Origin of the sequence: Streptomyces sp. NPDC051211, from assembly GCF_040689505.1 — a bacterium.
Classification (GTDB): Bacteria; Actinomycetota; Actinomycetes; order Streptomycetales; family Streptomycetaceae; genus Streptomyces.
This window is the reverse complement of sequence record NZ_JBFBAV010000038.1, coordinates 1-55,241: the sequence shown is the minus strand read 5'-3', so window position 1 is coordinate 55,241 and position 55,241 is coordinate 1. Positions and strand designations below refer to the sequence as shown.

56 protein-coding genes and 4 pseudogenes (1 of these 60 running past the window's edge) are annotated in these 55,241 nt (G+C 72.4%); 27 read left to right on the top strand and 33 right to left on the bottom strand.

Going from position 1 to position 55,241, the window contains the following annotated elements; all coding sequences use genetic code 11:
- Positions 1–187, top strand: the final stretch of a protein-coding gene (gene aspS / locus AB0447_RS28515; protein ID WP_366479712.1) for an aspartate--tRNA ligase. 1,631 nt of this gene lie to the left of the window's left edge; 187 of the gene's 1,818 nt are visible here — the last part of the coding sequence; the start codon falls outside the window, past its left edge; it ends in the stop codon at positions 185–187.
- 110 nt (positions 188–297) lie between these two features.
- Here aspS and AB0447_RS28510 read toward each other — a convergent pair whose 3' ends face one another.
- Complete coding sequence (locus tag AB0447_RS28510; protein ID WP_366479697.1) at positions 298–2,052, bottom strand: VWA domain-containing protein; 1,755 nt, start codon at positions 2,050–2,052, stop codon at positions 298–300.
- Positions 2,053–2,361: 309 nt separating this feature from the next.
- Between AB0447_RS28510 and AB0447_RS28505 the strand changes: the two genes are divergently transcribed.
- Positions 2,362–4,443: a PhoX family phosphatase gene (locus AB0447_RS28505; RefSeq protein WP_366479696.1), complete on the top strand. Its 2,082-nt coding sequence runs from the start codon at positions 2,362–2,364 to the stop codon at positions 4,441–4,443.
- Between the two features lie 77 nt (positions 4,444–4,520).
- On the opposite strand, the gene AB0447_RS28500 is transcribed toward AB0447_RS28505, so the two are convergent.
- The 4 genes from AB0447_RS28500 to AB0447_RS28485 form a co-directional block, all read right to left on the bottom strand.
- A complete protein-coding gene (locus AB0447_RS28500) occupies positions 4,521–5,768 on the bottom strand; it encodes a HAMP domain-containing sensor histidine kinase (protein WP_366479695.1) in 1,248 nt (415 codons plus the stop codon).
- Between the two features lie 12 nt (positions 5,769–5,780).
- Entirely contained in the window at positions 5,781–6,485 is a 705-nt protein-coding gene (locus AB0447_RS28495) for a hypothetical protein (protein ID WP_366479694.1), read from the bottom strand.
- A gap of 369 nt (positions 6,486–6,854) precedes the next feature.
- On the bottom strand, positions 6,855–8,864 hold the full coding sequence (locus AB0447_RS28490; RefSeq protein WP_366479693.1) for an FUSC family protein: 2,010 nt from the start codon (positions 8,862–8,864) through the stop codon (positions 6,855–6,857).
- A gap of 61 nt (positions 8,865–8,925) precedes the next feature.
- Entirely contained in the window at positions 8,926–9,753 is an 828-nt protein-coding gene (locus AB0447_RS28485) for a hypothetical protein (protein WP_366479692.1), read from the bottom strand.
- Between the two features lie 137 nt (positions 9,754–9,890).
- On the opposite strand from AB0447_RS28485, the gene AB0447_RS28480 reads away from it, so the two are divergent.
- From AB0447_RS28480 to AB0447_RS28460, 5 genes are all read left to right on the top strand, one after another.
- Positions 9,891–10,364: an Rrf2 family transcriptional regulator gene (locus tag AB0447_RS28480; RefSeq protein WP_366479711.1), complete on the top strand. Its 474-nt coding sequence runs from the start codon at positions 9,891–9,893 to the stop codon at positions 10,362–10,364.
- Between the two features lie 86 nt (positions 10,365–10,450).
- On the top strand, positions 10,451–10,855 hold the full coding sequence (locus tag AB0447_RS28475; protein ID WP_366479691.1) for a RidA family protein: 405 nt from the start codon (positions 10,451–10,453) through the stop codon (positions 10,853–10,855).
- Positions 10,856–10,929: 74 nt separating this feature from the next.
- Entirely contained in the window at positions 10,930–11,328 is a 399-nt protein-coding gene (locus tag AB0447_RS28470; protein WP_366479690.1) for a hypothetical protein, read from the top strand.
- Positions 11,325–12,278 (top strand): ATP-binding cassette domain-containing protein, encoded by a 954-nt coding sequence (locus tag AB0447_RS28465; protein WP_366479710.1) that lies wholly within the window; start codon positions 11,325–11,327, stop codon positions 12,276–12,278. Before AB0447_RS28470 ends, AB0447_RS28465 begins: the two co-directional genes overlap by 4 nt.
- A 2-nt stretch (positions 12,279–12,280) precedes the next feature.
- Positions 12,281–13,126: an ABC transporter permease gene (locus tag AB0447_RS28460; protein ID WP_366479709.1), complete on the top strand. Its 846-nt coding sequence runs from the start codon at positions 12,281–12,283 to the stop codon at positions 13,124–13,126.
- A 56-nt stretch (positions 13,127–13,182) separates the two neighbouring features.
- On the opposite strand, the gene AB0447_RS28455 is transcribed toward AB0447_RS28460, so the two are convergent.
- The 5 genes from AB0447_RS28455 to AB0447_RS28435 all read right to left on the bottom strand — a co-directional run bounded on the left by AB0447_RS28455 (position 13,183) and on the right by AB0447_RS28435 (position 16,978).
- Positions 13,183–13,380, bottom strand: a complete 198-nt coding sequence (locus AB0447_RS28455; protein ID WP_366479689.1) for a hypothetical protein — start codon at positions 13,378–13,380, stop codon at positions 13,183–13,185.
- A 59-nt stretch (positions 13,381–13,439) separates the two neighbouring features.
- Positions 13,440–13,793: a hypothetical protein gene (locus AB0447_RS28450; RefSeq protein WP_366479688.1), complete on the bottom strand. Its 354-nt coding sequence runs from the start codon at positions 13,791–13,793 to the stop codon at positions 13,440–13,442.
- Positions 13,794–13,957: 164 nt separating this feature from the next.
- Entirely contained in the window at positions 13,958–14,206 is a 249-nt protein-coding gene (locus tag AB0447_RS28445; protein WP_366479687.1) for a hypothetical protein, read from the bottom strand.
- 277 nt (positions 14,207–14,483) lie between these two features.
- Positions 14,484–15,401, bottom strand: coding sequence for a factor-independent urate hydroxylase (pucL, locus tag AB0447_RS28440; protein ID WP_366479686.1), 918 nt, complete (start codon positions 15,399–15,401; stop codon positions 14,484–14,486).
- Between the two features lie 236 nt (positions 15,402–15,637).
- A complete protein-coding gene (locus tag AB0447_RS28435) occupies positions 15,638–16,978 on the bottom strand; it encodes an aspartate aminotransferase family protein (RefSeq protein ID WP_366479685.1) in 1,341 nt (446 codons plus the stop codon).
- Positions 16,979–17,234: 256 nt separating this feature from the next.
- Between AB0447_RS28435 and AB0447_RS28430 the strand changes: the two genes are divergently transcribed.
- The 3 genes and pseudogenes from AB0447_RS28430 to AB0447_RS28420 all read left to right on the top strand — a co-directional run.
- Positions 17,235–17,585, top strand: coding sequence for a PRC-barrel domain-containing protein (locus tag AB0447_RS28430; RefSeq protein ID WP_366479684.1), 351 nt, complete (start codon positions 17,235–17,237; stop codon positions 17,583–17,585).
- 18 nt (positions 17,586–17,603) lie between these two features.
- Positions 17,604–18,020, top strand: coding sequence for an STAS domain-containing protein (locus AB0447_RS28425; protein WP_366479683.1), 417 nt, complete (start codon positions 17,604–17,606; stop codon positions 18,018–18,020).
- A pseudogene (locus AB0447_RS28420) lies at positions 18,017–18,490 on the top strand (ATP-binding protein); the annotation flags it as partial. The gene AB0447_RS28425 and the pseudogene AB0447_RS28420, both read left to right, overlap by 4 nt.
- On the opposite strand, the gene AB0447_RS28415 reads toward AB0447_RS28420, so the two are convergent.
- Complete coding sequence (locus AB0447_RS28415; protein WP_366479682.1) at positions 18,387–19,484, bottom strand: SigB/SigF/SigG family RNA polymerase sigma factor; 1,098 nt, start codon at positions 19,482–19,484, stop codon at positions 18,387–18,389. The pseudogene AB0447_RS28420 and the gene AB0447_RS28415 sit on opposite strands and share 104 nt — an antisense overlap.
- Positions 19,485–19,617: 133 nt before the next feature.
- On the opposite strand from AB0447_RS28415, the gene AB0447_RS28410 reads away from it, so the two are divergent.
- The gene (locus AB0447_RS28410; protein WP_366479681.1) at positions 19,618–21,756 is read left to right on the top strand and encodes a SpoIIE family protein phosphatase; all 2,139 of its coding nucleotides are present in this window, start codon (positions 19,618–19,620) and stop codon (positions 21,754–21,756) included.
- A gap of 13 nt (positions 21,757–21,769) precedes the next feature.
- Here the strand turns inward: AB0447_RS28410 and AB0447_RS28405 are convergent, their stop codons facing one another.
- A complete protein-coding gene (locus AB0447_RS28405; RefSeq protein ID WP_366479680.1) occupies positions 21,770–22,285 on the bottom strand; it encodes a hypothetical protein in 516 nt (171 codons plus the stop codon).
- A 132-nt stretch (positions 22,286–22,417) separates the two neighbouring features.
- Between AB0447_RS28405 and AB0447_RS28400 the strand changes: the two genes are divergently transcribed.
- Positions 22,418–23,092 carry a TetR/AcrR family transcriptional regulator C-terminal domain-containing protein gene (locus AB0447_RS28400; RefSeq protein WP_366479679.1) on the top strand — a complete coding sequence of 225 codons (675 nt, stop codon included), beginning with the start codon at positions 22,418–22,420 and terminating at the stop codon, positions 23,090–23,092.
- A gap of 86 nt (positions 23,093–23,178) precedes the next feature.
- On the opposite strand, the gene AB0447_RS28395 is transcribed toward AB0447_RS28400, so the two are convergent.
- Positions 23,179–23,856: a hypothetical protein gene (locus AB0447_RS28395; protein WP_366479678.1), complete on the bottom strand. Its 678-nt coding sequence runs from the start codon at positions 23,854–23,856 to the stop codon at positions 23,179–23,181.
- A gap of 122 nt (positions 23,857–23,978) precedes the next feature.
- Between AB0447_RS28395 and AB0447_RS28390 the strand changes: the two genes are divergently transcribed.
- The 4 genes from AB0447_RS28390 to AB0447_RS28375 all read left to right on the top strand — a co-directional run bounded on the left by AB0447_RS28390 (position 23,979) and on the right by AB0447_RS28375 (position 26,824).
- A complete protein-coding gene (locus tag AB0447_RS28390) occupies positions 23,979–24,182 on the top strand; it encodes a hypothetical protein (RefSeq protein ID WP_366479677.1) in 204 nt (67 codons plus the stop codon).
- The gene (locus AB0447_RS28385; RefSeq protein ID WP_366479676.1) at positions 24,175–24,522 is read left to right on the top strand and encodes a winged helix-turn-helix transcriptional regulator; all 348 of its coding nucleotides are present in this window, start codon (positions 24,175–24,177) and stop codon (positions 24,520–24,522) included. The genes AB0447_RS28390 and AB0447_RS28385 overlap by 8 nt, the downstream gene beginning before the upstream one ends.
- 17 nt (positions 24,523–24,539) lie before the next feature.
- Positions 24,540–26,411, top strand: coding sequence for a protein kinase (locus AB0447_RS28380; protein WP_366479675.1), 1,872 nt, complete (start codon positions 24,540–24,542; stop codon positions 26,409–26,411).
- Between the two features lie 110 nt (positions 26,412–26,521).
- Positions 26,522–26,824: a hypothetical protein gene (locus tag AB0447_RS28375; RefSeq protein ID WP_366479674.1), complete on the top strand. Its 303-nt coding sequence runs from the start codon at positions 26,522–26,524 to the stop codon at positions 26,822–26,824.
- Between the two features lie 6 nt (positions 26,825–26,830).
- Here the strand turns inward: AB0447_RS28375 and AB0447_RS28370 are convergent, their stop codons facing one another.
- The 7 genes from AB0447_RS28370 to AB0447_RS28340 form a co-directional block, all read right to left on the bottom strand.
- On the bottom strand, positions 26,831–27,169 hold the full coding sequence (locus tag AB0447_RS28370; RefSeq protein WP_366479673.1) for a MerR family transcriptional regulator: 339 nt from the start codon (positions 27,167–27,169) through the stop codon (positions 26,831–26,833).
- A gap of 455 nt (positions 27,170–27,624) precedes the next feature.
- Positions 27,625–27,807 (bottom strand): hypothetical protein, encoded by a 183-nt coding sequence (locus AB0447_RS28365; protein WP_366479708.1) that lies wholly within the window; start codon positions 27,805–27,807, stop codon positions 27,625–27,627.
- Positions 27,808–27,906: 99 nt separating this feature from the next.
- Positions 27,907–29,364, bottom strand: a complete 1,458-nt coding sequence (locus AB0447_RS28360; protein WP_366479672.1) for a DEAD/DEAH box helicase — start codon at positions 29,362–29,364, stop codon at positions 27,907–27,909.
- A gap of 188 nt (positions 29,365–29,552) precedes the next feature.
- Positions 29,553–29,756 (bottom strand): cold-shock protein, encoded by a 204-nt coding sequence (locus AB0447_RS28355; RefSeq protein ID WP_366479671.1) that lies wholly within the window; start codon positions 29,754–29,756, stop codon positions 29,553–29,555.
- Positions 29,757–29,978: 222 nt separating this feature from the next.
- Positions 29,979–31,334: a chloride channel protein gene (locus tag AB0447_RS28350; protein ID WP_366479670.1), complete on the bottom strand. Its 1,356-nt coding sequence runs from the start codon at positions 31,332–31,334 to the stop codon at positions 29,979–29,981.
- Positions 31,331–31,879 carry a potassium channel family protein gene (locus tag AB0447_RS28345; RefSeq protein ID WP_366479669.1) on the bottom strand — a complete coding sequence of 183 codons (549 nt, stop codon included), beginning with the start codon at positions 31,877–31,879 and terminating at the stop codon, positions 31,331–31,333. The genes AB0447_RS28350 and AB0447_RS28345 overlap by 4 nt, the downstream gene beginning before the upstream one ends.
- Positions 31,880–31,943: 64 nt before the next feature.
- The gene (locus AB0447_RS28340) at positions 31,944–33,176 is read right to left on the bottom strand and encodes a DUF2254 family protein (RefSeq protein ID WP_366479668.1); all 1,233 of its coding nucleotides are present in this window, start codon (positions 33,174–33,176) and stop codon (positions 31,944–31,946) included.
- A 621-nt stretch (positions 33,177–33,797) separates the two neighbouring features.
- Between AB0447_RS28340 and AB0447_RS28335 the strand changes: the two genes are divergently transcribed.
- Positions 33,798–34,622, top strand: a complete 825-nt coding sequence (locus AB0447_RS28335; protein WP_366479667.1) for a helix-turn-helix transcriptional regulator — start codon at positions 33,798–33,800, stop codon at positions 34,620–34,622.
- 157 nt (positions 34,623–34,779) lie between these two features.
- Here the strand turns inward: AB0447_RS28335 and AB0447_RS28330 are convergent, their stop codons facing one another.
- Positions 34,780–36,333 carry an ice-binding family protein gene (locus AB0447_RS28330; RefSeq protein WP_366479666.1) on the bottom strand — a complete coding sequence of 518 codons (1,554 nt, stop codon included), beginning with the start codon at positions 36,331–36,333 and terminating at the stop codon, positions 34,780–34,782.
- A gap of 657 nt (positions 36,334–36,990) precedes the next feature.
- Positions 36,991–37,218, bottom strand: a pseudogene (locus tag AB0447_RS28325) (serine/threonine protein kinase); the annotation flags it as partial.
- A gap of 354 nt (positions 37,219–37,572) precedes the next feature.
- On the opposite strand from AB0447_RS28325, the gene AB0447_RS28320 reads away from it, so the two are divergent.
- Positions 37,573–37,980, top strand: a complete 408-nt coding sequence (locus tag AB0447_RS28320; RefSeq protein WP_366479665.1) for a hypothetical protein — start codon at positions 37,573–37,575, stop codon at positions 37,978–37,980.
- Between the two features lie 122 nt (positions 37,981–38,102).
- Here AB0447_RS28320 and AB0447_RS28315 read toward each other — a convergent pair whose 3' ends face one another.
- On the bottom strand, positions 38,103–39,059 hold the full coding sequence (locus AB0447_RS28315) for a helix-turn-helix domain-containing protein (RefSeq protein WP_366479664.1): 957 nt from the start codon (positions 39,057–39,059) through the stop codon (positions 38,103–38,105).
- A gap of 105 nt (positions 39,060–39,164) precedes the next feature.
- On the opposite strand from AB0447_RS28315, the gene AB0447_RS28310 reads away from it, so the two are divergent.
- From AB0447_RS28310 to AB0447_RS28300, 3 genes are all read left to right on the top strand, one after another.
- Entirely contained in the window at positions 39,165–39,758 is a 594-nt protein-coding gene (locus AB0447_RS28310) for an MBL fold metallo-hydrolase (RefSeq protein WP_366479663.1), read from the top strand.
- 98 nt (positions 39,759–39,856) lie between these two features.
- Positions 39,857–40,531 (top strand): DUF998 domain-containing protein, encoded by a 675-nt coding sequence (locus tag AB0447_RS28305; RefSeq protein ID WP_366479662.1) that lies wholly within the window; start codon positions 39,857–39,859, stop codon positions 40,529–40,531.
- Between the two features lie 91 nt (positions 40,532–40,622).
- On the top strand, positions 40,623–40,838 hold the full coding sequence (locus AB0447_RS28300; RefSeq protein WP_366479661.1) for a DUF4287 domain-containing protein: 216 nt from the start codon (positions 40,623–40,625) through the stop codon (positions 40,836–40,838).
- 85 nt (positions 40,839–40,923) lie between these two features.
- Here AB0447_RS28300 and fabG read toward each other — a convergent pair whose 3' ends face one another.
- From fabG to AB0447_RS28250, 10 genes are all read right to left on the bottom strand, one after another.
- On the bottom strand, positions 40,924–41,628 hold the full coding sequence (gene fabG / locus AB0447_RS28295; protein WP_366479660.1) for a 3-oxoacyl-ACP reductase FabG: 705 nt from the start codon (positions 41,626–41,628) through the stop codon (positions 40,924–40,926).
- Positions 41,625–42,296: a flavin reductase family protein gene (locus AB0447_RS28290; RefSeq protein ID WP_366479659.1), complete on the bottom strand. Its 672-nt coding sequence runs from the start codon at positions 42,294–42,296 to the stop codon at positions 41,625–41,627. The genes fabG and AB0447_RS28290 overlap by 4 nt, the downstream gene beginning before the upstream one ends.
- Positions 42,293–42,805 carry a PaaI family thioesterase gene (locus AB0447_RS28285; protein ID WP_366479658.1) on the bottom strand — a complete coding sequence of 171 codons (513 nt, stop codon included), beginning with the start codon at positions 42,803–42,805 and terminating at the stop codon, positions 42,293–42,295. The genes AB0447_RS28290 and AB0447_RS28285 overlap by 4 nt, the downstream gene beginning before the upstream one ends.
- Positions 42,802–43,554: a hypothetical protein gene (locus tag AB0447_RS28280; RefSeq protein WP_366479657.1), complete on the bottom strand. Its 753-nt coding sequence runs from the start codon at positions 43,552–43,554 to the stop codon at positions 42,802–42,804. Before AB0447_RS28280 ends, AB0447_RS28285 begins: the two co-directional genes overlap by 4 nt.
- On the bottom strand, positions 43,551–44,756 hold the full coding sequence (locus AB0447_RS28275) for a beta-ketoacyl-[acyl-carrier-protein] synthase family protein (RefSeq protein ID WP_366479656.1): 1,206 nt from the start codon (positions 44,754–44,756) through the stop codon (positions 43,551–43,553). Before AB0447_RS28275 ends, AB0447_RS28280 begins: the two co-directional genes overlap by 4 nt.
- On the bottom strand, positions 44,753–45,340 hold the full coding sequence (locus AB0447_RS28270; protein WP_366479655.1) for an acyl carrier protein: 588 nt from the start codon (positions 45,338–45,340) through the stop codon (positions 44,753–44,755). Before AB0447_RS28270 ends, AB0447_RS28275 begins: the two co-directional genes overlap by 4 nt.
- Positions 45,341–45,355: 15 nt before the next feature.
- Positions 45,356–46,555: an enoyl-ACP reductase FabV gene (gene fabV, locus AB0447_RS28265; protein WP_366479654.1), complete on the bottom strand. Its 1,200-nt coding sequence runs from the start codon at positions 46,553–46,555 to the stop codon at positions 45,356–45,358.
- On the bottom strand, positions 46,552–48,045 hold the full coding sequence (locus AB0447_RS28260; RefSeq protein WP_366479653.1) for a class I adenylate-forming enzyme family protein: 1,494 nt from the start codon (positions 48,043–48,045) through the stop codon (positions 46,552–46,554). The genes fabV and AB0447_RS28260 overlap by 4 nt, the downstream gene beginning before the upstream one ends.
- Positions 48,046–48,199: 154 nt before the next feature.
- Positions 48,200–49,339, bottom strand: a complete 1,140-nt coding sequence (locus AB0447_RS28255; RefSeq protein ID WP_366479652.1) for a 3-dehydroquinate synthase II — start codon at positions 49,337–49,339, stop codon at positions 48,200–48,202.
- Entirely contained in the window at positions 49,336–50,172 is an 837-nt protein-coding gene (locus tag AB0447_RS28250; RefSeq protein ID WP_366479651.1) for a 2-amino-3,7-dideoxy-D-threo-hept-6-ulosonate synthase, read from the bottom strand. The genes AB0447_RS28255 and AB0447_RS28250 overlap by 4 nt, the downstream gene beginning before the upstream one ends.
- Before the next feature lie 241 nt (positions 50,173–50,413).
- On the opposite strand from AB0447_RS28250, the gene AB0447_RS28245 reads away from it, so the two are divergent.
- The 6 genes and pseudogenes from AB0447_RS28245 to AB0447_RS28220 form a co-directional block, all read left to right on the top strand.
- Positions 50,414–51,625 carry an NAD(P)/FAD-dependent oxidoreductase gene (locus AB0447_RS28245; RefSeq protein ID WP_366479650.1) on the top strand — a complete coding sequence of 404 codons (1,212 nt, stop codon included), beginning with the start codon at positions 50,414–50,416 and terminating at the stop codon, positions 51,623–51,625.
- Positions 51,622–52,476 (top strand): arylamine N-acetyltransferase, encoded by an 855-nt coding sequence (locus AB0447_RS28240; RefSeq protein ID WP_366479649.1) that lies wholly within the window; start codon positions 51,622–51,624, stop codon positions 52,474–52,476. Before AB0447_RS28245 ends, AB0447_RS28240 begins: the two co-directional genes overlap by 4 nt.
- Before the next feature lie 68 nt (positions 52,477–52,544).
- Positions 52,545–53,582: a ketoacyl-ACP synthase III gene (locus AB0447_RS28235; protein WP_366479648.1), complete on the top strand. Its 1,038-nt coding sequence runs from the start codon at positions 52,545–52,547 to the stop codon at positions 53,580–53,582.
- Positions 53,579–54,577 (top strand): annotated as a pseudogene (locus tag AB0447_RS28230) (beta-ketoacyl-ACP synthase III); the annotation flags it as partial. The gene AB0447_RS28235 and the pseudogene AB0447_RS28230, both read left to right, overlap by 4 nt.
- A 77-nt stretch (positions 54,578–54,654) precedes the next feature.
- Positions 54,655–54,906, top strand: a complete 252-nt coding sequence (locus tag AB0447_RS28225) for an acyl carrier protein (protein WP_366479647.1) — start codon at positions 54,655–54,657, stop codon at positions 54,904–54,906.
- A gap of 105 nt (positions 54,907–55,011) precedes the next feature.
- Positions 55,012–55,241, top strand: a pseudogene (locus AB0447_RS28220) (2-isopropylmalate synthase); the annotation flags it as partial.

Genomic DNA, 55,241 nt, shown 5'->3' with positions numbered 1-55,241 from the left:
GAACATCCGCGAGACGATCGCCTTCCCGCTGAACGGCAACGCGCAGGACCTGATGATGGGCGCGCCGACGGTGCTGGAGGAGTCCCGCCTGCGCGAGCTGAACATCGCGCTGCGCACGCCGGTCGAGGTCAAGAAGCCCGAGGGCAAGCCGATCACCGAGGCGGTCCACCCGGACGCCGCGCGGTAGTCCGTACGGGCTGAGCCGAACCGAACGGAAGGGCCCGGGATCCTCGGATCCCGGGCCCTTCCGTGTGTTCGTGTGTGCGTGTGTCCGTGTGTCCGTGTCCGGTGGGCTGACTAGAAGCCCTGGAGGATGCCCTTGAGGAGGGCGGCCGAGGTCAGCTCGCGGGGGGCGGGGCCGGCATGGAAGAAGCCGGTCCGCTCGGCGTCGAGCTTGCGGAGGAAGTCGAAGGCCTTCGCGTCGTGCTCACCGAAGGCGACGAACTGCCAGTGGATGTCGTGCACGGCGGCATCGGCCAGGGCCTGGCGGGCGGGCACGCGGTTGTCGGGCGCGCCGTCCGTCTGGAACACGACGTAGGCGGGGCCTTCGGCGCCGTTCTTCTCGTAGTGCTCCACTACCGCTTCTACGGCACGGTGGTAGCTGGTGCGGCCCATGTGGCCGAGCGAACCGTGGGCGGACTCGACCCAGCCGTCGTGCGCGTCGAGCGTGAGCTCCCCGGTCCCGTCGATGTCGGTGGAGAAGAACACGGTGTGCACGGTGGCGTCCTCGTCGAGGTGCGCGGCGAGGGCGAGCGCGTGGTCCGCGAGGTACTGGGCGCTGCCGTCCTTGTAGTACGGCCGCATGGACCCGGAGCGGTCCAGTACGAGGTACACCTTGGCCCGCGCCCCGGCCCGCTGCTTGCCGCGCAGCACCTGCCCGGCGGCCTTGTACGCCCCGGCCAGCGCGGGCGCCCGCCGCTTCACGGCCGCGAGCGCGACGGCGGGCTCGGCGGCCGCCGGCTCCGCCTGGACGGGCTCGGGCTCGGTCTGGGCCTCGGCCGGTACGGGCTCGACCTCGGTCGGTACGGGTTCGACCTTGGTCGGTACGGCCTCGACCTCGGTCGGTTCGGCCTCGACCTTGGTCGGTACGGGCTCGGCGTCGGCCTGGACGGGCTCGGCCTGGAGGGGCTCGGCGTCGGCCTGGAGGGGCTCGGGCTCGGCCGGCTCCGGTTCGGCGGCGGGTTCCGTTTCGGCTGCGGCGGGTTCCGCTACGGCCGCGGGCTCCGGCTCCGCCGGAAGCGGCTCGGCTTCGGCCGCTGCGGCCACCGGCTCCGCCTGCACCGGCTCGGCGTCCGCCGCCTGCGGCTCTGCCGCGGGGGTGTCGGCGTGGGCCGCCTGTGCGGCGACGGGCTCTGCCTCTACGGCTACGGGCTCGGCCTGTGCGGCGACGGGCTCGGCCTGCGCCGGCTCGGCGTCGGCGGGCTGCGGCTCCGCCGCGGGTTCCGTTTGCGCCTGCGGCGGCTCTTCGGTGGCGGCGGGCTCCGGCTGCGCCGGGGCTGCGACCTCGTCTGCCTGGGCTTCGGCAGCGGCCGGCTCCGCCTGCGCGGGCGCCTCGGCCTCGGCAGGCTCGGCGTCCGCCGCCTGCGGCTCCGCCCCCGGGGCCGCCTGGGTGGCGGACTCGGGGGTCGGCTCGGCTTCCGCTTCGGGCTGTGCCGGGGCTTCGGCTCCGGCCGGCTCCGGCTCCGCCGGAAGCGGCTCGGCCTCCGGAGCGGGGGCGGCCTGGGCGGCAACCGGCTCCGGCGCGGGTTCCGCTTCGGGGCCGGCCGAGTCCGGCTGGGGCGGGGTGGTGGCGCGGCGGGCCTCCGGGACCGTGGGGTCCTGGGCGGGGGCCGGGGCCGTGAGGAGGGTGCCGCGATCGCGCGGCGCCGACTGCGGCGGAACCGTCGGGTTGTCGAAGGACGCGGCCACGAGCTCCGCCGCCACATCCAGTGGCGTGCGCTCGTTCGCCTGCGCGGGGAGGGCGGGCTGGGTGGTGGCAGTGGGATCGGCGGTCTCCGGGGCCGGCTCCGGAGACCGGCCGAACACCTTGCGCAACAAGCTCCGAATACCCATGGGCCAGGCCTTTCGCATGAGTGCGTGCGTCATTTGTCCGTGCTGTGCGGAAGATCCCTGCCCAGAGTGGACACGTAAGGTTATCGGCCCCTCGGCGTGATCTACGGCAGGGGCGCCCTTTCGGGGCGCCTGCCGTACCAGCACAAGGGCCGCCCGAGTGAACTCCCGCTCCGACGGGCCCGGTTCATCCAGTGTTCACCCGGGCGCCGCCGCAGTGGCGCAACGCCCTCCTACCGTCACGGCTGGATTCATTCCGACACGTTGTCGGCGCAGGGGGCGTCGCCGTGTACCTACCCGGAGGACGTCGTCGTGCGCAAGCTGCTGCCCCTTCTGACCAACAACCACGCAGGCGGCCGTTCCGCCCTCACCTGCCGCTACCGCTGTGGTGACGCCTGCTTCCACGAGGTGCCCAACACCAGCGACAACGAGTACGCCGGCGATGTCATAGCCAAGGCCTACTCCCGCCGCTCGATGATGCGTGCCGCCGCGGTGGTCACCGTCGCCGGTGCCGTCGGAACCTCCGTCGCGCTGAGCCAGGGCGGTGCCACCGCCAGCGCCGCGGAAGGTGCCGCGGACGCCGCCGCCGGTGCCGACGGCCAGGCCGCCCGGGGTCTGCGTTTCGCCGCCGTCGCCCCCAACACCGCCGACCAGGTCACCGTCCCGGAGGGCTACGCCCAGAACGTGGTCATCCGCTGGGGTGAGCCGATCCTCCGCGGCGCCCCCGGCTTCAACGCCGACAAGCAGACCGCGGCCGCCCAGGCCGGCCAGTTCGGCTACAACAACGACTTCCTCAGCCTGCTCCCGCTCGGCAGCGGCTACGAGCGCCAGCAGCTCCTGGTCGCCAACCACGAGTACACGGACGAAGTCCTGATGTTCAAGGGCTACGACGCGGCGAACCCGACCCGCGAGCAGGTCGAGATCGCCTGGGCCGCGCACGGCCTGTCCGTGGTCGTCGTCCAGGAGGACCACCGCAGCGGCAAGCTGACCGCCGTCAGCCGCCACCAGCTGAACCGCCGCCTCACCGCGACCAGCGAGTTCAAGCTGACCGGCCCGGCCGCCGGCAGCGACCTGCTGAAGACCTCCGCCGACGCCACCGGCACCAAGGTGCTCGGCACCCTCAACAACTGCGCGGGCGGCACCACCCCGTGGGGCACCATCCTGTCCGGCGAGGAGAACTTCAACCAGTACTTCGCCAACGGCGGCAGCGTCACCGAGCCGGTCCAGGCCGCCCGCCTGAAGCGGTACGGCATCACCGGCGCCGCCTCCGAGCGCAAGTGGGAGCGGTTCGACAAGCGCTTCGACGTGGCCCAGGAGCCCAACGAGGCGAACCGCTTCGGCTACGTCGTCGAGCTCGACCCGTACGACCCGAACTCGGTGCCGCGCAAGCACACCGCCCTCGGCCGCTTCAAGCACGAAGCCGCCCAGCCGCGCCTCACCGAGGACGGTCGCCCGGTGATCTACATGGGCGACGACGAGCGCTTCGACTACTTCTACAAGTTCGTCTCCAGCAAGCAGATGAAGAAGGGCAACAGCCGCGCGGCGAAGGAGCACAACCTCACGCTGCTCGACGAGGGCACCCTCTACGTCGCCAAGCTGACCGGCGATTCCCCGGCCGACCAGATCGACGGCACCGGCAAGTACCCCACCGACGGCCAGTTCGACGGCACCGGCGTGTGGATCCCGCTGGCCACCGGCAACGTCTCGCACGTCGAGGGCTTCACCGCCGAGGAGGTGTACGTCTTCACGCGCCAGGCCGCCGACAAGGTGGGCGCCACCAAGATGGACCGCCCCGAGGACGTCGAGCCCTCGCCGCGCACCGGCCGCGTCTACGTCGCGCTGACCAACAACAGCAACCGCGGCAAGGCCGGCCAGCCCGGTGCGGACGAGGCCAACCCGCGCAACCTCAACAAGCACGGCCAGGTCCTGGAGCTCGCCGAGAGCTTCGACGACCCGGCCGGTGACGCCTTCGCCTGGCGCCTGTTCCTGGTCGCGGGCGACCCGAACGACCCGGCCACCTACTTCGCCGGGTTCCCGAAGGACAAGGTCAGCCCGATCTCCTGCCCGGACAACGTGGCCTTCGATCCGCACGGCAACCTGTGGATCTCCACCGACGGTGCCCAGCTCGGCTCGCACGACGGCCTGTTCGGCGTCGCCACCGCGGGTGAGCGTCGTGGTGAGCTGAAGCAGTTCCTGACCGTCCCGAAGGGCGCCGAGACCTGCGGCCCGATCATCCAGGACAAGCGCGTGCTGGTCGCCGTGCAGCACCCGGGCGAGATCGACGGCGCCACCGTCGAGAACCCCGCCTCCGTGTGGCCCGACGGCCCGGGCAAGGTCGTCCGCCCCGCGGTCGTGAGCGTCTGGCGCAAGGACGGCCGCAACATCGGCGTCTGAGCGTGAAGTTGGGGCCATGTTTCACGTGAAACATGGCCCCGGCCCGTTCCGAGGCTCGTTTCCCGGCCTTCCCGGGCTCAACTGTCCGGGAAGGGAGGCAGGGTGAGCCTCGTCAGTGCGCCGCCGTCCGGCGCATTGCCGAAGCTCAACCCGATCTTCAGGACCGCGGCCTGGCCCGCCACGATGGTCAGGCCCAGCCCGTGGCCGCGCCCGCGCCCCGGATCCCCGGTGCGGAACCGCTGCGGGCCCCGCGCGACGAGTTCGGCGGGGTAGCCGGGCCCGTGGTCGCGGACCGCCACCTCGGGGCCGTCCACGGTCACCTCCACCGGTGGACTCCCGTGCTTGTGCGCATTGACCAGCAGGTTGGACAGGATCCGGTCGAGCCGCCGCCGGTCGCTGAGCACCACCGCGTCCCGTACCACCGTGACCTCCGCGGCCAGCCGGGTGCCGGCGACGATCCGGCGGACCGCCTCGCCCAGTTCGAGGCGGGTGAGGTCGGCCCGTTCGACCCCGGAATCCAGCCGGGAGATCTCCAGCAGATCCTCGGTGAGCCGGTGCAGGGCCTGGAGCCGGTCGTTGATCATCTCCTTGGGACGGCCCTCGGGCAGCAGCCCGGCAGCGGCGATCGAGCCGGTGAGCGGGGTGCGCAGCTCGTGCGCGACATCCGCGGTGAAGCGCTTCTCCGCCTCCAGCCGCTCCTGTAGGGACGCGGCCATCGAGTCCAGGGCGAGCGCCACGTCCCGCACCTCGTCGCGCGCTCGCGGGCCGTCGCTCGCCGCCCCGGCGGGGAAGCCCACCCGGGCATCGAGATCGCCGGCGCTGATCCGGCGGGCCACGGCGGCGGTGGTGGCCAGCCGGCGGCTGATCCGGTCGGCCAGGAAGAGGCCGGCCAGCGCGACCAGGCCCGCGGCGAGCACCGCGGAGGCCAGGATGGTGGTGTCCACGTCCCGGAGCCGGCTGCGGGTGCTCTCGTAAGGGAGCCAGACCGCCAGGGCCTTGCCGTCGGCGGGGCCGGCCGCCCACATCACGGGCTTGCCCTCGTGCTCGCCGACCATGCTGCCGGTCTCTCCGCGGGCCACCAGCCTGCGCAGGGGCGGGGGCAGGCCGGGCGGGTCCAGGGAGCTGTTCACATCGCCGTGCGTGGTGCCGTACTCGTAGTGCATGAGGGCGTGCTCGAGTTCGCGGCTGACGTCCTTGCGCACCTCGCCGGCGATCTGCTGGGACACCAGGTTGTGCACCAGGATCCCGAGGACGGCGGCGACGGCGCAGCACACGGCGGTGGTCGTGGCGGCGATCTTCCAGCGCAGACTGCTCGTCGCCCGCATCGCCGGCCGCCCTCAGATCTCGCTCGGGGGGCAGGGGGTGGCGGACTCCTTGAGGGCGGGGCACTCGTCGAGGGTCAGGGCGGCCAGGGCCATCGTTCCGGAGCCGGGGTCCCACACGTACTCGGAGATGGAGACGAGGGAGGGGTTGGAGGTGGGCTCGCGGACCGCGAGGTGGGCGGCGGCCACCTCGACCCCTTCCAGCACCCCGCGGCGGGACAGCACCCGGGTGATCGTGCCGTCCCGCACGGTGTAGACGCGGAGCTCGCTGAGCCGGCCGTCGATGTCCACGGCGGCGATCAGGTCGTCCTTGCCGTCGTCGGTGAGGTCGTGGAGCACGGGCGGGCGGACGGGGCAGTCCGGGCCGCCGTCCACAGGCTGTGTACAGAGCTTGAGGCGCTGCACGGCACGGGGATCCAGGAGACGGCCGGTGCCGGCGTCCTGGCGGGCGGCGGAGGTGATGTCGGCGCGGACCACGGAGAGGGCGTCGACGCCGCGCATGCTGCCGCCGGGGACGCGGGGGAGGCCGGGGACCGGGGCGGCCTCGCCGGGGCGCTCACCGGGGGTGGGGGGTGAGGGGTGGATGTTGCCCCACAGGGTCAGGGGGGCGTTGACCTCGCCGAGGTCACCCTCGCTCTGGAGGCCCTCGACGTCGGCGCAGCCGGTTGTCGTGGCGGCCGTGGTGAGGGCTAGGGCTAGGGCCAGGCTTGCGGCGCGCATGTACCGATGCTCTCCCGTTGACCCGGGGCGGGCCTGGGCGCGGGGCTGTTCGGGCGACCCCGGCCGCCGCCGGGCTGCGCCTGCGCCGCGTGGCTGCGGCCCGGCCCCGCGTGGCTGCGCCCCGGCCCCGCGTGGCTGCGCCCCGGCCCTGCTGGGCTGCGGGTGGCCTGTCCGGCCCGTGTACCGACTCGTCGTGCGCCTGCGCGGCGCCGCTGCCGGGGCGCTGCCCCGGACCCCGCGCCTCAAACGCCGGCGGGGCTGGGTATGCCTCAGGCGCCGCTAGGCGCTGTTGCGGGGGCTCCGCCCCAGGGCCCCCGCGCCTCAAACGCCGGCGGGGCCGGAGTGGGCTCGGGCGTCGGTGGGGGTGGGTCAGGGGGGTTGGGTGGTGATGGAGCGGGCGGCGTTGAGTTCTTGGTGGAGGGGGGTGAGGACGGTGGATCCGGGTGGGGGAGGGGTGGGGTGGGGCGTGGGTGGGGTGGGGTGGTGGCGGACCGAGTCGGCCAGGGTGTGGAGCTGGGCCGTGATGTCCGCAACCTCGGCCGCGGCGGGCGGCTGCGCCCCGTGGTTGACGCGGACCCGGGCCGCCGTCGTCGCGTCCACGATCCGCTCCACCGCCACCACCAGCGGCCACCAGGCCGCCGCCCGCTCCCCGGTCGGCGGGGGTTCGGTCAGGGCGCGCTGGAACTCGCTGCGGACGTCCGACAGGTCCCGGTAGATGCGGCGGCGGGCCTGCACCCGCGCCGTGCGGGCGGCGCGCAGGGCCGCGTCGGAGTCGACCGGCGCGAAGGCCCGTTCCACGTACGCGGCGGCGTCGTCCACCGCGTCCGCCAGCCGGTCGCCGATCCGGGTGTGCCAGCTCTCGGGCCACAGCAGGTAGCCGGCGATCAGCACGATCGCGCAGCCGATCAGGCTGTCCAGCAGCCTCGGCCGGATCAGGTCGAAGCCCGAGTGGTTCAGCAGGTCGGAGAGGAGCAGGATGACGGGCGTGATCGCGGCCGTCTGGAAGGCGTAGCCCTTCACGGAGAAGGCGGGGATGAGCGCGGCCAGCGCCGCCATCACGGGCACGTCCCACCAGCCGCGAGGCACCTCGGCGAGCACGGCGGCCGCGATGACCAGCCCGCCGGCCGTGCCCAGTGCCCGCAGCACCGCCCGGGAGAACACCGAGCCGAAGTCCGGCTTGAGGACGAAGGTGACGGTCAGCGCCACCCAGTACGAGCGCTCCACCTCGATGACGGACACCAGCACCTGGGCGAGGCCGATGCACAGGGCCAGCCGCAGGCCGTAGCGCCAGGAGGCGCCCGACAGCAGTGCGGTGCGGGCGGTCCTGCGGACGCGGATGCGCAGGGCGGCCGGGCGGCCCAGCCGGTCGTCGACGTTGTACCGGTCGGGGTCCTGCTCGTGCACGATGCCGGCCGCGTGCCGCAGGGCCGCGTCGATCGCCCGGGCGGACTGCACTCCTTCCGGCGGCGCGGGCAGGTCCAGGACGAGCGGCTCGGTGCGGCCCGCCTCGACGGCGTCGGCGAGCTGCCGGACCGCAGCGGGGATCTCCGGCGGCAGCGGACGGCCGCGCAGGTGCACCGCGGGGGCGGCCTCGACCAGTGGAATGACCGCGTTGAGCTGCGCCAGCATCCGTACCAGCGGGGGGTTCCGGCCGTGCACCCGGGCGCGCCGGCCCAGGACCAGGTCGTAGGCCTGGTTGAGGGCCTGGGTGACGGCGTGCCGCTGTTCCTCGTACGCCGGCCCGCCCGCCGCATCCAGCAGATCGGCGAGCGACCGGTAGGTGGCCGCGACCGCGGTGCGTTCCGGCAGCCGGCCGCGCAGCGGCCAGCCGAGCAGGGTGAGGAGGAGGACGAACAGGCCGCCCGCGGTGAGCAGCAGCGGCGCGGTCCACCACGGCTCGGGCATCGCGAGCCCCGCGCCGACCACGGCGTTGAGCAGGAGCAGCAGCCCCGAGACGGAGGCGACCGTACCGATCGAGGAGATCATCCCGGAGACCAGGGCGACCAGGGTGAGCGCTCCGACGGCGAGCCAGCCCTGGCCGTAGACGAGGGTGCCGAGGGCGACCCCGGCCGCGCCGAACAGCTGCGGCACGGCGATGTTCAGGATGCGCATCCGGTAGGCGTCGGCGGTGTCGCCGATGACCCCGGCCAGGGCGCCCATCGAGACCAGGGCGCCGTACTCGGGCTCTTCCACGGCGAACCCGACGGCCAGCGGTGCGGCCAGCGCGATGGCGGCCCGGGCGACGGCCGCCCACGGGACGGGGGCGCTGCTCGGCCGCAGGCCGCGCAGCAGCCATTCGGGCGGGGCGAGCGGATGGTGCCGGGCCCGGCCGGCCCGCTTCCCGGCCTGCTCGCCGGCCGGTATCTGTTCCGTGCTCATGCCGCTTCCGTGCCGCCGCTCGCGAATCGGTTCTTCTGTGACGTTATGCCGTGTTCCGAGCTTATGGGGTGCGGCGCAGACGGCCCGCCAGCCAGCCGCCGAAGGCTGCGGCGAGTCCGATGGCCAGGACGATCCACACGGTGGTGCGGAGGAATGCGGTGAGGGCGTCGTACACCGCCTCGGCGGCCTGGCGGTCGACGTCGGAGGGCAGATCGCGCAGGGCGATCCGGCGGCAGACGAGTACGGCGGCCCACAGCAGGACCGCCCCGGCGGCCACGCCGAGTCCGGCCGCCACCAGCGCCCGCCGCCGGCGGGCCGCGACCGCGACCGCCGCGACGGCGACGGCCACGGTCAGGACGGGAAGCCAGACGCCGGCGATTTGGAGCATGCGGAAGACCCTCCGGAGCGCGCCGAGATTGTCGTACTCCATGACCTTGATCTCGGTGTGGGTGACGGGAATCCGGTCGGCGAACGGCACCCCGTCGGCGACGAGTTCTCCCTTGACCTGGGCGATGACCGGGGCCACGTCGAAGGTGACGGCGTTGCCCTGCCCGGTGGTCAGCGCCCTCAGGAAGGCGCCGTGAGCGGCACGGTTGGCCGCGTCCCAGGCCGTCCGGTAGGCGGCGGTGCCGGCGAAGGACCGCATGGCCTCGTCCAGCAGGCTCTCCACCCCGCCCTGGAAGGGCCCGACGTCGATCTCGTCGGCGATCGCCCGGCCGGCCTGGGTGACCACGACCTCCTGGACGGCCGGGTTCTCGGCGAGCGGGGACATCGCGGCGGTGTAGCGGTCGACATCGCCCAGCTCCCGGTCGGCCCAGTACGCGACGGCGCTCAGCGGCACCAGGAGTACCAGGAGCGCGACGAGGGCCGCCGAGAGGAAGGTCCGCACGTCAACCAGGGAAAGCCAGGTTGGGCGCGGGGCGCCAGCGGTGTTGCTGCGTGCGGGTGTGCCCAGTACCCCGGAGGTGCTGACCCGTGAGGTCCTTGCCCTTCATAATCTGGACATCTAATATCCAGATTATGAAGATGAGCGAGGGCGTCGAGTGGGCGCTGCACAGCTGCATCAACCTGGCCTGGAGCGGGCCGGACCGGGCCGTCTCCGCGGCCCGCCTGGCCGCGTGGCACGACCTGCCCGCGGCCTACCTCAACAAGCAGCTGCAGGCGCTGGCCCGGGCGGGCATCGTCACCTCCACGCCCGGCCCGAAGGGAGGCTTCCGGCTCGCCCGCCCGCTGGACCGCATCTCGCTCATGGACGTGGTCACCGCGGTGGAGGGCCCGGACGAGGCGTTCCGCTGCGCCGAGATCCGGCAGCAGGGCCCCGGCGGGGGCCCGGCCGCCGCGTACACCTCCGCCTGCGCCATCGCCCACGCCATGACCCGGGCCGAACTGGCCTGGCGCCGCGAACTCGCTGCCCGGACCCTCGACGAGATCCGGCAGCAGGCGGAGAGCCAGGCCCCCGAGGCCCCGGAACGGCTCCGCGCCTGGCTCGCCGCCTCCTGAACCGGCCGACGCACAACGCACGACGCGCGATGCACGACGCACGACGCACAACGGACACGGACACGGACACACCTGAGGAGCTTGGAATGACCCGCAGCATCACCAACCCGGCAGGCCTCCACAACCCCACCGCCTTCGGCTACAGCCACATCGTCTCCGCCCCCGGCGAGCAGGTCTTCATAGCCGGCCAGTACGGCTCCGACGAGACCGGCCAGGTCGTCTCCGAGGACTTCGCCGCACAGGTCGAGCGGACCTTCGCCAACCTGCACACCGCCCTCGCCGCGGCCGGCCTCGGTCCCTCCGACGTGGTCCGCATCGGCACGTACGTCGTCGACCACGACCTGGCGAAGCTGGAGATCCTGCTGAAGCACCTGCACGCCACCTGGGGCACGGAACTGCCCGCGCAGACCCTCATCGGCGTCGCCTCCCTCGCCCTGCCCGGAATGCTCTTCGAGATGGACGCCGTCGCCGTCCGGGCCCCCGCCGCCTGACCTTTGATCCACTTGCCGCTGCGCGGCGGCGGGTGTGCCCTGGATGGATGGGGGGAGACGGAAGGAGCCCTGCCATGGCACATGCGGCACCCACCGCCCGCCGGCGGCACAGCGAGGACATGCACCACCTCAGCCGGAGCGCCTACACCCGGCCCCTGATGTGGGGCCTGGTCTACGGGATCTACGCGGCCTTCATGAAGCGGCAGATGGGGCCCGTCGACGCGGGCAACGTCTTCTACGGCATCCTGTGCGGCGCGCTCTTCGCGGCCTGCATGTTCGCCCTCGCCCGGATCGGCCCCGGCCTGCCGCGCGAGGCCCGCGCCGTCGCGTGGGGCGCCTTCGCCGGTATCGCCATCGGCTACCTCTACAGCCTCGCCGAGGAGAGCGTGCTCCGCTCCACCGGCATCGCCCTGGCCGTCGGCGCGGTCGTCGCGGCCATCGCCTTCTACCGCTATTACACCCGCGAGGACTGAGCACCACGGCGTACGCGATCGAAACCGCCGGCCTCGTCAAGGTGTTCGGCGACAACCGGGCCGTTGACGGGGTGGACCTCGCCGTGCCCGAAGGAACCGTCTACGGCATGCTCGGACCCAACGGGGCCGGCAAGACCACCACCGTGAAGGTCCTCGCCACCCTGCTCCGGCCGGACGGCGGCGAGGCCCGCGTCTTCGGCATGGACGTCGTCCGCGAGGCGGACGCCGTCCGCAGCCGGGTCAGCCTCACCGGGCAGTACGCCTCCGTCGACGAGGACCTGACGGGGACCGAGAACCTGGTGCTGCTGGCCCGGCTGCTCGGCCACACCCGGCCCGCCGCCCGCGACCGGGCCGCGCAGCTGCTGGAGGCGTTCGGGCTCACCGAGGCCGCCGGCCGCCAGGTCAAGAGCTACTCCGGCGGCATGCGCCGCCGCATCGACATCGCCGCCTCCATCCTCAACACCCCCGACCTGCTCTTCCTCGACGAACCCACCACCGGCCTCGACCCGCGCAGCCGCAACCAGGTCTGGGACATCGTGCGCGCCGTCGTCGCCCAGGGCACCACCGTGCTGCTGACCACCCAGTACCTGGACGAGGCGGACCACCTGGCCGCCCGGATCGCCGTCATCGACCACGGCAAGGTCATCGCCGAAGGCACCAAAGGCGAACTCAAGGCCTCCGTCGGCTCCGGCAGCGTCCACGTCCGGCTCCGCGACCCGGCCCAACGCCCCGAAGCCGTACGCCTGCTGGCCGGCGTACTCGGGGACGGGGAGGCGGTCCAGCCCGAACCGGACCCGGTGGCCCTCACCGCCCGCGTCGACCGGGCCGAGCAGGCCGCGGACGCGCTGACCCTGCTCACGCAGGCCGGGATCGTCGTCGACAACTTCGCGCTGGGACAGCCGAGCCTGGACGAGGTCTTCCTGGCGCTGACCGAGAGGGGGCCGGCGTGAGCCTGACCACCAGCGAACAGAAGGAGCTGGAGTTCGTCGCGCCCCGGGCCGACGAACTCGCCGCCCTGCTCGTCGGCGTACAGCGGCCGCCCCGGCCGAGCGCGCTGGCGACCTCGCTGACCTTCGGCTGGCGGGCCGTACTGAAGATCAAACACGTGCCGGAGCAGCTCTTCGACGTCACCGCGTTCCCGATCATGATGGTGCTGATGTACACGTACCTCTTCGGGGGCGCGCTCGCGGGCTCACCGCGGACGTACATCCAGACCCTGCTGCCCGGCATCCTCGTCATGTCGATCGTGATGATCACGATGTACACCGGGGTCTCCGTCAACACGGACATCGAGAAGGGCGTCTTCGACCGCTTCCGCACCCTGCCCATCTGGCGGCCGTCCACCATGGTCGGCTACCTCCTGGGCGACATGCTCCGCTACACCGTCGCCTCGGCCGTCATGCTCGCCGTCGGCCTGGTCCTCGGCTTCCGGCCGGCCGGCGGAGTACCCGGAGTGCTCGCCGGAGTCGCCCTCCTGATCGTCTTCTCCTTCGCGTTCTCCTGGGTGTGGACCATGTTCGGACTGCTGCTGCGGAGCGAGAAGTCGGTGATGGGCGTCAGCATGATGGTGCTCTTCCCGCTGACCTTCCTCAGCAACGTGTTCGTCGACCCGCGGACCATGCCGGGCTGGCTCCAGGCCTTCGTCAACAACAACCCCGTCACCCACCTCACCGCCGCCATCCGCGGGCTCATGGCGGGGGAGTGGCCCAGCACCGAGATCGCGTGGTCACTGGGGTGGGCGGGGCTGCTGGTGCTCGTGTTCGGTCCGATCACCATGCGGCTCTACAACCGGAAATGACCGGCCCCGGGGCCGGTTCCGGCCCCGGGCCCGTACGTTCCGGGAACCGGCGTTCCTCAGTCGGCCGGCGAGGACGCGGCTTCGGTGACGCGGGACAGGGGCCGGCTGCGACCGGGGCGTGGAGCGTCCGGGCCGGCCGGGGCCTCGGCCTCCACGGGGAGTTCCGGGTCGGCCGCCTTCGGCGGGGGCGGGGTGAAGCGGGCCGCCTCGGCGCGAATCATGGCGTTCAGAGCTGCGTACGGGTCGATGGGCATGACGGCACCTCGGGGTGTCGATGGGGGTGTGGGGGGTTACTGCCTGCCGCTCGGCACGGTCAGCACCTCAGCACCACGCTCCGGACCGCCCACCGGGACCTGCCCGGCTCCTGCAGCTCGTACGAGACGCCGCGCGCGGTCGGTGCCACGGACCACCGTGCGGCCGGCACCGGCGGCCGCCGGACCGGCACCGTTCCGCGCGCGGCCCCGCGTACCGCAGCCCGCAGTTCCGGATCCAGCGCGGGATCCGACTGCCCCTCGGCCGGGGCCGAGGGCTCGGCGGGGGCGGAGGAGGCGGGACGCGGATCCGCCGCACCGGAGGAGGCCCATGCCGCACCGGGGGCGAAAAGGGCGAGCAGCACCACACAGGCCCCCGTCAGGGCCCTCGTCAGCGCACACCGCGTCCCGCTCATGCGAGCCATGTGCCCCGACACGCCGACGGGCTCCCCGCCGGACGCGCAGAAGCCCCCGGCCGGAGGATCAACTCACCCCCTCGGCCGATACGCCCGGCGGGGTCCAGGGCCGGGGCGGCGGCGCTCGGCCCGGGATTTCCGAATCGAGCGGTCCGGGGGACTGATCAGACCGTCGCCAAGGCCACCGCCGCCGCGCCCATCAGGGCGGCGGCGAGGTGCACGGCGGGATGGCCGTAGTCGCCGGACCGGAGTTGGCGGAACAGGCCGCCCAGTGCGGCCAGGGCCGTGATGACGGCGAGTTGTGCCGGGAGGGGGCCGTCGGTGAGCGGGGTCAGGGCCAGCAGCACCGCGTTCAGCCAGAACGGAGCCGCCCCCGTCCAGCCCCGCCACTCCCGGATCGCCGTCTGCGCCATCCCCGGCCCCCCGCCGTCCGAACGTCTCAACCAGGAGGCTGCACCGCCCCCTTGACAGCTTCGCCGGGCGCGGGCGCCGCCACCAGCAGGCGTTCGGCAAGAACTCCGGAGACCAGGCCGAAACTCGCCCACCGGCTTGCCCGGAGCGCGAGCGAGGAGAACCGGACGCGAAACCCCGCACGCCCACCGGAATCGGCGGGCGTGCGGGGCGGTGGAACCTGCGACCGGGCGGGCCCTGCGGGGAGGCAGAACGGCCCGACGGCCCGGGCGGGAACGCCTAGGCGACGATCCAGTCGCTGGTCGCGATCACCGGCTGGACCCCGTCACGGTGGACGGTGCCCTCGATCAGGCCGTACATGCGGTCCGCGGCGAAGTAGACCTCGTTGTCGTTCTTGAGGCCGAAGGGCTCCAGGTCCACGAGGAAGTGGTGCTTGTTGGGGAGGTTCAGCCGGACCTCGTTGACCTTCGCGCAGTTGTCCAGCACCCGCTCGGCCATCTGGTTCAGGGTCTGCTGGAGCGAGTACGAGTACGTCTCGGAGAAGGCCTCCAGCATGTGCTTGCGGACCTTCTTGTACGACCGGTCCCAGTCGTACGAGGCGTCGTCCGCGGCCAGTGCCGAGTGCGCCCACCGCGCGGTGACCTTGGTGGCCAGGATGCGGTCGTACGCTTCCTTCAGCGTCGTGTACTTGTCCTTGATGTAGCCGTGGAACTCGGAGTTGGTCGAGTTCATCACGGTCAGGTCCTTCAGACCGGAGATGACCTGCAGGCCGGTGGTCTCGCTGTAGGTGATCTGCGCGGTGCGCACCTCCTGGCCCTTGCGGACGAAGGAGTGCTGCTCCTTGCGGCTCGGGACCGGGATCCGCTCCCAGGCGTACTCCTCGATCCGGATCTGGGCCTCGCGGATCGGGGTCTGGGAGGAGACGAAGTGCTTGGCGAGCAGGATGCCGAAGGCCTCCGGGGAGGCGATGCCGTGCTCCTTGCCGAACGCGTACACCGTGTTCTTGGTGGTGTCGGTCGGCAGGCAGTTGCTGTTGTCACCGGTCAGGTGGACGTCGCGGAACTCGCCGCGGAGCGCGACGGAGACGTTCAGGTCACGGATCTCGTGCCAGGAGCCGTCACTGCCCTTGCGGGTGACCGTGACGATGCGGTTCTCGGCCTTGCCGTACTGGTTCTGGGCCAGGACGTGCTTGCTCATGCGCTGACTTCCTTCGGGTACACGGAGTCCGGACGACGACTGGATCCCGTACGCCCGGCGTCCGGCGGGCCCGCAGCCCGCCCCCCGCCGTTCGGCCCCGGAGGACCGCCCCGGGACTGACGTGCATCCCGGTCCGTAGGTGCTGCTCCGGATTGCAGCATGTTTGCGTCCCGTTGGGACCGGGCCGAAACCTCCGAGAACGAGCACCCGCGGACTGGACGATCCACCGGTTCATGTCATGCCATGTGCGCGTCCGCGACGGCCAGCGCCCCGTCGAGGATCTCCAGCCCCTTGGCCGCGTCCGCCGCCGAGACGTTGCAGGCGGGCGCGATGTGGATGCGGTTGCCGGCCGTCAGCGGCCACAGGCCGCCCTTCTTGCAGGCCGCGGCGAACTCGGCCATCGGCGCGCTGTCGGCGCCGGAGGCGGCGTACGGGACCAGCGGCTCCCGGGCCTTGGGATCCCGTACGAGTTCCAGCGCCCAGAAGGTGCCCAGGCCCCGGACCTCGCCGACGGACGGGTGGCGCTCGGCCAGCTCCCGCAGGCCCGGGCCCAGCAGCTCCGCGCCGGTCCGGGCGGACTGCTCCACGATGCCCTCCTCGGCCATGGCGTTGATGGTGGCCACGGAGGCGGCGCAGGCCAGCGGGTGCCCGGAGTAGGTGAGTCCGCCCGGGTAAGGGCGGCGGGCGAAGGTCTCGGCGATCGCGGCGGAGATCGCCACACCGCCCAGCGGGACATAGCCGCTGTTGACGCCCTTGGCGAAGGTGATCAGGTCGGGGGTGACGTCCCAGTGCTCGGCGGCGAACCACTTGCCGGTCCGGCCGAAGCCGACCATGACCTCGTCGAGGACGAAGACGATTCCGTAGCGGTCGCAGAGCTCGCGGACGCCCGGGAGGTAGCCCGGCGGGGGCGGCAGCACGCCGGCCGCGCCGACCACGGTCTCCAGGATGACCGCGGCGATGGACTGCGGGCCCTCGAAGACGATGGTGTCTTCCAGGTGCCGCAGGGCGCGCTCGCACTCTTCGGCCTCGGTGGTGGCGTGGAAGGGCGAGCGGTAGAGGAACGGGCCCCAGAAGTGCACGACCCCGGCGGTGGCGGAGTCGTTGCCGAAGCGCCGGGAGTCGCCGGTCAGGTTGATCGCGCCGGTGGTGGCGCCGTGGTACGAGCGGTAGGTGCTCAGCACCTTGGGGCGGCCGGTGTGCAGCCGGGCCATCCGTACCGCGTTCTCCACGGCCTCGGCACCGCCGTTGGTGAAGAAGATCTTGTCGAGGTCGCCGGGGGTGCGCTCGGCGATCAGGCGTGCGGCCTCGGAGCGCACGTCCACGGCGAACCCGGGCGCAAGGGTGCACATCTTCGCCGCCTGCTCCTGGATCGCGGCGACGACCTTCGGGTGCTGGTAGCCGATGTTCGTGTAGACGAGGGCGCTGCTGAAGTCCAGGTAGCGGTTGCCCTCGTAGTCCCAGAAGTACGAGCCCTCGGCCCCGGCCACGGGGAGCGGGGCGATGAGCTCCTGCGCGGACCAGGAGTGGAAAACGTGCTTCCGGTCTGCCGTTCTGACGGCCTCGACATCTGCGTTCATACATCGAGAATAGGCGTCCGGGATGTGGACGCCCGGTGATGAGCCGCGCGATCCGTCAGGTTGGATTCCGCCCGGCCGATGCTCCCGGCCGCCGAGGCCCGCAGGAGGGGGTGGCCGCCGTGATCATCCGGTTTCCGGAGATCGGAAGTTTGCAGCGGCGGGGCGATCGGGAAGCCTGGGGGGATTGGGGTTGCAGGACCCGGGTAGGCGCGAACCGACAGGGCGAGGGGTGACGGAATCGGCGCTGGAGGCTGTCGTGGGTAGCGAAATGTGGGGCTACGCGAAGAGCAGCGGCCATGTCGCCGGTGCGGATCTCGCAGGGTTCCGCGTCGAGGCTTCGGACGGGCACATCGGCAAGATCGACAAGCATTCCGCGGATGCGGGCCGCTCGTACATCGTGGTCGACACCGGGCCGTGGATCCTGGGCCGGCACGTGCTGGTCCCGGCCGGACTGGTGCGGGACGTGGACCTGGAGAGCGAGACGGTCCACCTGGCCGCGACCAAGGAGCAGATCAAGGCCAGCCCGGACTTCGAGAGCGGGCAGCACGAGGACGATGTGGCCTTCATCCAGCTCATCGAGAAGTATTACGCCAATCGGCACATGTGAGCGGGGGAGGCCCGGGCGATGTCAGCACACTTCTCGGTCGAGGCGACGGCCGCCCAGGACGGGGGAACCGTCCTGGCGCTGGCCGGAGAACTCGACCACGACACGGCCGCCCCGCTGCGCGAGGCCCTCGCGCAGCTCGTCGGCGAGGCGGCGGCCCCGGCCGGGCAGCCGCCGCGTCGGCTGGTGGTGGACTGCGCCCGGCTCCGCTTCTGCGATTCGACCGGCCTGAACATCCTGCTGCGGGCACGGCAGGCCGCCGAGGACTCCGGGGGCGCCCTGGAACTCGCCGGGCTCCGGCAGCCGGTGGCGCGGATGTTCCGGATCACCGGGGCGGACGGGGTCTTCACCGTCCACCCGGACCTGGCGGCCGCGTACGCACACGGCGGTGACCACGGCGAAGACGGTGACGACGGGGGCAGGGGTGACGCACGATGACTGACGGTGCCGATGTCGGTACCGGCGAGGCCGGGAGGAACGGTGTCCGGGACGACGCCCGGGACACCCTCCGGGGCAACGCCCGGGAGCAGACGCGCCGGATCGTCCTCGGCGGCCCCCTCACCGGGGTGGTGACCCGCTGCCGGGACTTCACCCGGCGGGCGCTCGCCGACTGGCAGTGGATCGGTCACGGGGACGCGGCCGCAGAACCCACCCGTGACGGTTACGACGAGCGGGAAGAGCGCGAGGAGGCCGCGGAGGACGTGCTGCTGATGGTCTCCGAAGTGGTGACCAACGCCTGCATGCACGCCGGTGGCCCCAGGGAACTGGTCCTCCGCCACACCCCCGAGCGGCTGCGGATAGAGGTCAGCGACGGGAGTCCCGAGCCGCCGCGGCGCCGCCTTGGCGGCGACCCGGCCGTTCCGGGAGGGCACGGTCTGATCGTGCTGGAGCGGCTCGCACGGAGCTGGGGCTCGACGCCGTCGGCGGACGGTCAGGGCGGCAAGACGGTGTGGGTGGAGGTGCCGTGTCCACCGGTTCCGGATCAGCGAGCAGACCGGTACGGAGCCGCGCCAGCGTCCGGGTGAGCAGCCGGGACACGTGCATCTGGGACAGACCCAGCAGATCGCCGATCTCGGACTGGGTCAGTTCCCCGCCGAAGCGCAGCGACAGCAGCGTGCGCTCGCGCTCGGGCAGCTCCGCGAGGAGGGGCTTGAGGGACTCCACGCACTCGATGCGGTCGTAGGCCCCTTCCTCCTCGCCCAGGCCCGCGGTGGTGGCGTACGCGTCACCGTCCTCCTGCACCGGGGCGTCCAGTGAGCGGGCCGAGTACGCGTGGGCGGCCTTGCGGCCCTCGGCGAGCTCCTCCTCCGGCACCCCGAGCCGCTCGGCGAGCTCGGCGTCGCTGGGACCGCGCCCCAGGCTCTGCTCCAGCGCGTCGTAGGCCTTGGCGGTGTCGATGCGGAGTTCCTGGAGGTGGCGGGGGACCTTCACGGCCCAGCTGGTGTCCCGGAAGAAACGTTTGATCTCGCCGGTCACGGTGGGCATGGCGAAGGTGGTGAACTCCACCCCGCGCTCCGGATCGAACCGGTTGATGGCCTTGATCAGGCCGATCGTGCCGACCTGGATGATGTCCTCGACCGGCTCGCTGCGGTTGCGGAACCGCCGGGCGGCGTATTTCACCAGGCTGAGGTTGAGCTCAACGAGCGTATTGCGGACGTACGAGTACTCCGCGCTGCCCTCCTCCAGCTCGTTCAGCCGGCGGAACAGGGCCACCGAGAGGGTCCTGGCCTCCGCCGTGGTCGCCCGCAATGGCTCCTCGGGGATCTCCGGGAGCCCCGCAACACCCCCGGTCCGGGGCGCGGAGCGGGCCCGGGCCCGGGACGAGGTCTGGGCCCGGGACTCGGTCTTTGTCCGGGTCCGGGGCCGGGACTGGGTTCGGGAGGTGCCGTCCATTCGGTCCATGTGCGATCGCTCCTCCGGCGGCAGTGGGTCGCACCACGCGGACGCGCGCGGCGAGGCCGTCGTGAGCTGCTCTTTTGGATATACCCCCGCAACTCACCGCATACCCGTCCAGTATCCCGGGCAGCCGCCCGTCATGGCCGATGAGACCCTGGCCGCCGCGGTGGCCGGGCTGACCGCCGAGGTCGCCGGTCTGCATTCCGACCGGGCGCGTCGCAAGCTGCTCGACCTGGCCACCGGTGTGCTGGTCGACCAGCTGGGAGTGACCCCGGCCGTGGCCGCCGACCACCTGCTGGACCTCGCCGTCTCCACCGGCCTCGGAGCCGCGGACCTGGCGGCCGACATCGTCAACGCCGCCGCCGGCGAGCTGATCGCCGAGCCGCCCGCGGAAGCCCGGCGGATCCTGCGCCGAACGGCGGAGGTGCTGTCCGCCGACTCCGCGGGCGAAGCCGCCGAGACCCTGCTGGCCGGCGGGATGCGGCGGATCGGCGTACAGGCGCTCTACCTGTGGCGGCGGACGGACACCGACTGCCTGGAGCTGGCCGGGACGGCCGGGGCGGGCGCCCAGGAGAAGGTGCACTGGCAGTGGGTGCCGCCAGACACCACCTTGCACCGGGTGCTCTGGGACGGGCAGCCCTGGTGGGGCGTGGACGACTGGCTGCCCGGCGGCCCGGGCGGGCCGGGGAGCCTGCGGGCCGTGCTGCCGCTGCGCCGGCACGGCGGTGTGGTCGGGGTGGCGCTCGCGGTGTGGGCGGCGGGGACCGTGCCCGACTACCGCACGCGGTGGACGGCGCAGCTCCTGTGCGAGCCGTGCGGGGTGCTGCTGGAGAACCCGGACCCCCGGGCCGGGGTGCGCGCGCCCGTGCCCGAGTCGGCCCTGCTGGACCTGTTCGACCGGCCGGCGGCGCTGGTGGAGGCCGACGGGGTGGTGTCCTTCCTGAACGGGCCGGCGCGGACCGCACTGGGCGCGGTGCACGCCCCGGCCGGGCGGACGGCCGCGGAGGTCTTCCCGTACGCCTGGCCGTGGCTGGAGGCGGCCGCGGAGCGGAAGGGCGCGCAGTACCTGGGGCGGCTGGAGGACATGGACGACGTACGGGTGCTGCCGCTGGGGCGGGGCAGCGGGCGGGCGGCGGTGCTGTGGAGCACCGAGGCGCACGGCGAGGACGCCCTCGCCCGGGTGCTGGGGCGGCTGGACCGGGTCGCCCACTTCCGGGAGGACCTGGTCAGCGGGGCGACCCGGTGGAGCGCGGAGGCGTACCGGCTGTTCGGGGTGGACCCGGACCGGCCGGCCATCCCGCTGGCGCGGCTCGGCCCGCGGCTGGACCCCGAGGACCTGGACCGGCTGCAGGAGCTGGTCTTCCGGCTGGTGGAGCGGCACGAGGGCGGCCGGGCGGTGGTGCGTACGGTACGGACCGACGACGGGGTCCGGTACGTGCGGATCGCGGCGGAACCGCTGCTGACCGGGTCCGCGCTGACCGGGCTGACCGGCATCTACCAGGACGTCTCGGCGCTGCACCGCAGCGAGGTGGCGCTGTCGGCGGCCCAGCAGGACGCCTTCCAGCGGACCCGCTTCGTACGGCAGCTGCAGGAGGTGATCGTCCCGGCGGTGACCGTGCTGGCGGAGGCGCCGGGGCTGGAGATCGCGGCCCGCTACCGGCCGGCGGCCCATGACTACCGGGTCGGCGGCGACTGGTACGACGTCATCGCCCTGCGGGACGGCCGGGCGCTGCTGGCGGTGGGCGACATCGCCGGACACGGCCTCGACGCGGCCACGAGCATGGTGGCCCTGCGGAACGCGCTGCGCGGGCTGGCGGTCACCGGGGCCGGCCCCGGGAGGCTGATGGCCTGGCTGAACGAGGTCACGCTGCAGGCGCGCGGCCGGCCGACGGCGACGGCGGTCTGCGCCCTGTTCGACCCGGCGGAAGGCTCGCTGCGCTGGGCCACCGCCGGGCACCTTCCGCTCCTGCTGCTCCGCGAGGGCCGTGCCCGCTTCCTCCAGGCCCCGCACAACATCCTGCTGGGTGCGCTGCCGGGCGCGGAGTACGTGGAATCGGCGACCCGGCTGGCGGCGGGGGACGTGCTGCTCCTGTACACGGACGGCCTCGTGGAACGCCGGCACGTGGGGATGGACGAGAGCCTGGCCGCGCTGCGGGGCACGGCGGAAGGGCTGACGGGGGGCTCGGCGGAGAGCCGGGCGGATGCGCTGCTGGGCGCGGTGACGGGGGACACGGACGACGACACGAGCCTGGTGGTCGTCCGGGTGAGCCCGGCCTGATCGGCGAGACCCGCTAGAGGGCCACCGCGACCAGCGCGAGGGCCGAGCCGGCGAACACCACCGTGTGCCGGGCGTTCTGCAGGGCGCTCACCCAGGACGGGAAGGCGTCCTCGGCGGCCTCGAGCAGGGCCGGCACGTCGATGCGCTGCAGCACCGGGTCGCCCTTGCGCTCGAAGGCGGCCGACACGGACTGGGCGGCGGTCAGCTGGCTGTGCAGGATCAGGGCGTTCCCGATGAGCACGATCGACTGGAAGATCCAGGTCAGTGGCGTGGCCCAGGAGCTGTCGGCCAGGTGGAGTCCGGCGACTGCCGCCATCAACGCGGCGACGGAGAGCGGCGCGTAGGTCTCGTGGCCGCTCGCATCGAACCGGAGGTTGTTCGCCTCCAGGACGCCGAGGGGCACGCCCTGGCGTTCCAGCTCCGCCTCGGCGCTCGCCTTGGCGGCCGCGCCGTAGCGGTGGCGGACCAGCGGGATGGTCAGGAAGGCCACGGCGACGAGCAGCTGCGCGATGGCGGCGACGGTGTTCATGACGGGGCTCCTCGATCGGCGGCGCAATGACTTGCACTGCGTTCAAGTCGAAGGTAGCCCAGCACTTGAACGGCGTGCAAGTGCTGAATTGAACTTTGTGCAACCGTCGTGTGCGTGCCTTATCGTGTGGGCATGCCGCGCGACACGCTGACCCGGGAACAGATCATCCGGACCGCCATCGAACTCCTGGACGAAGACGGCCTGGAAGGCCTGAACATGCGCAGCCTGGGCCGGCGGCTCAACTCCGCCGCCACCGCCGTCTACTGGCACGTCAAGAACAAGGACAACCTGGTCACGCTCGCCGGCGACCGGGTGTGGGGCGAGATCGGGCTGCCCGACCTCGACGCGGTCGACTGGCGCACGGCGGCCACCGCCATGGCCTCCGACCTCTACGCCATGTTCACCCGGCACCCCTGGCTGGTGCAGGCCTTCGCCTCGCACCTCTTCTACGGCGCAGGCAAGGCCCGCCACGACGACCACAGCCTCGCCGTCTACGAAGCGGCCGGCTTCTCCGGGCCGGAGGCGGACCAGGCCGCGGCCACCGTGTTCACCTTCGTCCTCGGCAATGCCCTCGGCAGCTCCGCCACCGCCGCCCTGACCCGGCAGCTCGACCGGGACGGCGGCAATGCGGAGGAGGTCCTCCGGGAGACCATGAAGCAGGCGGACGAGGTCGCCCTTCAGTTCCCGCGGCTCCGCAGCCGGATCGAGGCGCCGGACGCCGCCTACGCCGATGCCCCGGCCGGCAGTTTCGAGTTCGGCCTCCGCGCCCTGATGGACGGGCTCGAAGCCCAACTCGCCTCCCGCTGAACGCGGTCCGCCCGTCCGCGGACGGGCTGACGGGCGGGCGGGTCGGGCGGGCGGACGGGTGGTGCCGGGCGGTTCGGGTAGGGGGATCAGCCGAGGTGTTCGCGCCAGGCTGCGGCCGAGCTCGGCGGCAGCAGGTCCGGGCCGGCGGGGCGTTCCGCCGCCAGGACGGACGTGGCGATCCGTACGAAGTCCCAGAAGTCCGTGCCCGGATCGGCGGGGTCGACGATCCCGGTCAGCTCGTCCCAGGTCAGCGGGGCGCCGGAGGCGATCGCGGCGCGCAGCCGGTCCACCCCGGCACCGTCGGCCGGCCCCGCTGCCTGCGCCTTCAGCCTGGTCAGTGCCTCCTCCAGGTCGAAATCCGAAGCCGGGCAGGCCGCTTCGACCTCGGCGATCTCGGTGGCCGCCCGGGCGGCGGCCTCCTCCGGCCGCCCCGAGGCGACCTCGCGCAGGAGCCGGCGCCGGCCGGGACGGTCCAGCAGGATTCCCGTCTCGCGGACGACGTCGGCCGGTTCGTCGGCGACATGAACGAAGTTGATGATCTGGTTGGGCGGGTCCAGCACCGAGCGGAGGTGCTCCGGACCGCGCTGCTCCGGGTTGGCGGAGCCCTTGAGGTCGGCCAGCCGGACCGACCCCGGAACCACGCCGTCGTAGCGGTCGTCGCGCAGGATCAGAAGCACGGAGTCCGCCGGGGCGTGCATGAGCGACATCAGCTCGAGCCGGTCGGTGGTGTAGACGTGCCAGTTGTACCGCCAGAGTTCCCGCATCGAGTGGCGGTTGTGGCGAATGCGGGCACTGCCGCTGAAACCGTTCTCGGCGAGGTAGTCCAGCGTCCGGCCGGCGCGCCGGGCCGCGATCGCGTCGACCTTGAAGCTCAGCAGGGCCAGCGGTGCCAGGGCGGCAGCGAGGCCGGCACCCGCGGTCCGAGAGCACGGAACCGCTGGAGAGCGCCGCCTTCGGCGCCCGCTCCCGGGTCCTCGAACCGGCCGTACGGGTGCGCACCCAGGACGAGTTCACCGCCCGGCTGTTCGGTTCGGACCGGATCCCGGACCGCGCTCCTGCCCACCGCGCCGCCGTCGGCCGGGGTGCCTGACCCCGACCGCCGCGGGGACGGTCTCGCGCGGGCGGCGACGGCGGTCGGCGACCGCTGGAGCCTGCTGCTGCTCCGGGAGATCGCCTGCGGCAGGGTCCGCTTCGACCAACTCGCGGACGCACTGCCCATCTCCCGCAAGGTCCTCGCCGACCGCCTGCGCACCCTCACCGGACACCGGATCCTGGAACGCCGGCCGTACCGGCAGCGCCCGCTGCGCCACGAGTACCTGCTGTCCCCGCGCGGCCGGGCGCTCGTACCGGTCCTGGAAGACCTCCACAGCTGGGGCGCGGACTGGCTCACGGACCATCAGCCGGGCACCGATACCATCTCAACTTCGTGATGATCACAGGGGGATGGATGTCGAACGCCGACCATGCCGTGCTGAGCCCGCTGGGGCCGAACGACCCGGCGGAGATAGCCGGCTACCGGCTGCTCGCGCGGATCGGGGAAGGCGGAATGGGATCCGTCTACCTCTCGCGGACCCGGGGCAACCAGCCGGTCGCGCTGAAGGTCATCCGCCGCGAGTTCGCGCAGGAGCAGGACTTCCGCACCCGCTTCGAGCACGAGGTGCAGGCGGCCCGCCGGGTGCAGGGCTACCACATCGTGCCGGTCGTCGATCACGACACCAGCGGTGAACAGCCCTGGCTCGCCTCCGCGTACGTGCCGGGGCTGGCGCTCGACGACGCCCTCGCCCTGCACGGGCCGCTGCCGCTGCCCGCCGTGTTCCAGCTGATCGGCTGCACCGCGCAGGCGCTGCATTCGGTGCACGCCGCCTCGGTGGTGCACCGGGACCTCAAGCCCAGCAACATCCTGCTGAGTTCGAACGGCCCCTGGGTGATCGACTTCGGTATCGCGCGGGCCACCGACACCACCCAGCTGACGCGCAGCGGCGGCTTCATCGGAACCCCGCAGTACATGTCGCCCGAGCACGCACTGGGCCGGACGGTCACCCCCGCCACCGACATCTTCGCGCTGGGGCTGATCGCCGCGGTCGTGGCCACCGGCCGCCATCCGTACGGCGACGGCGCGGGGATATCCATCGCCGCCTCGATAGCCAACACCCCGCAGCAGGCGCCGGACCTGAGCGGCTACCCGGACCGGCTCCGGCCGCTGCTGGAGCGCTGCCTGGCGGCCGACCCCGAGGCGCGGCCCGGACCGGCCGAGCTGGCCGAGTGGTGCCGGCAGGCGTCCGGCCGGGAGCTGCGCGACTTCCAGGACTGGCTTCCGGCCCCCCTGGCCGCGGAGATCGCGCGGCGCGAGCAGCTGGCCCAGACGCCGCCGCAGCCCCGGACCCAGACTCCGCCGCCGCCCGCCTACAGCCCGACGTACGCGCCGGCCCAGGCGCCCGCCCCGGGCGGGCAGGCGTACGTACCGACGCAGGCCCCGTCCGGACCGCAGCCTCCGGCGTACGCGCCGACTCAGGCCCCGTACGGACCGCAGCCTCCGGCGTACGTACCGACGCAGGCCGCGTCCGGTCCCTTCCAGGCGGCGTACGCGCCGACCCAGGGGCCGGCCGCCTACGGGACGCCCACGGCCCCCGCCCCGGCACCCGCGCCCGCATCCTCGTCCGCGGGCCGTGGCCGCAGCCGGGTGCCGCTGATCGTCGGTGCAGGTGTTCTGGCCGTCGTCCTGGCCGGCGGCGGGACCTGGTTCCTCACCCGGGACGACGGCAAGGGCGCCGACCGGAAGAAGGCCGCGGACCAGCCGAAGGACACGGGCCCGGTGGCGCAGGCCGACGGCACCCCTGCCGCCCCTTCTTCGTCCCCGTCCCCGTCCTCGTCCCCGTCCCCTTCCGCGCCCGCCTACACGGTGGTGTTCAAGGACAAGCCGCTGAAGCTGCTGGCGACCCGGGAGTTCGGGAATTGGAATGAGGTCGACCTCGACTTCCCCAAGGTGGCGCCGTGGGGATCGGACATCAACAGCGGCGACCGGGAACTCCGGATGGGGTACGAGGACGTCGAGAGCAGAACGTCCTTCGGCAAGAGCAAGGGCACCACCCCCGAACTCTGCGAGACCGGGGCCGCCACCGACCCGATCCCCAACCGGCTGAAGGAGGCGGACCTCAACGGGGCGGACAGCACCATCGTCAAGGGCGATCTGCTGTGCACGGTCACCTCCAAGGGCAACCTGGCCATGATCAGGATCGTGAGCATCGAGCCCTCGACCGACAAGACCTACACCGTCCCGACTTACCAGACCGAAGTCACCCTCTGGAAGCGGAAGCCCTAGGCCCGGGTGAAGACGGCTTCCGGTTGAGGGTTCGCGTGATCGGCGTAGCGTGAAATCAGGACCAGTAGGGGGTCTGCACGCGGGGGAGCCCGATCGAGAGAGGCGTTGCCATGGCCGTCGTGATGACCTTCGTGTGGCCCGAGATCACACCCGAGTTGTACGACACGGTGCGCGAGCGGGTGGGCTGGGAAGAGGACGCTCCGGACGGGTGCGTGCTGCACGCCTGCTGGTTCGCCGCCGACGGCTTCCGCGTACTGGACATCTGGGAGTCGGAGGAGCACTTCAGCCGGTTCATCGCCACCCGGATCGAACCCGTGCTCAAGGGCGAGCTGGGGGTGACGAGCGACCCTCAGGTGGAGTTCAACCCGCTCTACCGGCGCTTCGTCGCCCCGGGCGTCAGCGGCGCCGCCTGACCGGATTCAGTCGGTGTTCCGCTGCGCCTGTGCTGCGGCGCGGCGGTACTCGGCGTTGATGCGCTGGGCCTCTTCGAGCTGGTCTTCGAGGATGACGATGCGGCACGCGGCCTCGATCGGGGTGCCCTGGTCGACGAGTTCCCGGGCACGGGCCGCGATCCGCAGCTGGTACCGGGAGTAGCGCCGGTGCCCGCCCTCGGAGCGCAGCGGGGTGATCAGACGGGCCTCTCCGATGGCGCGGAGGAAGCCCGGGGTGGTGCCGAGCATCTCGGCTGCCCGGCCCATCGTGTAGGCGGGGTAGTCGTCGTCGTCCAGCCGGCCGCCGAGCGCATTATCCGCTGTCATCTGCACCTCTTCTTGGGAACGCGTCGAGGGGCCCTGGTGCCGTACGGCACCAGGGCCCCGAAGGAAATTCAACACCATCTGTCGGCCCTAGTGGTGCGCCGACCTTCTGTTTCCGCCGCCTCGTCCCGAAGGTGGGCGAGCGTGCGGGGATCGCGGATGCGTGACCGGGGACCACCTTCCAATCCGGGGTCTTGCGGTACCCGGGCTGAACTTCCTCGCCCGGGCGATCCTGATGGCGTCTGCCTCCTCCGTTCTTCTGACCTTGGGTACGAGAAAAACCATAATCACGCGAGCGGCCAATGTCTACTGTGGCCACAATAGATTTTTGGGTGTTCAAGTGCGAGGTAATCGATCTCGAACAGTCCGGGGCCCGAGGCGGCCCGGAACGCAGTGAGGGCCCGACCGGCGCGCGCCGGTCGGGCCCTCACTGCTGCTTTCGGTGTCTCAGACCGAGATCACGTCCCGCTGGTGCCGGTGATGTCGCGCAGGCGTACCCGATCCGTGTACGCGGCCCCGTCGCGGACGGCCCCGAGCTGGGCCCGGGTGACCAGGCCGGTACGCCGGCCGTCGTCGTCGCAGACGAGCAGGTGCTCGGTGCGGGCGCCGGCCATGACGGACAGGGCCACCTCGACGGTCATGTCGGCACAGACCTGCGGTCCGTCCTCGTGCGCCTCGCCCACGGCCTCGTACACGTACACGTCCGCGTCAACGGCCTCGTCCACGGTGTCGATCATCGGCTAGGCCGCCGTCGCGTCGGCGGCGGACGGCCGTCGGCCGGCCCGGCGGGCCGACTGCGAGGGGCGGCCGCGACGGGGTCGGGAGGCGGAGCTGCGCGGGGCGCGCTCGGCCACCGGGGCCGTGATGGTTACCGGGATGCCCGAGGGGGCCTGCGCGCCGGTGATGCGGTTCAGCTCGGCCTCGCCGGAGCGGACCTGGGTGACCTGCGGGCGGATCCCCGCGTCGGCCATGAGGCGGACCATGCTGCGGCGCTGGTTCGGGGTGACCAGGGTGACCACGCTGCCGGACTCGCCCGCGCGGGCGGTACGGCCGCCGCGGTGCAGGTAGTCCTTGTGGTCGGTCGGCGGATCCACGTTGACGACCAGGTCGAGGTTGTCGACGTGGATGCCGCGGGCGGCGACGTTCGTGGCGACGAGCACGGTGACGTGCCCGGTCTTGAACTGCGCCAGCGTACGGGTGCGCTGCGGCTGGGACTTGCCGCCGTGCAGCGCCGCGGCCCGCACGCCGCAGTCCAGCAGGTCGCGGGTCAGCCGGTCGACGGCGTGCTTGGTGTCCAGGAACATGATCACGCGGCCGTCGCGCGCGGCGATCTCCGTGGTGGCGGCGTGCTTGTCGGCGTCGCGGACGTGCAGCACGTGGTGCTCCATCGTGGTGACGGCGCCGGCCGAGGGGTCGACGGAGTGCACGACGGGGTCGGTCAGGTAGCGGCGGACCAGCAGGTCGACGTTGCGGTCCAGGGTGGCGGAGAACAGCATCCGCTGGCCCTCCGGACGGACCTGGTCGAGCAGGGCGGTGACCTGCGGCATGAAGCCCATGTCGGCCATCTGGTCGGCCTCGTCCAGGACGGTGATGCCCACCTGGTTCAGCCGGCAGTCGCCACGGTCGATGAGGTCCTTGAGCCTGCCCGGGGTCGCGACGACCACCTCGGCTCCGCCGCGCAGCGCGCCGGCCTGCCTCCCTATCGGCATCCCGCCCACGACCGTGGCCAGCCGCAGCTTGACCGCCCGGGCGTACGGGGTGAGCGCGTCGGTGACCTGCTGCGCCAGCTCGCGGGTGGGGACCAGGACCAGGGCCAGCGGCTGCCGCGGCTCGGCGCGCTGACCGGCGGTGCGGGCCAGCAGGGCCAGCCCGAAGGCCAGCGTCTTGCCGGATCCGGTCCGCCCGCGCCCGAGGGCGTCGCGGCCGGCCAGGGTGTTGGGCAGGGTCGCCGCCTGGATCGGGAACGGAACGGTCACGCCCTCCGCGCCGAGCGCGGCCAGCAGCTGCACGGGCATGTCGAGGTCGGCGAACGTCTCGGCGGCGGGCAGCGCGGGGGTGATCGTCTCGGGGAGCGTGAACTCACCCTGGAAGCCGCGGCTCGTGCGAGTGCCGCCGCCGCTGCCGCTGCCGCTGCGGGTGCCGGTGCGGGCCCCGGTACGGCTGCGGGAGAAACGATTGTTCGTGCGTGTGCGGTTCAATACAGAACCTTCCTTGATGCGGCACGTATCAAGGAATTCCCCACCAGGTGAGAACTGCAAGAACGAGCCGAAATGAAAGCGAAGGCGGATCCGGCCGCACCTCGCAGAAAAATGCAACGAGCTGGGGCCCGCACCCCAAGGTGCGGGCCCCAGCTCGTACTGCGGCGCATCAAGCGCCGACGTCAGCGTCAGGCAGAGACGATGTTCTCGGCCGTCGGGCCCTTCTGGCCCTGCGCGATGTCGAAGGTCACCTTCTGGCCCTCCTGCAGCTCGCGGAAGCCCTGGGAGGCGATGTTCGAGTAGTGGGCGAACACGTCAGCGCCGCCACCGTCCTGCTCGATGAAGCCGAAGCCCTTTTCCGCGTTGAACCACTTCACGGTGCCAGATGCCATGTCAATCTCCTTTGGGGCAGTGCTCGGAGTCCGCACCGTGCGGACTCCGTGTCGCCGCGTTGATTGCCCCGTCCGGAAAATGACCCGGAATTGACTCGAAAGATCTGGGAACCACAACTGCAACTGAGATCGACAGTAGCACGGTAAAGTCCGCCCTGCGCGGTGAATAATTCCACTCGGCCTGTCGCGTGAGAAACCCTCACCGCGCGTCGTCCCGATTTCTTATTTCGCCGCAGCAGATATTGTTTCGGCGGGAAGCAGCTCGGTGACGACGAAGGCGACCACGGCCGCCAGGATCACCACCGGCATCATGGCGGAGCCGCCCAGAAGCAGGATCACCAGCACCACGCTGCTCACCGGCAGCCGCAGGGTGATCGCCGAGGCCGCCGCCATGCCCGCCGCCATCGCGGGTACGAGGCCCAGGCCCGGCAGTGGCGCGAGCAGCACGCCCGCCGCGGCGCCGAGGAACAGCGCCGGGAACACGGGGCCGCCGCGCAGGCTGCCGAGGCAGAGTGCGTAGGCGGCGCCCTTGAACAGCAGGACGGCGAGCAGCGCCCCCACGCCCCAGCCGTGCGGATCGGCCGCCAGCCCCGCGAGCGCGGCCTGACCCGAGGACACGACTTCGCCGGACGAGCGGCCGGTGATCAGCGCGTACAGGGCGGCGCAGGCCGCGGCACCCAGGGCGCACAGGACGGTCCGCCTCAGGGGCCGTGCCGTGACGTACGCGGCGATCAGCCGGGCCCCGGCCAGCAGGGGGTGCAGGACGGCGGCGAGCGCCACGGCGATGGCCAGCGCCCAGGCCACGTCCGCCACGTCCAGGTGGGGGACCGGGGCGGACAGGTTCAGGGACAGGTCCCCCGTCGCCAGGCCGGTCCAGCGCCCGAGGCCCGTGAACACCAGGGCGCCGACCCCGCTGGACAGCAGGGCGGGCAGCATGACCGCGAACAGCTGCGGCCCGCCCACGCCCGCCACCTCGATGAGCAGCACCGCGGCGACCAGCGGGTTGCCGAAGATCGCGGATACGGCCGCCGCGGCCCCGGCCGCACCCAGGAGCGCGGTGCTCTGCGCGGTCGCCGGCGCCTGCGCGAGGTCCCGGAACAGCAGGGCCAGGCCGCCACCGAGGGCGATCAGCGGGGCCTCCGGCCCCAGGACGGCGCCGAACGGCAGCGATGCCGTCGCCGCGAGCAGCACCCCGGGCAGCGCGACCGGGGAACCGCCCTCCGCGTGCAGTCCGGAAGCCGGGATGTTGCCGCCCCCGCCCGGCAGGTGCGTGGCGACGAGGCCGACGACGGTGCCGGCGACCAGCAGCAGGGGGAACGGCCACCACCAGGGCGGGGTGTCGCGGCCCATCGCCTCCGGGAGGCCGGTCCACAGGACGTGCTCCAGTTCGTGCAGCGCCACGAGGAACCAGAAGGCCGCGAGGGAGACCGGGATGCCGATGAGGGCGCAGAAGACGAGCGCCTTCAGATAGCCGGGCCGGCGGAGCAGGTGCCGCAGGACCTCCGCTTCCTCCGGCTGCGCAGCCCCGTCGGCCGACGGGTCGGATCGGGGACGCGGTTCCTGGTTCCGGCTGCTCATGACTCCTCCTCGGAGGCGGGGGGCGCCGTCTCCCGTCTCCGTATCCCGATCTCGACCGCGCCGAAGAGGACTTTGGCGATCACTCCCACCACGATCAGGTCGGCGACCATCTGCACGGTGGTCAGCGCACGGCCGGCCTCGGTGGTGGGCACGACGTCCCCCAACCCGACCGTCGCGAACACCGTGACCGTGAAGTAGAGGGCATCCGTCCGGCTCAGCGGCTCCGAGAACGACTCGGGCACCTCCTGGGCCAGCACGAAGTACGTCGCGGAGAACAGCACCAGGAACAGCGGCACGGCGGTGGCCAATGCCTCCAGGGCGCGCAACCGCGGGTACTGCGCACGGGTGATGGCCGAGGTCTGCCACACGACCAGCCAGCCGAAGAGCACCATGCCGAGCACGAGCAGGGCCACGGTGACGACACCGAAACCGCGGTCCAGCGGGGCCAGGTAGAACCACGCGGTGAGCAGCACCACGGAGGCCGCCGAACGGAGTGCATGGCCCATCAGCGCACGTCGCCGCTGCCGGGCTGCGTTGCGTTCCATGGCTTCAGGAGACCGGGACGAAGGCCATCCCGCGACCGGAGCCGTGAGCACGGCACCCCGCCGGCTAGGCACCGCCCACGCGGGCCGCCCAGACCAGCGGGTAGGACTCGCTCCCGGTCCGTTCGACCCACCGCAGCCGGTCCCGTACGCTCGCGCGCCGGTCCTCGGGACATCGCTCCAGCAGCCTGCCCAGCAGGTCGCGCATTCTGCGGAGTGCCATCGGGGAGCCTGCGGCCGCGAAGACCAGGTCGTCGGCGGCGGTCGCGACGTACTGCTCCCAGCCGGGTACGGGGACCGTCACCCGCAGCCGGCCGGCTGCGTCGTGGAAGCGGCCGATGTCCAGCTCACGGTCGACGAGGCGGGTCAGCAGGTCCTCCAGGCGGTCCATGCTCTCCACCGCCGTGGCCGGATCGTTGACCGCCGGGGAGAGGGCCCGCAGCGCGATGTCGGCGAGCAGCCTGAACGGCAGCTCGGGATCCTGGTCGAAGGTGCGCTCGACCCCGGTCACCACGGCTCTGCGCAGCACCGCCTCGGACAGCTCGCCGCCCGTCACCTCGGCCAGGGCCATGCCCCGCGACACGGCCCGACCCGGGGCGGCGCGGAAGACGAGGGAGCAGTCGTGCTCCTCCGCTACGCCGACCAGCGCGGCCACGTCGATCTGCTGGACCACGACCGCCGGTCCGGACCAGCGGACGGTGCTGGTGCCGGCCGCCGAGGGCGGTACGGCGGAGGCCCGGCCGGGGGCGTTCGGCGGCCCGTACGGCCGCACGTACAGCGCGTCGAACAGACGGTGCGCGCGGTCCGCGATCGCGGTCAGCGAGTGGGCGAGCTGGATCGAGCTGAACGCCTTCGTCTGCAGCGTCCGCATCAGCCCGAGCGCGACCAGCGAGAGCATCATCGCGGCGCCGGGGACGAAGGCCGACACGTTCCCGCGGGTGCCGATGGACAGTCCCGCGGTGATGCAGAAGACGAACACCCCGACGGTGAAGGCGAAGGCGCGCCAGACGATGGGTTCGTCCCGGAAGAGGCCGAGGCGGGGGGTGAACGCGCTCGCGGAGAACTGCACGACCAGGAACAGCATCGAATAGATGAGGGTCACCAGGCTGATGACGCCGAATCCGGCGGTGAAGAGCAGCGTCGCCACGCGTCCGGCTTCCACCCGCGGTCCCACCTGGAGCATGGGAGCCAGCAGCCCGAGCACCAGCCCGACGACCGCACAGACGAGCTGGGACAGGTCCCGGCGCATCGCGCGCCTGGGCCGGTGGAACAGCGTGCCCCGCTGACCCGAGCCGGACATCCAGCCTCCTCCACGGCAGCCCCCGGGGAGGATGCAATCACGGGAGCAACGAGACCAGGGGGCGAAATGCCGGACGGCAACCCTTCCATCCCCCTCGTCGGGCTCGCCGGCCGAGTCCGGCTGTGGGCCGGGCGCCATGGCCGGCTCATCCGTCTACCTCGCCGTCCGCATGCGGCGCTCCCCGCCCCTCCGGCTCCGCTGACCCGCCCCCTGCTGCGCGACGATCGCGACGACCGCGACGACGGTGACGACGGTGACACAACGACCCCGGCACATTCACACGCCGGGGCCGCTCTTCCAGGTCGCCACACGTGAGAGTGCACCGACCCATTTACCATGTTATACCCCGTGCGGATTGCTGGCATATTGCGCAGAAAATCGGCCCGGCTTGCGATTGATCCAGGCGGAATCGAACCGGTCGACGGCGCTGCGCCGCAGGGCGGTTTACCCGTGCGCGACACGGTGCAGAGGCGGATCAAACCGTCCCTGGGGCATGGCATTCTGCTCGCCAGCGCAAGGTCTTTGGAGCGGAGGTACGCGCACCGTGGGTGTCCAGGCCAATCCCACCGTCAGCAGGCGTCGACTCGGGGGGAATTACGCCGGCTTCGGGAGATCAGCGGTATGACGACGCAGCAGGTGGCGGGGCGCCTGCTGATCTCGCAGCCCAAGATCAGTCTCATGGAGAACGGCCGCCGCCTCATCAAGCCGCGCGACGTGCGCGATCTCTGCGGCCTGTACGGAGTCCGGGACCAGCGGCTCGTGGACCACCTGATGCAACTGTCCAGGGAATCCGGCCGGCTGGGGTGGTGGAACGCCTACGGCGACGTCCCGTACGGCGCGTACATCGGCCTGGAGGCCGAGGCCGCCGCGATCCGCTCCTACGAGCCCCTGGTGATCCCCGGCCTGCTGCAGACTCCGGCCTACGCCCGGGCGGTCATCGCAGGAGCGACCCCCGATGCCAGTGCCGAACAGGCCGGCGCGCGCCTCCAGGTACGGCTGCGCCGCCAGGATCGGCTCAAGGCTCCGGGCAAACCCCTGCGCCTGTGGGTCGTGCTGGATGAATCGGCGCTGCGGCGCGTGGTCGGCAACCGCGAGGTCATGCGCGAGCAGTTGGAGCATCTGACCCACCTCGCCGCCCAGCCCCACATCACTTTGCAGGTGCTTCCCCACGATGTGGGGGCACATCCGGGTGTCTCGGGACAGTTCCTGCTGCTCGAGTTCGCCGACGCCACCGACGTGAGCGTGGTGTATCTGGAAAGGTTCACCAGCGACCTCTATTTGGAGAAACGATCCGACGTGCGGCGATACAGCGACATGTATGCGAACTTGCAGGCCCAGGCGCTGAGTCCGGACAGCACCCGGAAGTTCATCAATGAAGCCATCAAGACGTACGTCAGTGTGGAATTCCGGCCGGACGGCGACCCGTTATCGCTGCCGCGCCGGTGACCGCCGTGCGGTACCGGCTCGTTGCCGACCGGACCATGGCATATGGCATATGGCATCGACAGCCTTTCTGCGCCTACCCGCTGAGCCCCTGGACGACGTGTCCAGGGGCTCAGTCGCCGCATGGCGGACCAGACGGGTCCCATGGGCTTGATCGGGCCTAGTGCTGTCGAGTTGCGGTACCTCGCCGGTTTCTCTTCACGGCGAAGAGGGCCGAGCCTGCGACGAATACCAGCGCGGCTGCGGAGGCGGCCATGATGCCGGTCCCGCTGCCTGCGTCGGCCGCGGCGACGTCTGACGGCGCCCCCTCCGGCTGCCGGTCGGTGGCGGCGTTCACGTGGGCGACGTTGATGCCCCTCGCTGTGCGGCCGGGAAGGTGGCTCAGAGCATCGTCGAGGCCACCCGGCAGGAAGTCGGCCCACGGGGGCTTGCCCGCGTCGTGGTCGTCGGCCCACGGGGGCTTGCCCGTGTCGTGGTCACCGGGGCCGGGGCCGGGGCCGTGCTCGTTCCCGTCCTCGTCGTGGTCGCCGTCGTGGCCGTGGTCGTGGTCGTGATGACCGTGGCCGTCCTCGCCCTTGTCACCCGGCTCGCCCTTGTCGCCACGCGGTCCCTTGGGCCCGGCAGGCCCGGCAGGCCCGGCGGGTCCGGCAGGTCCGGCGGGTCCGGCGGGTCCGGCGGGTCCGGCGGGTCCCGCGGAACCGGTGGGCCCGGCGGGTCCGGCAGGTCCGGCAGGTCCGGCAGGTCCGACGGAACCGGTGGGTCCGGCAGGTCCGGCGGGTCCGGCGGAACCGGTGGGTCCGGCAGGTCCGGCGGGTCCGGCGGGTCCGGGCGAGCCCGTCGGGCCGGGGGCGCCAGGGCTGCCGTCCGGGCCGGGAGCGCCGGTGGGGCCGGCGGGGCCGGCGGGTCCGGGCGAGCCTGTCGGGCCGGGGGCGCCGGGGCTGCCGTCCGGGCCGGGGGCGCCGGTGGGGCCGGCGGGGCCGGGCGAGCCCGTCGGGCCGGGGGCGCCAGTGGGGCCGGCGGGGCCGGTGGGGCCGGGCGAGCCGGTCGGGCCAGGCTCACCCGTCGGTCCGGGAGGCCCGCTCGGTCCGGGAGGTCCGGGCGGGCCGACGGCGCAGGCCGCCCTCGTGATGGTGTTGGTGTCCAGCGTGACCGCGCCATTGCGCGCCAGGGCGCGGCCTTCGATCACGGCGCCGGTGTTCAGCGTGATGGACGCCAGGGCCAGGATGTTGCCCTTGAACTGGGAGGTCGTGTCGATGGTGGCGGAGCTGCCCACCTGCCAGAACACGTTGCAGGCATTTGCCCCGTTGATGAGGGCGACGACACTCGCAGGAGCCGTGATCAGGGTCTCGGGGATCTGGAAGATGAATACGGCATCGGGGTTGTTCTGGCCGTCGAGAGTGACCGTCCCGGTGATGTTCAGTGTCGACGAGGCCGTGTAGACGCCGGGCGCCAGTGTGAGCCCGCCGATGTCAGCCGGAGTGGCGGTGCCGGGTCCCCGGCTTGCCGCGTCGTTGTAGGCGATGACGAGGTCGGACTTCGCCTGAGCGGCGGCGGCGTCGGTGACGTGCATCGTTCCGTTGACGACACCGGGCGGAAAGCCGGTCACCGATGTACCCGGATGGAGCCCCAGATCGCCGTTGATAGTGGTGGGGCCCGTGTTGGTGACCGTCGAACCGGCCAGGACCGCGTAGTTGGTGGCGGTCCCCAGTCCCACGGGGGCTTCCAGGGCGTGGGCGAGACCTGGGCCCATGGTGGCCGCCACCAGGAGCGCTGCGGGGAGCAGGAAGTGGGCTGCCCGTTTGAGCAGAGTGCGTTGAGGCTTTCTGTCGGGTGGAGCAGACCGGATGACATCCAATGCCATGGCAGGACCTTTCTTGCCGCTTCGATCTCAGTCCTCCCGAAGGAGGATTCCGAGCGCCCGCAGCGCTGAACTGGGCAGGCTCGCAAGCCCCCTGCCTGCGCGCCGCCGCGCAGGCCACCCTGAGAGGGGACCGCAGAGCGACTGCTCGCCAGAGCCAGTGATGCGTCGCCAGCGGGATTATTCACGCATATTGCATGGCGATAGACCGCAAATCGGAAAAATGGTCTACAAGGGTGATGTCGCGTCAGGAAGTGATTGCGGTGCACACCTGTGCACACCCGCTGCGTCGTCACAGCGGCGAGTCTGCGGACACTGCGAAGTCACGCTGCTCCTGGTGGCCGACTGCGCCGGCCCGGCATCCGCACGCGCCGCTAGCAGTGGCCCACCTGGCCGCTCTGGCGGGTGAGGTTGTCGTTGGGCATCCAGCCGGAGGTGTTCGTGCCCTCCATGCGGACGTGGATCCACTTGTTGCCGTACGCGTTTCGGCGGCGCGGCGGCCGCCGTGTCGCTGCCCGCGGCCACCCGCTCCGGCATCGCGCGCGCCTGCTCGGCGGTCGGCCGGCTCTCCGGCTCCTTCGCCATCGGTGCCAGCAGCACCGGTGTGAGCGGTCCTGCTCGCCGCGGCTCCGGCAGGGGCTCCGTGACGATCGCCGCCAGGGTGGACCACGCGGACGTGCGGCGGAAGGGCGAGGCGCCTTCCACCGCCGCGTACAGCGTCATGTTGAGCGACCAGATGTCAAGATCCACTTTCGCAACGGACCCCAGACGGGCGCGTCGATTCTCATTGCATCGCACTGAACAGGACAGCTGGATTCGGTTTCTCACCTTTTGGTAACTCTTGATCGATCTAATGCGCGGCATGGATGGTTCCGTCCCCTTTGGGGGCGGAGCGTCCCGCTACGCTTCGCTCCGCGCTGAGCGATTTTCAGCCATACCCGGGACGCGGACCCCAAGGGCGGCGCCAACGCCTACGCGTACTGCTCGGGCGACCCGGTCAACTGCTGGGACACGACGGGCCTGCTGGGTGCGCACGAACTGCGCACCACCCCTGTTCCTCTGCAATCACCGAACCCCCAAGGCCGGACGTCTCCCATGAAGATCCTCGAAACGGCAGTACCGGCCTGGCGGGAGCCGGTCTCCCGCGTGTACATGGCACTGCTCACGGTGTGTGCGCTGTGGGCGGTGGCCGGCGGCATCGGCCTGGGTGAGGAATGGCGACTGCCGCGCTTCCTCGCGGTGGTCCTGACCATGCCCTGGCTCCTGGTCGTCCACCTCTTCCTCCTGGTCACCCAGGCCGACTGGTGGCTGCTCGGCTACAGCTTCTACTCCGACTCTCCCGCCTGGCTGTTCGAACCCCTCTGGATCGTCTACTGCCTCACCGCGGGGCTGCTCAACGCCCGCCTCCTCGCCCGCTGGTCCCGATCCGCGAAGCGGCCCTGGTCGGTGCCGGTGTGCGCGGTCGGCTTCTTCGCGGCCGTGGTCACGCTCTGGCACCTCTGAGTGCCGGATGACCGTCACCGCGTACACCCCGGTGTGGGAAGGCAAGGACATGCGGGTGGCGAGGATCCCGGTGGTGCTGAGAGAGCTGCGCAGGGCCGGGCGGTCAGGGCGGGGAGCGGAAGTCAAGGCGTGCGGGTGAAGGACCGGCGGTAGGAGCGGGGCGGCACTCCGCGGCGCCGGACGAACTGGGAGCGCAGGACGGCCGCGCTGCCGAAGCCGGCCATCCGGGCTATCTCCTCGACCGGGAGGTCCGTGGTCTCCAGGAGTTCCTCGGCGCGGCTGAGCCGCAGGCCGAGGAGCCAGGCGTGCGGGGTGGTGCCGGTGGAGGCGGCGAAGCGGCGGGCGAACGAGCGCCTGCTCATGAGGGCCCGGCGGGCCAGTTCGGCGACGGGGAGCGGCTCGTGGAGGTGCTCACGGGCCCAGGCGAGCACGTCGGCGAGACGTTCGTCCTGGCTGTCCTCGGGGACGGGGGTGGCCAGGTACTGGGCTTGTCCGCCGTCGCGGTGGGACGGCAGGACCAGGTCGCGGGCGATCGCGTTGGCGGTGGTGGCGCCGTACTCGCGCCGCAGGAGGTGCAGGCACAGGTCGAAGCCCGCGGCGGCTCCCGCGCCCGTGACGACCTGGCCCTGGTCGACGTACAACGCGTCGGGTTCGACGGCGACGTTCGGGTGGCGGTCGGCCAGCAGGCCGGCGAACCGCCAGTGGGTGGTGGCGCGCCGCCCGTCGAGGAGCCCGGCCGCGGCGAGGGCGAACGCGCCGACGCAGTGTCCCGCGACCAGCGCGCCGCGCTCGTGCGCGGCGGTCAGCGCCTCGCGTACGGCGGGCCCCGGAGGGGTACGGAAGTCCGACCAGGGCAGGGCGATCACCAGGTCGGCGGCGGCCAGCCGGTCCAGGCCGTGCTCGACGACGAGCGGCAGCCCGACATCACTGCGGATCCGGCCGGGCCGGTCGGTGCACAGGGCGAAGTCGAAGCGGGGCAGGCCCTGTCCGCGGGCGTCGAACACCTCGGAGACGATGCCGGCTCCGAGCATTCCGAAGCCGGGCGGGGCGTAGGCGGCGACGTTCACGAAGGGCGGCATGCGGGGAGTCTGGCACCTGCCCTCGCCGGCACCTGGCACGATTCCTGCGATCGGTGGCAGGAGGGCCACTCGTGGGACGGCCGGCCCGCCCGAAGAATTGAGGGCATGACAGACGCACCGCTCGGCCGCAGCGCCGTGTACACGATCCTGACCACCGGCTACACCCTTTCCACCGGTCCCGGGGTGGCCGCCACCGTCTCCTACGTCAGCGACGGGGAACGCCATGTGATCGTCGACCCGGGGATGGTGGCCGGCCGCGACCGGATCCTCGGCCCGCTCGCCGAGTTGGGGCTCGGGCCCGACGACATCACTGATGTGGTCCTCAGCCACCACCACCCGGACAACACCATGAACGTCGGCCTCTTCGGCCTGGCCCGCGTCCACGACCACAAGGCGATCTACGAGAACGACCAGTGGACCGACCGCGACGCCGAGGGCTACGAACTCGCCCCGTCCCTGCGGCTGATCCGTACTCCGGGACACAGCCCCGAGGACATCACGCTGCTGGCGGGCACGGATTCGGGCGTCGTCGCCTTCGTGGGCGACCTGTGGTGGCGCCCCAACGGCCCGGTGGAGGACCCGGTGGCCCCGGACCAGAAGACCCTGCTGTCGTCCCGGCTCCGCGTGCTGGACGCCGCGGACGTGATCGTGCCCGGTCACGGGCCCGCGTTCCCGGCGGACGACACGGCGCCGCGCTAGGGCTGCCGGTGTGACCCGGGTCACCTCCGCCGGGCCGATGAGTTCGTTTCCCGCCGCCGGTCATACGAGCAACAACATCCGAACCCGGAGGGCTCGTCATGGCGCACACGCTCAGCACCCCCACGCAGGCCCCCCGCTCCGCGTCCCCGTCGCACCCGGCGACCCGGAGCCTGCTGGCCGGCGGTCTCGTGGCGGGCCCGCTGTTCCTCGGCGCGGGGGTCCTCCAGGGACTCACCCGCGACGGCTTCGACTTCACCCGGAACGCGATCAGCCAGCTCGCCCTCGGTGACCCGGGGTGGATCCAGGCGGCGAACTTCCTGCTCACCGGAGCCCTGGTCATCGCCGGTGCGATCGGGATGCGCCGGGTGCTGCGCGGCGGACCCGGTGGGACCTGGGCTCCGCGCCTGGTCGGCTTGTTCGGGGCCTCTTTCCCGGTCGCCGCGGTGTTCCCCGCCGACGCCGGGGCCGGGTTTCCCGCCGGTGCCCCCGAGACCGCCTCGCTGAGCGCGCACGGCGCCGTCCACATGCTCGGCGGCATGGTGGGCTACCTCGCACTGTGCGCCGCGTTCCTCGTACTGGCGCGCTCCCTCGCCGCCCGGGGGGACCGCGGCTGGGCCGTGGCATCCCGCCTCGCCCCGGTGGGCGTGCTCGCCGGGTTCGCGGGCTCTTCCGCCTCGGTCCTGGCGTTCACCGTGGGCGCGGGGCTCGGCCTGGCGGGGCTGACCGCGGTGACGGCCCGGCTGGTCACCGAGGTGCCGGCAACGCACCGCTAGTCAGCCGGCGTCCGTCGCGCGGCCGTCGCGTCCGTCGGGCGGCCGTCATCAACAGCATCGAGATCATTTCACTCAGGAAACGGGACACGACATGACCGACAACACCGTCAAGGGCCCTGCCGCCTACTTCCCTTCGATCGAGAAGAAGTACGGCCGGCCGATCGCCGAGTGGAAGGACCTCATCCGCTCCTCGCCGCTGACCAGGCACATGGAGCTCGTCTCCTGGCTCAAGTCCGAACACGGCCTGGGACACGGCCACGCCAACGCCCTGGTCGCGCACACCCTCTCCGAGAACAGCGGTACCTGAGCGGGAGGAGCGGGAGGAGCTGGGAGGAGCGGGAGGAGCGGGGACGAGCCGGCCGTCCCCGCTTCCGCCTGCCGCGGGCAAGGGCCTAGTGGCCCATGCCCAGGCCCCCGTCCACGGGGATGACCGCTCCGGTGACGTAGCCGGCCTGCTCGGACGCCAGCCACAGCACGGCCGCCGCCACCTCGTCGGGCCGTCCGGCGCGCTGGAGCGGCACGTCGCCGATGATGTGCTCGCGCTGCCGGTCGGACAGCTGCCGCGCCATGTCGGTGTCCACCAGGCCGGGAGCCACGACGTTGGCGGTGATGCCGCGCGGCCCCAGCTCGCGGGCCAGGGACCGGGCGAGGCCGACCAGACCCGCCTTGCTGGACGCGTAGTTGGCCTGGCCGGCCGAGCCGCGCAGGCCGGCGACGGAGGAGATGAAGACGAGGCGGCCCCGGCGGCGGTGCACCATGGACTCCATCGCGCGCCGGGCCGTGCGGAACGCGCCGCCGAGGTTGGTGTCCAGGACCCGGTGGAAGTCCGCGTCGTCCATGCGGAGCGCCAGCTTGTCGGCGGTGATGCCGGCGTTGGCGACGACGATGTCCAGCGGGCCGTGCGCGGCCTCCGCGTCGGCCACCGCCCGGTCGACCTGTGCGGGGTCGGTGATGTCGCAGCGCAGCCCGAGCAGCCCGTCGGGGGCGCCGGAGCCGCGGTGGGTGACGGCCACGGCGTCCCCCTGCTCGGCGAAGGCGCGGGCGACCGCGAGTCCGATGCCGCGGTTTCCGCCGGTGACGAGGACGGAGCGGGTCATGCGGCCGCCTCCTTCCGGTGCAGGTCCGCGTAGCCGCCACGGTGGTACAGCAGCGGCGCGGGAGGTTCGTCGGGCATGTGCAGGGCGGCCACGCGGCCGATGAACAGGACGTGGTCGCCGCCGGGGTACTGGTGCTCGACCTGGCAGTCGACGGACAGGACGGCACCGTCGACCAGGGCGTTTCCGGTCTGTCCGGTGCGGGGGCCGAGCAGTTCCTGCGCGGCGGCGCCGGAGGGGCGGCCGTGTGAGGCGAACCGGCTGGACAGGTCCTCCTGCCCGGTGCCCAGGACGTTCACCGTGAACGCCCGGTGCTCCTCCACGCGGCGGCGCAGGCGTCCGGTGGCCCCGATGCTGACGAGCAGCAGGAGGGGCGCGAGGGACACGGAGGTGACCGAGCTGACGGTCAGTGCCTCCGTGCGGTCGCCGGTGCCGGCCGTGATGACGGTGACCCCGGTGGGCAGCAGCCCCATTGCCGCCCGGTAGGCGTCCGCGCCCGGGTCGGCCACGGTACGCGTGCCGTGCGCGGGGGCCGGGTCGACCGGGTCCGGGTCCAGCAGGGCGGGGTCCACCGGGGCCTGGTCCACCCGGGCGGGGACCGGCGGAGCGGTGTGCGTGCGGGCCGGGGCCGCTGGGCGGGCGGCGACGCCGACGGCGGAGTCGGTGGTCACTGGTGGCTCCTGTCGTCGTGGCGGGACCCGCGCTTCTGCACCAGGCAGCTGACCCGGGCGCTGGACGTCAGCCGCCCCTTGTCGTCCGTGATGGAGACGGTGTACGTGGCGACGCGGTCGCCCTGGTGCAGCGGTGTGCAGACCGCGGTGACCTCGCCGCCGCGGGCCGGGCGGTGGTGGGTGCAGGACACCTCCAGGCCGACGACCGCTCCCCGGGGCGCCACGTGGAGGCCGGCCGCGATCGACCCGAGGGTCTCGGCGAGCACGGCGTTGGCGCCGCCGTGGAGCCAGCCGAACGGCTGCTGGTTGCCCTTGACCGGCATGGTGCCGACGAGACGCTCCGGGTCCCAGGAGGTGATCTCGATGCCCATGCGGACGATCAGCTGGTCGTCGTGGAGTTCGGGCGGGATGGACAGGATGGTCTGCGGCGGTTGGGCCTCCCCGCCGGGGGCGAAAGGAGCCGGGGCGCCGGACGGTGTGGTCCGGAGCGGTGCGGATGAGGTCGTCACTTGTTCTCCCGTACGTGATCGATGGCGGCCCAGAGACCGCCGAAGGCGCGGAGCGGGCCGGAGCCGGGCGCCGCGGCCGCGGGGAAGGGTGGGCCCGAACCGTCGGGCAGGGCCGGGCCCGAACCGTCGGGTACGGCCCCCAGGTCGACGGCGAACGCTCCGCTGCCGGACGCCTCCTGCTGCCGGCGCAGCAGCAGGGCGACCGCCGCGTCACCCCGCTCGGGGTCCCGGCCGGCGCCCGGAACGCCCTTCCCGGCGGCGGCGGTACGCGCCGTCCCGGCCAGCTCGACACCGATGAGCAGCAGCTGGTCGACGTCGCCGTCCGCAAGCATCAGCCCGGCGGTCTCGAACGCCTCGCGCGTGCTGCCGTCGTGGACGGAGAGGCAGGTCAGCGGGCCGGTGATGCGGAGCTCGCGGGTGATGAACCCGAGGATGGACGTGGGCACCGACTGGTAGAAGAGCAGCGGATTGCGGACCTGGCCCTCGAGGAGCCGCCGGCTCGCCAGGTCGGTGGTGGTCGCGTCCCCGAACGAGGTGAGCAGCAGGACGGCAGTCCGGTCGGCGAGCCGGCCCGGCTCGGCGGGCTCGGCGTCCGACCAGCACAGGTCGACCGCCTGCCGGACCAGAGGGCTGAACCGGGACTCGATGAAGCCCGGTACGCCCGGCGGGGCGTCCTCGTCGGAGGTGCACACGACGGCGGCCCGTCCCACGACGGACGCGGGCACGGAGTGGGGGGACGGGACGTTCATGGGCGCTCCAGCACGATCGCGGTGTTGACACCACCGAATGCGGCGTTCGTGGTCAGGACCCGCCGTACGTCCGCCTCCCGGGGCTCGTTCGGTATCCAGTCGAGGTCGCACTCGGGGTCGGGGGTGCCGTAACCGGCCGTGGGCGGCAGCAGGTTGTGGCGCAGGGCGTACAGCCCGACGACCGCCTCCACGGCGCCGGAACCCTCCAGCATGTGCCCGGTGGTGCTCTTGGTGGAGCTGACCGGGACCCGCGGGGCGGCGGCGCCGAACGCCCGGTGCAGCGCCCGCGTTTCGGCGGTGTCGTTGATCCGGGTGCCGGTGCCGTGGGCGTTCACGTACCCGATGTCCTCGGGCCCGATCCGGGCGGCGGCGAGTGCGCCGGCCATGGCGGCGGCCAGTCCCTCACCCTCCGGGTGGGGCTGGCAGACGTGGTACGCGTCGGAGGCCATCCCCCAGCCGCTCACCCGGCCCAGCGGCTCCGCGTCCCGGGCGCGTACCCGGGTGCCGGACTCCAGGACCAGGGCGGCCACGCCGTCGCCCAGCAGCAGGCCCGTGCGCTCGGCCGAGAAGGGGCGGACGCGGCCGTCGGTCGCGAAGGCGCGCCCCGAGTCGAACTTGGCGAAGAACTCCTGCTCGACGAGGTAGGCGCCCGCGCACAGCACGGTGTCGGCGAGGCCGGCGCGGATGAGCCGGGCGCCGTGCAGCAGCGCGTTGGCCGAGGCGACGCAGGCGTTCACGAAGGCCATGCGCCGCCCGGCCAGCCCCAGGTCTCCGGCGACGAGGTCGGGCAGGGCCGCCGGCAGGCTTTCGGCGACGTCCACTCCCGGACGTCCGTGTTCGCCGGACCAGAAGGCGGTGACCCCCCGGTGGTCGCCCTGGGTGCCGATCAGGACGTCGGCCGCACGGGGGCCGGTGAGCCCGGCCATGTCCAGGGCGGCGCGACCGCAGGCCACGAGGGCCTCCCGCTGGCCGGGGGTGCGCCGCGGGTCCCGGTCCGTGCCGGGCAGCGGGGGACCGTCGGGGCCGTGGGCCGCCGCGTACCGGCCGCGGAAGGAGCCGGTGTCGAAGCGGTCCACGGGCCGGAACGCCGCCCGCCCGGCGAAGACACCGTCGCGGAGCGCCTCCTCCCCGAAGCCGTGCCCGGTGAAGATGCCGTACCCGGTGACGAACACGTCCTCCGGTACGGCCGGTGCGGTGCTCATCGCCCGACAGCCTCGGTCTGCGCGGTGTGAGCGGTCTGCGCGGTCACGGCGTCCCGGAGGTAGGCGTGGATCGCGGTCACCGAGGTCAGCTCGGCGACGGCCGAATGGTCGATGTCCAGCTCGATGCCGTGCTGCTCGTTGAGCTGGTACTGGAACCACACGAGGGTGAGGGAGTCGAGCACGACCGGCTCGTCGTCCGCGAGGGCCTCCGGGTCGGCCACCGGAATGATCTGGCTGAGCGTCAGCAGGCGCTTCACATCGAGCAGGCTCAGCGCCTCCGCCTCCGCGGCGGCCGGGGTACCGTCGCCGCGCCCGGCCGTCCGGGCCCGGATCTCGGAGACCAGCTCGCCCAGGGTCATGGTGACGAGCCCGTCGACCGCCTCGTCGGAGAACTGGATGTCGAACTCGCGCTCCAGGTGGACGCTCAGCTCCACGAACGACAGGGACTCCAGTTCGAGGCCGCCGGGGCCCAGCGGGGTGGCCGGCGAAGTGGTGGGCGGCAGCGGCATGTTCAGCATGTCCCTGATCACGCCGAGGACGAAGTCGGTGATGCGCTCGGGGTGGACGGTGTCTGCGGTGGTCACGTCGTTTCCTTAGGGTCAGTGGATGAGCAGGCTGCGGGGTATCGCGCGCACCGGGTCCGTGTCGGCCGCGTAGTCCAACCCGTCGACCCCGAACCCGTGCAGCTGCCGCGTCAGCCGCAGGTAGGCGTCGAGATCGCCGAGTTCCGCCAGCGTGGCCGCGTCGTGGACCTTCTCCCAGCGGCGGCGCACCTCGGCCTGGACGTCGGGGCGCAGCTCGATGTCGTCCAGGCGGATGCGGTCCCGCGGATCGGTGGGGGCGAGCGGCTCGCCGTACAGGTGGTCGAGGAGCCTGCGGGCCTGGTCGCCGGTGCTCTCCGACAGCCCTGCCTCCCTGGTGACCCGGGTCAGCAGCAGGGTGTAGAGCGCCTGCACCGGCATCACCTGGCTGGCGGGGGTCACGAGGGCGCGCATGACGGCCGCCCGGGCGCGGCCCCCGTGGGCGGCGAGCCGCCGGTCCAGGGTGCGGGCGGTGCTCTCCAGGTGCTGCTTGGCCCGGCCCAGCGTGCCGTCGCGGTAGGTGGGCGCGAGCCACGGGGGGCCGATGTAGCTGAAGGCGACCGTGCCGGCGCCGCGGCGGAGTGCGCCGTGCCGGTCCAGTACGTCGATCCAGCGCGCCCAGTCGTCGCCGCCCATCACGTGGACGGTGTCGGCGATCTCCTCCGGGGTGGCGGCGGGGGTGGTCAGTTCGCGTACGGAGCCGGTGGACGCGTCGAACGCCTTCTCCGTGAACGGCTCGCCGATGGTCTTGATCACGGAACGGTGGGTGCGGCCGGTGACCGGGTCGGTCCTGCGGGGGGCCGCGAGGCTGTGGACGACCAGGTCGACACCGCCGAACTCCTCGGCGACGAGCCGCGCGGTCCGCTCCTTCACCTCGTCGTCGAAGGCGTCGCCGAGCACGGTGCGTCCCGGGAGGCCGGCCGCGACCAGTTCCTCCTCCACGGTCGCCGCGTTGTACCAGCCGGCCGTTCCGGTCCGGTTCGGTGCTCCGGGCCGCTCCAGGCAGACCCCGACCGTCGATGCCCCGGACCCGAAGGCGGAGGCCAGTCGTACGGCCATGCCCAGGCCCGAGGACGCCCCGATGACGAGGACGGAGCGGGGGCCGGGGACCGGACCGCGGTGCCGGACCGCCTCCACGGCGCGGCGTACGAGGGTGCGGCGGCCCTCCGGGTGGGCGGTCGCCCACACGGAGCCCCGCCGCACGGGTTCGATGATCACGCCGTGTCACCCCGCCCGGGCGCGACGCCCTCCAGGTGCCGCCCGCGCGCCCCGCCGTCCGCACGCCGGGCCGTACCGTCGGCCGGTCGCCGGGCCGTACCGTCGGCCGCGTAGGCGGCGTGCAGCAGTTCCGCGGTGCGCAGCAGCTTGCCGTTGGTGGTCCGCGGCAGCGCGGTGGTGATGTGGAAACGCCGGGGGATCTTGAAGTTGCTCAGCCGCTCCCGTGCGAAGGCCAGGATCTCGGACACGCTCAGGCCGTCGGGCGCGGCCAGGTGGGCCTCGATGCCGTCGCCGTGCACGACCACGGCCTCGCTCACGGCCGGGTGCCGGGCCAGCTCCTGCTCGATCTCCATCAGGTCCACCTTGAGACCGCCGACCGCCACGAGGGAATCGGAGCGGCCGGTGATCCGGAGGGTGCCGTCGGCCTCGCAGAACCGGGTGAGGTCCTTGGAGTTGAGCCATCCGTCGACGTAGCGCTCGGCGCCCACGTCCTGCAGGTAAGGCGACCGGTCCAGCCGCACCCACAGCTCGCCGCCCGAGACCCTGGTGTGCACACCGGGCGCCACCGTGCCCACGACGGGAGGGGCGAACTCGCCCCGCAGGTCGGTGGCGACGATGCCGGTCTCCGTCATGCCGTACGCCTGGCCGATCCGGATGCCGTACCGCTCCTCGAACCGGCGGTGCAGGTCCTCGTCGAGCCGTTCGCCGCCGCTGACCGCGAGCCGGAGCCGGGGCAGTGCGGGCGGGTCCTGGACCCGGCTCAGCAGGTCGTAGTGGAACGGCACGCCGAACACCACGTCGATCCGTTCCTCGGCGAGGGTGCGGACCAGCGCCTGGGGCTGGAGGGCCGCCGTGAACACCAGCGTGGCCCCGGCCCGCATGGCGTGCAGTACCCCGCCGATCAGCCCGAGGGAGTGGATGGTGGAGTTGAGCAGCAGGATCCGCTCACCGGTCCGCGGCATCCCGTCGATCGCGGAGAACGACTCCAGCTCGGCGCGCAGCGACGCGGCGGTACGCCCGATGACCTTGGGAAGACCGGTGGAGCCGGAACTGAACTGGACCAGGCAGTGGTCGGTGCGGGAGCGGCTGCCGCCGCGCCGCCACTCCACGTACACCTCGCACTCGTCCTGGAACTGGGTGCTGACCGCGTCCGTGAAGTGCACGTAGTAGCGCGGATTGCACAGGTCGAGGACGCGCTGCACCTCCGCCGGCTTGAGCCGGTGGTCGAGCAGTTGCACCTGGGCACCCAGCGACCACAGGGCGAGCAGCGACCAGATGCCGGTGAGGCTCGGCGGCAGCCGCAGGGCGACCGAGCTCCCCGGTCCCACTCCGTGGGCGGAGAAGATGCCGATGCTCTCCTTCACCCGGTCGCGCAGTTCGGCCCAGGTCACGTCCCGGCCGGTGGTACGGGCCCAGACGGCGTCGTCGGGGTGGCAGCCCAGCAGGTCGGCTCCCCACCACGGGGCCGTCACGGGCTGAGAAACGGTCATGGTTCCTCCAGCAGCATGTCGGTGGATGCGGCGGCCGCCCGGCCGCGCCGGCCGTGGGGCCGGGCGGTGGGCGGCCGCCGGGGGGCGCACCCGGCGCACCGGGTGCGGGGCCCGCGCCTCCCGCGGGGGACGTCGGAAGGGCGGGCGGTCGGTACTACTTCTCGACGCAGTACTCCTTGACGGGCCAGCCGACGTGCCGCTTCTCCGAGGAGACGTAGCCCAGCAGCTTGTCGCCCTGCTTGAGCTCGGTGACGTTGAGCACCGCCGCGCCAGGGCCGAGCACGCGGACGTGCCAGTCGTCCTGGACGGTGAGGCTGACCTGGGTGCCGTCCTCCGCGACGGCCTTGATGGTCAGCAGCGGACGGGACTCCAGCTTGATCCGGCCGACCACGACGCGGCGGGTCCGGCCGTCCGCGCCGACCGCGAGGATCGCGGAACCGGCCTTCAGCTCGCTGAGGTAGTTGGTGCGGTTGTCCAGGCCCATCGTGTACGAGTGCAGGGCACCGGCGTTGACGCGGAACGGCCGCGTCGGCATGTACGGCAGCGGGTGCGTCTCGCTGACGCACAGGACGAAGCCGTGGGCGTACGAGCCGACGAGGATGCCCTCGTCCTCGGCGAAGTGGGTCGAGGTGTCGACGCAGACCCGGTCACCGAGGCCGTTGTGCTCGATGGACTCGACCGTCAGCGTGGTCAGGTCCAGGTCCGGGGTCTGCGTGCGCAGGAGCTCCGCGAAGGCGAAGACCTCGTTGGCGTCCTGCGGCGCCAGCATCACGCCCTCGGAGCCCTTCTCCAGGACGTCGAGGATAATGCCGGCCTCCTCCAGGTCGTTGGCCTGGCACACCAGCTGCCCCGGCGTCTTGTCCGCCGCGGCGATCACGATCTCCAGCGGGATCTTGGTCGGGTCGCGGAACTGCACGACGGTGTAGGGGAGTTCCATGGCCGCGGAGCAGGCCAGCTTGAGCGTCGGGTCGTCCACGACGTCGACGAACGCGGCCGGCTCGTGTCCGGTGCCCGACACGTCCAGCCGCAGCCGGTCCAGGTCGTCGGACGACTGCAGACGCGTCAGCAGGACGTCGTACGGGTTCTCGGCGCCCTCCTCGGTGGCGGTGGCCACCTTGGACGGGAGCTGCTGTGCGGACGGCAGCAGTACGCGCTTCACGGTCGGCGGAAGCGGGGCCAGCCGGGCCGGGTCGTCGGAGACGACGCCTTCCAGCTTCGCGTGGAGTGCTGCCTCGATGACCGCGTCGTACTGCTGGGCGGGGACACCGCGCAGATCGATCCATCCAAACTTCACCGGGTACCTGCCAATACGTGAGACGGGGAGGGGAGGGAAGGGGCTGTGACCAGGTCCGGCGCTGTCGCCGGGTCGAAGCCGTGCACGAGCGCGGCCAGTTCGCGGACCGCCGCGCGCGGGTCGTGGTGCTGGAAGACGCGGCGCCCGACGGCGAGGCCGCTGCATCCCGCGCGCAGCGCGGAACGGGCGTACGACGTCAGATCGCCGTTCTCGGCGGGGCCGCCGGCCACGAGGACCGGCAGCGGGCTGCTGGCCACCACGTCGGCCATGGCCTCGAAGGGGGTCGCCCAGGTGGTCTTCACCAGGTCGGCACCCAGGTCGGCCGCGATGTTGACGACGTGGGACAGCGTGGCCGGGTCGTGCGGGTCCGTGATCCGGGGACCACGGGGGTAGATCATCGCCAGGAGCGGCATGCCCCAGGTGTCGCAGGCGCTCGCCACGGCGCCGAGGTCCGCGAGCTGCTGGGCCTCGGTGTCCGAACCGACGTTGACGTGGACGCTCACCGCGTCCGCACCCAGCTGGACCGCGTCCTCGACGGAGCCGACGAGCACCTTGGCGTCGGCGTCACGTGCGTGCGGGGTGCTGCCGCTGAGGTGGACGATGAGGGCGCTGCCCCGAAGCGAGCGCGGATCGAGTCCGCGTGCCCGTCCCTTGTGCACGACGACGGCATCGGCGCCGCCGGCCGTCACCTCGCCGACCACCTCGTGAAAGCGCTGCTCGTCGGCGATCGGGCCGTCCGCGAGCGAATGATCCAGTGGAACGAAGAGATAACGGCCGTCCTGGGGGCCGAGCCGACTCAGTCTCAGGGATTTACCGGGAGACCAGCGTGACATCACCAACCTCATTTCCTTCGATGACGCCACCACGATCGGATGCGGCCGGGTCTTGGCCAAGGGTCGAATCCCCTGGCCGACCCGTGCAGCCCCATTCGGTGCGGCGGTGCGCCATTCGGTCAGGGCGGCCGGGGCTGTCGGCCCCGGGGCCGGCCGGTGAGGATTTCCCCGCCACCCCATCCGGCTCCCTCCGGGCGAGCCGCGGGATCCATTTCCGTCACCCCAGCCAAGGAGAAAACCAATGCCTGACGATCCGTCGAGCTCCACGGCATGCATCGTGGGTGCGGGGCCGGCCGGACTGCTGCTCGCCCTGCTCCTCGGCCGCGCGGGCCACCGGGTCACGGTGCTGGAGCGGAGCCCGCACATCGACCTCGACCGCTGGGCCGGCGCACCGGTGCTCCAGCCCGTAACACTGCGCATCCTGGAACGTGAGGGCCTGCTGGAGCAGGTGCGCGCGGGGGCCGGCTTCATCGACAGCGGCGAGGTCCGCGTCCCCGGCAGCGAGGTCGCCCGCTACGCCTACGACGAGCTGCCGGACGTGCCCGTTCCGTACGCCCTGACCACGCCCGTCACGGTCCTGCGCGGCACGCTCCTGCGCGCCCTCGAGGAACTGCCGGGGGTCGACGTCCGGCTGGGGGCGACCGTGACCGGGCTGCCCGGGGGCACCGGCGGGCGCAGGGAACTGGTCTACACGGACGGGACGGGCACCCACCGCCTGACCCCGGACTTCATCGTCGGAAGCGACGGCAAGTCCTCCTCGGTACGGGAACTCGCCGGCATCCCCACGGAGGTCTTCAGCTACGACCGGGGCTACCTCGACTTCGTCGTACCGGCGCCGCAGGGCTGGGACCCGCGGATCACCATGAACTTCGAGGACGACTCCTACGTCCTGTCCATGCCCTACCCCGGCGACCGGCTCATCCTGGTGTGGATCACGGCGGAGGAGCGGGTCGACGCCGCCCTGGCCGGGCCGTTCTCCCGGTTCGCGGCGGAGCTCACGGAGCGTGCGCCCGAGCTGGCGGACGTTCTCGCCCCCCACCTCGACACCCGCGACTGGGAGGGGATCCCGCGGCGCCAGGTGCAGCACCACATGGTGCGCCCGCAGCGGTGGCTGGACGGGAACGTCCTGCTCCTCGGCGACAGCGCCCACGCCATGCACGCCTTCGGCGGGCAGGGGCTCAACACCTCCCTCCAGGACGCCGTCCTGGCCGCCGAGGGCATCCGGCGGGCCGTCGCCGACGGCGGCTCCACCGCACCGCTGGAGGACCTGCTGCGCCACCGCGTGCCGTTCGTCGAGGGCTTCCAGGAGACGCAGCGCCGGACCCTCGCGCCGCGCCCGGGCGAGCCCACCGAGCGCAACGCCGACTCCCTCCCCGACTTCCTGCGCATGGTGCTCGGCCAGCCGGAGCTCCGCCACCTGTGGACCGGCGCGCCCGCCGAGGCGCGGCGATGACCGGCGGCACCGAGTGGCGGCTCCCCGCGGCCGAATACCTGCGGCGGATCGGCCACACCGGGCCCGTCGAGCCGGGCGTGGACTGCCTGCGCGCCCTGACCGGGGCCCACCTGCGGTCCGTCCCCTACGAGATGCTCGACGCGCTCGACGGGCGCCGCCCGGCCCTGGACCACCCGGGCGTGTTCGACAAGGTGGTGCGCCGGCGGGCGGGCAGCACCTGCCTGGAAGCCACTCCGCTGTTCGGCCGGTTCCTGCGGGACGCCGGATTCCGGGTGGACCTCGTGTCCGCCCAGGCCTGGCGGGTCAACGGGCAGTGGGCACCGCGCTGGGACCACCTGCTGCTCCTCGTCGAGGCCGAGGGCGCCCGGTGGGTCGTCGACGTGAGCTTCCTGATGCTCACCCTGCTGGAGCCGCTGCGCGCGGACGGCCGCGAACACACCCAGTCCGGCTGGACGTACAAGGTCGCCGAAGCCGACGGCCACCCGGCCGTCCTGCGCCGTACCGGGCCCGGCGGCGACTGGGTGCCCGTGTACCGGTTCGACGAACGGCCGCTGGGACCCGGCGCGTACGACTGGATCGTCGATTACCACATGGCCGCCGACGACTCCCCCCTCACCGGCAGTCTCCTGTGCTCCCGGGTGGTGCCCGACGGAAAACTCATCCTGATGCGGGACAACTTCGTACGCGCGGAAAACGGCCACGAGCAGATCGAATTCCTGGCGAATGCGGCAGAGGCGGAAAAGGCGATTTCCGAGATATTCCAGGACCACGGCCATCTCGTGGAGAAGGCCGTCGACACCTGGGAACGCACCCGGAGAAGCCGCCGCGCCCCACTGCCCGGAATCGGCTGACCGTGCATCCGGATACCACCGGCACATTCGAGACGGACAGGAACCGCACCATGGATACGCATTGTTCCGTGGGAATACGGGCCATCGGCTCGTACCTTCCCGAAAAGGTCCTCGCCAACGCCGACCTGGAGGAGATCCTCCTCACCCGTGACGACTGGATCAGGGAGAACATCGGCGTCGAGACCCGCAGGGTGGCCGCCGACGACGAGTGGACCTCGGACCTGGGCGCCCGGGCCCTGGAGGACGCCTGCGCCCGCGCCGGCATCACCCCCGCGGACGTGGACCTGGTCATCTGCGGCACCTACACCCCCGACAACATGGCGCCGCCCACGGCCATGCTCATCATCGAGAAGGCCGGCGCGACCGGCGCCACGGGCTTCGACGTCAACAGCGGCGCCTGCCCCGGCAGCGTCTTCGCCCTCGACGTGGGGGCCAAGTACGTGGCGACCGGCGCCTTCCGCAGGGTCGCCGTCGTGATGGCCGACGTCAGCACGAAGACGCTGGACTGGAAGGACGTCGGACCCGCCGTCATCTTCGGTGACGGCGCCGCCTGTTACCTCCTGGAGCCGTGTGCCCCGGGCGCCGGCATCCAGGGCACGCTGCTGCGCAGCGACCCCTCCCGCTACGGTGCCGTCTGGGTGGCCCGCGAGGAGCGGCGGTTCCGTGACGGCAGGCCGCGGCGCAGCGCGTTCGGCGACAACTTCGCCCAGCTGTCCGGGGCGGCGGTGCGCTCCTTCGCCGTGGGCGAGGTGCCCGGATTCATCGGGGAGCTGCTCGACCGCGAGGGACTGACGACGTCCGACGTCGACCTGTTCGCCCTCCACCAGGCCAACCTGCACATCGTGCACGGGATCATGGACGGGCTGGGTGTGCCCCGCGACCGCACGGTCACGAACGTCCAGCGGTACGGGAACACCTCGGGCGCCAGTGTGCCCCTGGTCCTGCGGGAAGCCCTGGACACCGGCCGGCTCGCACCCGGCGACCTCGTCGTACTGGCCGCCTTCGGCTCCGGTCTCAGCCTCGGCACGATGCTGGTGCGGTGGTGCGGCGAAGAGGACTTCGGCGAGATCGGCGCATCCGGTCGGGAGCGGGTGGGCGCCGCATGACCGCGACCCCGCCCCTGCCGCACGGCGCCCCGGCGGCCGTGCTGGGCGTCGGCAGCTACCTCCCCTCGCAGCGGGTCACCAACGCCATGCTGTGCGAGCGGATCGACAGCTCCGACGAGTGGATCCGCAGCCGCTCCGGCATCCGCGCCCGCTACTGGGCCACCGAGGAGGAGACGGTCGAGGACATGGCCGTCGCGGCCGCCGAGCAGGCGCTCCGCCATGCCGGGCTGACCGGCGACCGGATCGACTGCGTCATCGTCTCCACCGTCTCCCACCTGCGCCAGTTCCCGTCCCTCGCGGTCGCCGTCGCGCACCGCATCGGTGCCCGCGCACCGGGCGCCTTCGACCTCACCGCGGGCTGCGCCGGGTTCTGTTACGGCCTCGCGCTGGCCGCCGACACGATCCGGGCCGGCAGCGCGGGACACGTCCTCGTGATCGGCGTGGAGCGGCTGTCCGAACAACTCGACCACGAAGACCGGACAACGGCGTTCCTCTTCAGTGACGGGGCCGGCGCCTTCGTGGTGGGGCCGTCGGAGGAACCCGGCATCGGTCCGGTGGAGTGGGGGTCGGACGGGGCCTACAAGGACACCATCCGGCAGAGCGCCTCCTGGGCGTCGCTCCGCGGGAAGCCGGACGCGCCGTGGCCCGTCATCGCCATGGAAGGCCGGGAGGTCTTCCGCTGGGCGGCCTACGAGATGGGCGCCGTCGCCACCCGGGCGCTGGAACGCGCGGGCGTCGGCCTCCACGAACTCGACGCCTTCGTACCGCACCAGGCCAACCTGCGGATCACCGAGGAACTCGCCAAGGGGCTGGGCCTTCCGCCGGACGTCGCCGTGGCCCGCAGCATCGTCGACTACGGCAACTCCTCGGCGGCGTCCATCCCGCTCGCCATCCACCGCATGCTCGCCGACGGCGAGGCGAAGCCGGGCGGACTCGCCCTGCTGCTCGCCTTCGGCACCGGGCTGGTCTACGCCGGCCAGGTCATCAGGCTCCCGCCGGCCCCGGCCGAACCGCCGCGCCCGGCGGAACCCGCAACGCCCGTATCCGCAACAGAAGAACGAGAAGGAGCAGCATGAGCAGGGAAGACATCGTCCGCACACTGCAGGAGATCCTCGACGAGGTCGCCGAGGTCCCCGCGGAGAAGGTCACCTTGGACGCCTCGTTCACCGGGGACCTGGAGCTGGACTCACTGGCCGTGGTGTCGGTGTTCGTCCTGGTCCAGCGCCGGTTCGGCATCCAGGTCCCCAACGAGGACGCCGACCGCCTCACCACGGTCCGTGCGGCCGTGGACTACCTGGAGAGCCACGACGTCGCCGTGGCCTGACGAGAACGGTGCACAGGGCCGGCCCGCACGACGTCGTGTGCAGGCCGGCCCTGTGCTGTCGGCCCATCTCACCCTGGCACGCATCGATCCGAGGAGTACTGCGCCATGTCCCAGCACAGGCAGAAGCCTTCCGGGATGCCCATCCACAAGTACCGGCCGTTCGAGGCGGTGCACCTGCCGGACCGCACCTGGCCGGACGCTCGTATCACCAAGGCTCCGCGTTGGCTGTCCACTGATCTGCGGGACGGCAACCAGTCGCTGATCGACCCCATGACGCCCGCCCGGAAGCGGGAGATGTTCGACCTGCTGGTGCGCATGGGTTACAAGGAGATCGA

Coding starts and splice junctions, on each gene's coding strand:
- AB0447_RS28510 (WP_366479697.1), bottom strand. CDS start 2,052: ATGGGTATTCGGAGCTTGTTGCGCAAGGTGTTCGGCCGGTCTCCGGAG.
- AB0447_RS28500 (WP_366479695.1), bottom strand. CDS start 5,768: ATGCGGGCGACGAGCAGTCTGCGCTGGAAGATCGCCGCCACGACCACC.
- AB0447_RS28495 (WP_366479694.1), bottom strand. CDS start 6,485: ATGCGCGCCGCAAGCCTGGCCCTAGCCCTAGCCCTCACCACGGCCGCC.
- AB0447_RS28490 (WP_366479693.1), bottom strand. CDS start 8,864: ATGAGCACGGAACAGATACCGGCCGGCGAGCAGGCCGGGAAGCGGGCC.
- AB0447_RS28480 (WP_366479711.1), top strand. CDS start 9,891: ATGAGCGAGGGCGTCGAGTGGGCGCTGCACAGCTGCATCAACCTGGCC.
- AB0447_RS28475 (WP_366479691.1), top strand. CDS start 10,451: ATGACCCGCAGCATCACCAACCCGGCAGGCCTCCACAACCCCACCGCC.
- AB0447_RS28470 (WP_366479690.1), top strand. CDS start 10,930: ATGGCACATGCGGCACCCACCGCCCGCCGGCGGCACAGCGAGGACATG.
- AB0447_RS28455 (WP_366479689.1), bottom strand. CDS start 13,380: ATGCCCATCGACCCGTACGCAGCTCTGAACGCCATGATTCGCGCCGAG.
- AB0447_RS28450 (WP_366479688.1), bottom strand. CDS start 13,793: ATGAGCGGGACGCGGTGTGCGCTGACGAGGGCCCTGACGGGGGCCTGT.
- AB0447_RS28445 (WP_366479687.1), bottom strand. CDS start 14,206: ATGGCGCAGACGGCGATCCGGGAGTGGCGGGGCTGGACGGGGGCGGCT.
- pucL (WP_366479686.1), bottom strand. CDS start 15,401: ATGAGCAAGCACGTCCTGGCCCAGAACCAGTACGGCAAGGCCGAGAAC.
- AB0447_RS28435 (WP_366479685.1), bottom strand. CDS start 16,978: ATGAACGCAGATGTCGAGGCCGTCAGAACGGCAGACCGGAAGCACGTT.
- AB0447_RS28425 (WP_366479683.1), top strand. CDS start 17,604: ATGTCAGCACACTTCTCGGTCGAGGCGACGGCCGCCCAGGACGGGGGA.
- AB0447_RS28415 (WP_366479682.1), bottom strand. CDS start 19,484: ATGGACCGAATGGACGGCACCTCCCGAACCCAGTCCCGGCCCCGGACC.
- AB0447_RS28410 (WP_366479681.1), top strand. CDS start 19,618: ATGGCCGATGAGACCCTGGCCGCCGCGGTGGCCGGGCTGACCGCCGAG.
- AB0447_RS28405 (WP_366479680.1), bottom strand. CDS start 22,285: ATGAACACCGTCGCCGCCATCGCGCAGCTGCTCGTCGCCGTGGCCTTC.
- AB0447_RS28400 (WP_366479679.1), top strand. CDS start 22,418: ATGCCGCGCGACACGCTGACCCGGGAACAGATCATCCGGACCGCCATC.
- AB0447_RS28395 (WP_366479678.1), bottom strand. CDS start 23,856: ATGCGGGAACTCTGGCGGTACAACTGGCACGTCTACACCACCGACCGG.
- AB0447_RS28380 (WP_366479675.1), top strand. CDS start 24,540: ATGTCGAACGCCGACCATGCCGTGCTGAGCCCGCTGGGGCCGAACGAC.
- AB0447_RS28375 (WP_366479674.1), top strand. CDS start 26,522: ATGGCCGTCGTGATGACCTTCGTGTGGCCCGAGATCACACCCGAGTTG.
- AB0447_RS28370 (WP_366479673.1), bottom strand. CDS start 27,169: ATGACAGCGGATAATGCGCTCGGCGGCCGGCTGGACGACGACGACTAC.
- AB0447_RS28365 (WP_366479708.1), bottom strand. CDS start 27,807: ATGACCGTCGAGGTGGCCCTGTCCGTCATGGCCGGCGCCCGCACCGAG.
- AB0447_RS28355 (WP_366479671.1), bottom strand. CDS start 29,756: ATGGCATCTGGCACCGTGAAGTGGTTCAACGCGGAAAAGGGCTTCGGC.
- AB0447_RS28350 (WP_366479670.1), bottom strand. CDS start 31,334: ATGAGCAGCCGGAACCAGGAACCGCGTCCCCGATCCGACCCGTCGGCC.
- AB0447_RS28345 (WP_366479669.1), bottom strand. CDS start 31,879: ATGGAACGCAACGCAGCCCGGCAGCGGCGACGTGCGCTGATGGGCCAT.
- AB0447_RS28340 (WP_366479668.1), bottom strand. CDS start 33,176: ATGTCCGGCTCGGGTCAGCGGGGCACGCTGTTCCACCGGCCCAGGCGC.
- AB0447_RS28335 (WP_366479667.1), top strand. CDS start 33,798: ATGACGACGCAGCAGGTGGCGGGGCGCCTGCTGATCTCGCAGCCCAAG.
- AB0447_RS28320 (WP_366479665.1), top strand. CDS start 37,573: ATGAAGATCCTCGAAACGGCAGTACCGGCCTGGCGGGAGCCGGTCTCC.
- AB0447_RS28315 (WP_366479664.1), bottom strand. CDS start 39,059: ATGCCGCCCTTCGTGAACGTCGCCGCCTACGCCCCGCCCGGCTTCGGA.
- AB0447_RS28310 (WP_366479663.1), top strand. CDS start 39,165: ATGACAGACGCACCGCTCGGCCGCAGCGCCGTGTACACGATCCTGACC.
- AB0447_RS28305 (WP_366479662.1), top strand. CDS start 39,857: ATGGCGCACACGCTCAGCACCCCCACGCAGGCCCCCCGCTCCGCGTCC.
- AB0447_RS28300 (WP_366479661.1), top strand. CDS start 40,623: ATGACCGACAACACCGTCAAGGGCCCTGCCGCCTACTTCCCTTCGATC.
- fabG (WP_366479660.1), bottom strand. CDS start 41,628: ATGACCCGCTCCGTCCTCGTCACCGGCGGAAACCGCGGCATCGGACTC.
- AB0447_RS28280 (WP_366479657.1), bottom strand. CDS start 43,554: ATGAACGTCCCGTCCCCCCACTCCGTGCCCGCGTCCGTCGTGGGACGG.
- AB0447_RS28275 (WP_366479656.1), bottom strand. CDS start 44,756: ATGAGCACCGCACCGGCCGTACCGGAGGACGTGTTCGTCACCGGGTAC.
- AB0447_RS28260 (WP_366479653.1), bottom strand. CDS start 48,045: ATGACCGTTTCTCAGCCCGTGACGGCCCCGTGGTGGGGAGCCGACCTG.
- AB0447_RS28250 (WP_366479651.1), bottom strand. CDS start 50,172: ATGTCACGCTGGTCTCCCGGTAAATCCCTGAGACTGAGTCGGCTCGGC.
- AB0447_RS28245 (WP_366479650.1), top strand. CDS start 50,414: ATGCCTGACGATCCGTCGAGCTCCACGGCATGCATCGTGGGTGCGGGG.
- AB0447_RS28240 (WP_366479649.1), top strand. CDS start 51,622: ATGACCGGCGGCACCGAGTGGCGGCTCCCCGCGGCCGAATACCTGCGG.
- AB0447_RS28225 (WP_366479647.1), top strand. CDS start 54,655: ATGAGCAGGGAAGACATCGTCCGCACACTGCAGGAGATCCTCGACGAG.